The organism is Alteromonas marina (genome assembly GCF_000808575.1).
Taxonomy (GTDB): Bacteria; Pseudomonadota; Gammaproteobacteria; order Enterobacterales; family Alteromonadaceae; genus Alteromonas; species Alteromonas marina_A.
Window position 1 is genome coordinate 1 of the sequence record NZ_JWLW01000056.1, and the last position, 57671, is coordinate 57671.

Below are 57671 nucleotides of genomic sequence, written 5' to 3' on the forward strand. Positions count from 1 at the left end.
GGATTCACCGAAATACGCAATTATCGAATAACAGCCGAGAACAAAAACATCTTAGCTACTTTTTAAATGCAGATATATGCCAATAATTAAGGTGGTAGTTAATGGGATAGACTGTCTATTTTTCTTCAGCTTTTCCTCTGATCTCATCATCTAGTTCATGAGCTTTTCGAAACTCTCTGTAATATTTGGCGACGGTATTTGCACTTTTAACTCCATATTGTTTAGCAATAACTGTATATGCCCCATTTTCAGACTTGTGCAATCCGTGCCGGTAGCGAAGTTCATGCACTACTCTAGCGATTTCTTCTCGCGTTTCTTTATTTTTTTGTGGTTTTCGCCCTTTCTTAACCTGCTTCAAACGTTCAGCTAATTGATGCGGCTTTTCTTTCAACAACTCTTCCAAGACTGAACAAAACCAAATATTCAATTGCTCAGGAAGCGACTCACCGGCCTTTAAACAGTTTTGCACTTCGGCTAGGAGCATCTTTATACTTATCGCATCACGATCTTTAGCACCGCTTAAATTTACAGAAAGCTTTCGTTTTTTAGCGTTACGCTTAAACAATTTAACTTGTTCATTTTTCATACACACCTCTATTGTTTTGGCAGTTGATCAATTACTACATGTAAGGTCGGTGCCGTTTTACAGCTCAAGAAACATACTCAAATGAAGCCCCAAAAATTAACGACTTTTCCCTCTTAGTGTTATTGCAGAAGCCAAGCCTTTACGGCAGCAAAAGGCCTCAAGCGTATTCTTTCCTTATTTTTTGAGATAGTAATAGATTTTTTGCCTAACGCCTTTGGCTAGGCACGAAGAAATAATTGAAATGCTCGGGCACGCTGCAAAATCATTCGACCTACAGATTCCAAAGCATTGGTATTAATTAACAAAAACAACGGTATCTGCAAATTGGTGATGAGGTTCTAAACGAGAGTTTGAGCTCAAATCACTTTCTTCAAAGTAAATATCAAATGGGAACCATACGGGTTCGTCATTGATTGCATTCAGGCTTCTACTGGTAACTGTTTCAGAGTAAATACTTGCTTCAACTAACCATGCTTTTATTTCTGGTTTGGTCACTAAAATTGGCTTTCTTAGCTGATAAAGACCTTGTTTAGGGTTTGCCAGAAATTCCAGGTTCATTAAAGTTCTAACCACAAACTGCATACTTCGTTTTATAGTAGATGTATCACCATATATTTCAGTAATACGCTGCTCTAGTTGTGAATAGATGAATGAGTCGTTTAACTTAGTTAGTTTACCAATTTGTTCAACAACAGTTCTAAAAAACGGGTATTTTGCAAGCATCATACCCCAGTGAAATACGAGGTTTAGTTCACTGTGTTCCATAAGCAGCTCGGCTGCGTCTTTTTGGAAGCTGTTTGGAATGTGTTTGGGTAACTTGCACCAAATGCCAAAAAGTAAGTTTCTTGTCTTATCCTTTGCAACTTGGCTCGAAAAAGCAGGTGTAAGCAGCTCATCTATCTTCTGTTTTAGTTCTTTACCAGCTATGTCGTTCGCGACCCAGGAAGCCGTTTGTGCCAACCAGTCGGGCTCTAGGTGCCTGTTAAATCCTATCGAAACTTTCATTTATCCTTAATTACCTTATTATTTTAAAAATAACATCTCATCATTTCCCTGATGATGGATTTCAAATAGATTTTTATCAATCTCTGATGGTGCAACATGGTAGTTTAATGGGAACCAAACAGCATCATCTAACATATCGTTAAGTGTTCTGCTTGTAGCTTTCTCACTGTATAGCACTGCGGTGAGTAACCAGTTCTTTAATTCATTCGGAACCATGTGCTTATGCTTGTTAACAACATAACTTCTATTACTGCTTCTTTGAATTAAGTCTAACTCAACCATCGTTTTCAAAGCTGAACGAAGACTTCTCTTTACGGTTTCGGTATCGCCATATAATTCTACTGTTTTCTTTTGTGCTTGTGCGTAGGTGAATGAATCATTAAGCTTAGAATGACGACCAATAAAACGCAGTATATCTGCGAAAAACTTCTTTTTTGCGATCAAAAGCCCAAGATGCAATGCGAGAGGCAATTCTTCATATTTGCTTACTAAATTAATCGCAGTGTTAGTAAACTCCTGGTCAACAGAATCTCCAGAGTCTAACCATATAGATGTTAGTTGATTTCGGGTTTTACCCAAGTTCACTTTACAGTTGATTTGTGAACTGAGCATCTGGTTAATTTTTCTATTTATTTCGGGTTTTGTTAGTCCTTCAGCTGCCCAAAGGGCTGTTTGATTCAGCCACAAAACTTCCATGTGACGGCTAAAGTTAACCTTTTTTACCATTTAATTTTAGTACTCTTCACAACAGCTAGTGGGACAACAACTTCATGCAAGCTTATTCCACCGTGGCCGACAATTTTTTTTCCTTCCTTTACGAAAGCATGTCTTCCTTTACTTACTATTGGGTACTTACCTTTTGGTAACCCGTATTTTTGACCGGGCCATATTAGCACACTATTACCGAACTTCTCAGCGCTAGAGCCAGCAGTTACTTCTGACTCGTAAATTCGAACACGCTCCCCTTTTGTTTCAGCTTGTACACCTTGATTAAGTGCGCCGTAGCCAACGGCTTCTTGATTTCCATGATCAGCTGTAATGATGACTTCGTAACCAGCGTCGACTAACCCCTTAATTTTGTTTTTAAAGTCCCATGTCTTACACCAGGTCTCTACAACGGAATTTAAGCCAACCATACCAGCCCTCATACCATGCATTTGCTCATCAACGAAATTAACCACTAAACCTGCGATTCTCAAAGAAGGTTTAGCAACGAGATCACAGAATTCATTGTTATCTTCAATATTTTCTACTTTTTTACGGTATGTTACTTCCTGAGCTTTAAGACCCTTATCTTCCCAAAAAGATTGCCAAAGTTTTGCTTCTTTTACAGTAGTGAGTAAGGAATCTGCATAATAGAAAGGTAGTTTGCCTGAAAACAAAGCTTGTCGTGAGATTGAGGTGATCGTGGGCACTAAGGCAAAAGAAAAATATTCTTCCGTAGATATTGAGTCCAAAGAGTTCAATTCTTCTCTAAATATCGACCACTGCTGAAAGCCCATTCCGTCCATTACTACCAGACATACCTTCTGCTTTTCCTCAACACGCTTATGTAGCCAATCTGGAATTTTGTGAAGCATCGCAGGATGTTTGCTAGATGGAATATTAATTAAACTTGAATACTTAACTTCTAACCAATCTTCAAAATAACTATCAGCTTTCTCATTCAATGCGTTTAACTGTGTTTTCTGCTGATCAGACAATAACTCTCTTATGTTGGGCTTATATGAAAGCGCATTGAGCATTCCTAACTCGAAAGCTTTATCCCCCCAAAAATCAAAACTTACTTCTTTGATACTATCACCCAAAAACTGGTGGCTGAGAATACTTAGGAGATGCTCGAATCTTGTTATCTCTGAAGCTTCGTTATCAGTCACCACACCAATTTTTGCCCAGTGGTCATCAACAATACTATTTGTCTCTATTGGTCTAAGTAAACCATCGGCAAAAAGGTTATCTACATATACTTGGATATCTTGATCATCAAACGGAACGATAAGCTTTTCAGTAGGCCAATGCTCATATATTTCTTTGCCTTGTTCAAAGGTCTGAATGTACAGCGTCCATTGCTGTTGCAAGAAGTCAAAGAAAGCTGTTCTGCTCGGTATTAGTATATTGAAATCCCAAGCGTCAAACAGTTTATTAAGCTGAAGTTGTTCGATTAAGTGCTTCTCTACCGCATTGGCCATATTATTGCCAAGATAGTGCTTTCTAATTAGCAAACGCACCAAATCTGCGTCAGTTTGTATTATTTCTGGCGCAATTTTATAGAGATGCCGCAGTACAAAGCTTAGCGTGGCAGTTTTTCCCAATTTGCCTGGTCGATATTGATGTACTGCATTTATTAAAGGCGTAATGCTTTCGGGAGGCAGGTGAGAGACTACCGATGCATCTAGATCGGGTAAACTATCGCTAATTGAAAAGTCTACTGAAATAGCGGCGTTATGAATATCAAAGGGCAAATTCGCTTCGCTTGGCTCTGAAACTCGTATTAAAAAGGCTTTTTGTTCATTAATTTCTAACCAGTTTTCGTATTGCAATCGCAGTGCTAACAAGTCGTCTGTTTCAACAATCACAATCTCATGTGCGTCGAATGCTTTTGTTATAGCGGGAGTAAAGCATAGCTGTTCTGGGTCATTAACCAGATATACTTGGTTTGCTAAAAGGTCTAGCTTGCTTAGATACTTACAATGCCAGCTCATAGCTTACCTTTTATCTCAAAAACTAGGTGAAGCGAGAGTTCAGGAAATACAGTTTCTTTTTCCGTCATTTCGTCTTTCCAAATTAGCTGCTCAGATGCTAACTGCCTTAGTCGATAGTTTTTTACTTCGGGCAAACCAATTCGCTCTATTGCTCTTTTTCGACTAGCAAAAGAGTACTCTCCTTTTTCTTTTTGCTGATGAAGGTTTTCATTGTATTTATCAAGCATCACATCAAATATTCGTCTACCTTCATTTTCAGCACAAACGGTAAGTTGCTCGTAGACCGTTTGTTTATCCCCAATTGCATTTGAATCACTATCATTAATAACGGTTAAGTCACAATTGCTAATGGCTTCCCAAACTCGATTTGAAGCTGTCGCATAAAATTGGCCATTAGGTTTTATATAAATAGGGAAATACTGCATTTGCCGCTCATCATTACCAGCAAATCTAACACTCCATAAAGACCAATAACCATCAGCACCAGAAGGGAGTGACGAAACCCTTACTTGAGGAATATCTTGAACTTCATTCCAAATAGGCAGGTTAGTACATAAACCTCTAATTTTAGGGTTTTCTAGCGTGATATGTTTAAGTGATTGTTGTTCTTGTGCTTGTTTACCAATAAAAGTGATGTTTTGCCAAGAAGCACCATCTGGCCATGTTATATCAACGCTGTCGTTGTCGTTGGTTTTAAAGTGAGCGTTTTTTCCAGTTATGTTTTGCCAACAAAGATATTGCTCAACCATTGTATTTAGCCAATATGGTAAAGGATGATTGGCGGATTCTTTGTATCGTTCAGCTGATAATGCCTCATCATCTGAAAATAGACTATCTTGTGACTTTTTATCTTTGCCTGCGTCTTGAATCGTTTTTAACGCTTTAGCTAATTCCTGATCCATCATGTCAGGGTTAGTAAGCGACTCAATAAAAAGCTCATCGAACAAGTGGTTGGCTTCTGCTGAGTCCAATACATCACTGGTTTTGTCGACACCAAACTCTTCTAAGATAACCTGTAACTTAGTTTCTAATACATCCCTAACTCTATGCTCAACTGTGCCTTCTAAAACGAAGTTCAATGCTCGCACTGTATGTTGTTGCCCGATACGGTCAACACGCCCAATGCGTTGTTCCATCCGCATCGGGTTCCACGGCATATCGTAATTCACAATAACGTGGCAAAACTGTAAGTTTAGACCTTCACCACCGGCATCCGTTGATATTAAAATTCGAGTGTCGTCAGCAAATGCGGCTTGTACTTTTTTACGCTCACTGAGGTCCATAGAGCCATTTAAGCACACTACGCTTATGCCTCTATCACTAAAGAACTTTGCTAACATTTGTTGTGTTGGAACGAACTCGGTAAACACCAGCATTTTTAACTGGGGTGACTGTTCTTCCTGCTGGAGTTCGTATAACCAATCTAGAAGTGCTTCTGCTTTTGCGTCATTTTCATTGGCTGTGCAATCTTCAGCAAGTTTGAGCAAATAAGAGACTTGTGCTTTTTCATCATCAAGCGCTTGCTGGCTTTTAACAACTAAATCATCAAGTTGAGATTGCGCATCTAGTTCGGCCCAATCTTCAGCTAACGCTAGTGGCAATTCATCCTCGACTACCATATTTTCAAGTGCTATTAGGCGTCTCGATAATGTTTTTGCAATTGCTGCACTGCTAGAGCTAACCAAGCGCTGCATTAAGATCATTAAGAAGCCAACGGCATTTTGCTTTTTCGCTTTAGCTTGGTTGTATCCTTCTTTGATATATTCGGTTACTTCTTCGTATAAGTGCTGTTGTTTGGCATGTTTCGCTTGCCAAGAGACAGGAACAAGTTCAGTTTTTCTTGGTTTGAATAAAGGCTTTCCTTCACCATCAATAGAAATTCGCTTTTCTGTTCTAACAACAAAAGGCTGTACACGTTCTTTAGTTACACTGCCAACATCAGGGAATACTTCAGGGTCAAGCAGTGCCATTAATCGATGGAAAGCATCACTTTTACCTTGGTGTGGTGTTGCTGATAACAGCAATAAATACGGAGCAGCTTCCGCTAAGCCTTGACCTAGCTTATAACGAGCCACTAACTCAGTGCTACCTCCAAGCCTGTGCGCTTCATCAATAACAATTAAGTCCCAACCTGCTGCTAGCAGATCATCAAACCTATGTTTGTTATATTCATGAACTTGCTTAAGTGACCAACCTTTGCGGCTTTCAATAGGTTTTATGCTATCAACAGGGCAAACAACTTGGTCATATCGTTTCCAAACGTTATCGTTTTCATCAACTGGTTTTTGCTCACCCGGTAATAAAAGGTGAAAGTTTTCGTTAAAGTGAGTTTTCATCTCGCTAACCCACTGACTAACGAGCCCTTTGGGTGCACACACTAATATTCGTTTAGCCATACCACGGAGTTTTAACTCTCGCATAACTAAACCAGCTTCAATCGTTTTACCCAATCCAACTTCATCTGCAAATAAATACCTGACTTGCTTCCGAGCCATCGCTTTATTTAACGCCTTTAGCTGATGAGGCAATGGTATAACGTTAGATTCTATCGGTGCTAATAATATATCTTCATGCTGAGCATTTGATATTTTTGCCGCTACAGAAATATAAGATAAAAAGTGTTGAGAAATTGGGTGTTCTTTTGTCGGCTGAGTCAAGTCACCAGCCCTAACTTTTACAACACTGTCCTGCTGCTGTAACCAAACACGATAGAAACTCTGGCCCCAAAGGCCAGAGGATTCGATAACTTTCACATGTTGTTGATGGGCTTGACTCCAAGCCCATTCTCCGACTTCAAACATCCCTGATAACTCCATTTACTTTTTTATAAGTCCCAATCATCATCCGTGTTTGAGGTTAGCGTTACTGCATTGTCATAGAACATGAGTAACTTCTCATCTTCTTGGAGTACAGCAGGTGGAATTTTCGCTGAAATGTCTAAAATGGTTTGTAAGTCTTGGTTTTCCCAACAATGATTAAAACCAGCTCGCAAAGCCTCCGCTCTTGGCTGTTTGATTTTTTTCTTTTCAGCTTTGTATACTTCAAACTCACGTAACAAAGCACGTAAACGAACTTTTTCTAAATCTCCCGCTTTGTTCGGATCGGGCACATACCAACGGTCTTTCGCTTTGGCGACCAGTGCTGGGTCATTTTTAGCTAGTCCACGCATATCTTTAAAGTTAGTGGATAGGTAGGTGTGGATCTGATTTGGCACATCCTCTTTACCATCGTACTTAATAAAGTTTTGTTCAAGCAAAGTAGAAAGCTCTAATTGAAGTTCATTTTTTTTCCAACCTGATAACTCATTAATAAACGATGGGTGGATATCTGCATATGTTTTTGGCTTGCTCTTTAGTTCTTGTCTGATCCAATCAATTGCTGAAGCTTCATCATCAACAAAAATTGTTAATTGCTCTATTCTATTGTTTGTAGCTCTTCTTTTGTCATACTCTGCTGCTTGCGATGGAAGAAAAAACATGCCATCTCTCTCAACAAATTTAGCTCTTAAACCTGTTTGGAATTCCTTAGAATTGATAGGGACATCTTTACCATTGCTTAAATAGTACCCAATTAAGCGATCGTAGAGTATTCTCGGATCTCTTTCTTGAATATGTCCCAAGTCATTATTAATGAATTTTACGACCTGTAAATTTTCTAAGTGATTCCTAACAAAACACCAAACAGACTCTTCTCCTTTTTTGCTTAAAATATCATGCTTAACTTCAACTAGAGGCTTATACAGCGAAATTGCTAAATCTTGTTTTACAGCGGTAGGTCCAACAATAGAATTTAATCCACCTCTTTTTTTATCTAAGGCAGCAACACTAGCAACAATAAAGCCGGAGGCTTGAAGTGCTACTTGAATAACGTTCCACACTGCTGCACTTGTGTTGGAGAACTCAACGGTTAACCATCTCCCTGGTTTTAGAACTCTGTACGCATTATCAAAAGAGCTTTGTATCAGATGTTTGTATTCAGTTAGCGACTTCTTTTGTGCTTTATCTTCGATTGTTTCTAACTTCTGATTTGTAACGACTCCGAGCCATGATTCTTGAATAAAATTTAACTCCGAGTATGCGATGTTCGCTCCAAAAGGAGGATCAAAAAATAAATAATCAACAGAATTGTCAGGAATTCCAGATAAACTACTTGTAGAGCCAGTCCCTATTGCCGTATGAACAGGCTTTTTAATACTCACAGCTTTACTAATAGCGTTTACTCTGTCTGAAAGTAAATTAAGCGCATTCATCTCAATTTGATTGGAAGGTACATATAAAGTACCTCGTCTGTGGCCCGCAGTTGCACCACCTTCACCGGCTTTAGGGCCACCTATTCTGGTGATTGCGACTTGATGCTGTTTAGAACCTCTTTGCAACGAACCAGTGAGAACCCAATATAAATCTCTTTCAGATTGGCTTAAAAAATTAGAAAACACTTGTAAGGTTCTTTCTGTATAGAAATGATGAACGTGTGTCATTCCAATTTTATCATTTCGCCTAGTTTCTTGACCAAATATCAGACGGTCAGTGGGAACTTTGCCTGTGATTGGAAGTTTACGAACTTTTTCAATAGTTTCTATATCGTTTTTATCGGGGCGCTTTTCAAAATTTTGTTTGCCGTATTTATAGTTGATTTGAACAGGTTTTAATTTTTGTACTTTAATATTTTCGTTGAGTAACGAGTCAAACTCTGTAATCAAACACTTGTTTAGCTTTCTTTTGGTCAAACTAGAGTTACAAGATGGACAATTAAACTCGTTTAAAACTTTCCCTTCTGATTTGTTAACTGCAACATCCCAAAAAACCATTTCACCAGTACATTCTGGGCAGAGTAAGACTTCTGACCAAATGACGTAGTTAATTAAACCGACATCACCGTTTGTGTGACTGGTTTCGTACATCCAATTAAACTGTTTTTTAAGCTTTTTTACTACAGAACTGGCTTTTTGAAAAAAGTCATGTTGAGAGTTGGTTGAATGGTTATAATTTTTACTAATAAACGTAGCGATTGGAGAGAGGTCATTTAAAATCGTTTTTCTTTCTCCTAACTTAGAAAAATGGACCCACTCATTATCAGAGTTTTCTTTTAGTGTAAGAATGTCACCGGTAGGTAAGACTTTATAACCTAAACTTTCTACTTCAGATTTATCCCCACACATTTTCGCTGCTACGCCGGTCATACCTGTGCCACAAAAACCGTCAAATACGATATCACCTGGGTCGGTATAATGAAGTATGTAACGCATCACAGCTTTATGAGGTACTTTCGTATGATATGAATGTGCGTTATAGATTCGATCATTTTTGCCTTCAGTTACATCAGCTGCAAATGGCTCTCGATGATAATCTTCATCTGTTTTTTCATTTTGGCTTTCCCATAATGAAATGAATTCTTTTAACCAAGGGTTTGGACAAGCCGTATAATAAGGCGGATCGGAAAGTTCCAAAATTGCTTCGTCTGTTCCGATAGGAAAACCTTCAATTTTTCTAAATTCAGGATCTTTTAGTTTTTCGGCTAATAGCTTTGTGAAATGTGCTCTTCGGGCTTCATCATTTTCAAACGTTAACCCTAAGCACTCAACAGCTTCATCATTGATATTAGAAGCGTCTTCCATAATTAGACTTTCTTGCTGCATATCTTAATCCCAATCATCATCAGTGTTTGAGGTTAGCGTTACTGCATTGTCATAGAACATGAGCAGTTTCTCGTCTTCTTGAAGTACAGCAGCTGGAATTTTCGCTGAAATGTCTAAAATGGTTTGCAAGTCTTGGTTTTCCCAACAGTGGTTAAAGCCAGCTCGCAACGCCTCCGCTCTTGGCTGTTTAATTTTTTTCTTTTCTGCTTTGTATACTTCGAACTCACGCAACAAGGCACGCAAACGAACTTTCTCTAAGTCTCCAGCTTTATTAGGGTCAGGCACATACCAGCGGTCTTTAGCTTTAGCGACTAGTGCAGGGTCATCTTTAGCTAGTCCACGCATATCTTTGAAGTTAGTAGAAAGATAGGTGTGGATTTGGTTAGGAACTTCCTCTTTTCCATCGTACTTAATGAAGTTCTGCTCAAGTAAAGTTGATAGCTCTAGCTGAAGCTCATTTTTTTTCCACCCCGAAAGCTCATTAATGAAAAGAGGATGAATATCAGAGTATGTTTTTGGTTTATTGCTTAATTCAAACCTCAACCACTCAATAGCCGAAGCCTCGTCATCAACAAAAATTGAAAGCTGTTTTATGCTTGATGAGCGTGCTCTAGCTTTATCATACTCACTGACTTGATGTTGGAGAAAGAACATTCCATCACGTTCTGCAAATTTGTTTTTTAATCCAATTTGGAACTGAGCTGATGAAATTGGCACTGGGTGGTTATGCCTTACAAAATAAGAAACAACTTGATCATATAATATTCTAGGGTCTCTTTCTGGTATTGGTATAATTTCATTGTCGCTCATTTTAACAACGGATAAAAATTCCAAATGTGCACTAATGAAATCCCATACTCCTTCCACATTTACGGAATTAGAGTTTACGTTACTTTCTAATGATTTAATTGGCTTATAAGCAGATATAACTAAGTCTTGTTTAACCGCTGTTGAAGTCGTTACAGCTTTAAAACTACCTTGCCTTTTGTCCAGAGCTGAAATATTCGCAACGATGAAGCCTGCTTCAGTAATTGCAGATTGAATACTATTCCAAACGGTAGCTTTTGTATTTGAAAATTCTACTGTCAGCCATTTTCCTGGTTTCAATACCCTAAATAGCTCACAAAAAGAAGCTTTCATAAGAAGCCGATAGTCATCAATGGATTTCTTTTGATGTTTATTTTCAATAGCTTCTTGTTTATTGTTTGTTTCAACTTTTAGCCAACCTTCCCAAATGCAATTCAATTCAGAGTAGTTAATATTTGCTCCGAATGGCGGGTCAATGAAAGCATAGTCTATAGATGAATCTGCAATACTTGATAGGCAGGTTGCAGAGCTAACTCCTTGAAGTCGAGAATAGCCTTTTAAATCGATATCATGTACGGACCTTTTAACGTGTTCAGATAAAACTTTTAAAACAGGTATTTCTTTTATAAGACTAGGTATATATAAAGTTCCATTCATCGGCCCTCCACCAGCACCTAGTTTTCCTCCTTGAGATCTGAATCGATATAACTTACTCAAAACCATTGACGATGACGATAGAAATCGTAGCAAAGCCCTGTTTTTAGTCATTTGTTTAAACTGAGCCAAGAAGAAGAGCGCTCTTTTAAAATAGAATTCATCTACCCTTTCAATACCATGAGATGTTTTAGGTTGTTGAGTATTTATTCCTTCAGGTATTAGGACTTTAGGAAAATCTAAACCGATAAGTAAGTCGTCAGCTTTCCTGATATTTTCAATATCAATTCTATCCGGAGCTTTTGTATACGCTTTACCTTTGTATTTGTAATGAATTAACGATGGGCATAATTCAGTTCTCTCAACGACTTCCCCTACAACATGATCAAAATATGAAGTTTTCTTCCTTTTTAAATTGGACTTTTTTAAGTCAGCTCCACAAGAACTGCATTGAAATTTGTCGCGCACACCATAGGTGTCTTTACAAACAGCGCTATCCCAAAAATTAACGTCTTTATGACAATGTTCGCATTCAAAAACGTCACTCCATACTGTGTAATTAATCTCCGCAGAATCCCCGTTAACATGTCTAGTAGTATATAAAAAGCCATACTTTTTTTTAAGGAACGTTATTATTTGATTTGCTTCAATTTTATCCTTTAACGAGATTGAAGAATTATAGCTATTGGATATGTGAGCTGCTGCTGGCGATATGTCAGATAACACTGAATATCTTAATCCCGCTTTAGAGACAATATTTCCATTCTCATAAATGTCGTCATTTATAACGGTGTAGCCCATATCTTTTATTATGCTTTTACTATTACACTTTTGGGCTGCAACACCAGTCATCCCTGACCCACAAAAACAATCTAAAACGACATCACCCGGGTTTGTGTAATGAAGTATATATCGCATGATCGCTTTATAAGGTACTTTGGTGTGATAAGAGTGAGCGTTGTATATAGGGTCGTTTTTTCCTTCACTAACGTCAGCAGCAAATGGTTCGCGATGATAATCTTCATCTGATATTTCCTTTTGGCTTTCCCACAACGAAATAAATTCATTTAACCAAGGGTTTGGGCAAGCCGTATAAAAAGGTGGATCAGATAGTTCCAAAATTGCTTCGTCTGTTCCGATAGGAAAACCTTCAATTTTCCTAAATTCAGGATCTTTTAGTTTTTCGGCTAATAGCTTTGTGAAGTGTACTCTTCGAGCTTCATCATTTTCAAACGTTAACCCTAGGCATTCAACGGGGCCAGAATTTGTCTCAGTGCTCTCATTTTCTAAGAGTGAATTTTGTTCCATTACTTTTACCTTAATGGCGAGTTATATACTCGCCATTCTCAAATTTCTATTGAATTACGATGCGTACTTTATCGCTGTTTTGGCCTTTTGTTCTTTCTGCAACTAAACGCTCAAAACGTACTTTGATTTCTTCAATACTTTGCGGAGTGCCTTTGCCTAAGCTGCTGACAAGATCATCAGAGCTAATGGTTACTTTCACTAAGCCTTCTAAAACTTTGTTTACTTCAGTAACAAAATCGTTTGATACAGGGTCAGGTAACACTCCACTTGCAATAAAGGCTTCAATTTCAGCTTTTTGCTCTATGTGGACCAGGCTAAGGTCGATGAATGGGTCATCAAGATTTGATTTTAAGTTTGACGTCCACTCGGTAAGCATTGCATCCAATTGGTCATCCAACCTAGTTAAACGACTTGAAGCAGGCGCTAATGTGCCTTCTGTTCTCGGTGAAAATGCTACTGGCGAAGGGTTAATTGCCAGCTGTTTGCTATCAATATTTGCAGCCGGTTGTAATTTTGCCCATTCTCCACGCCATTCTTTAATTTGAGCGCCAGGTAATAAGCTAATCCCGCATAACAAATCGAGTGTTTTTAGGCGCTCATCATTAATTAAGTCGCCTTTTATTTTGTCTTCAGCCAGTGTTAGGTGAGAGCGTTGATAAAGTTCTATAAAGCGTGAAATGTAGGTTTTTTTAACTTGTTCGAGTTGGTGCATCATCGTATGTTTAAATTCACTCGACAAACGCTGTTCTTTATCTGCAATACCAGTTCGTAACTCTTGTTTGCAGTTTGCAACTGACTCTTGCCAGTCATCATTTTCGCTAAGCACCAACTGTGCTTGATTAAGGTAGTTGGCTATGTCAGTAAACTCGTTAACGATCGACTCTAATTGTTTAAAGTTGTGCCATTCTTGCAAGTTCTCATGTTGCGCATTAATGGTTTCACTTGATGCTTTTAAGTTTTTAAGTTTACCTGGCGTGTTGAATCGCTGCATTTCTTCTAAGAAAACTTTTGCCGAAGAGAGCTTCTCAACCAATATGGTTGCTTCAGCATCTTCTAGCACATGTTGGCCCCAAAGCTGCAATCGGCCTTTAACAGTTTGGATATCTAGAACAAGATCTTTTACTTTGTCCTCTATTTTATCAACCATCTCCCTGACAATACTGTCATCGCCTTGTTGAATTGATATTGCCAATCCTTCGTTCATCCCCAACAAGTTAAGTAATGATTTTATTGCGCTCGTATTGAAGTCTTTAGGTGCTTGGATATGCTTAAAGTTAATTAAATCATCAAAATCTGTTGACTTAAACGACTCAGCATTACTTGCTGAGATAGTATTTCCAACAACTGCTAACTCCAACTCACCTGAATAGACGAGTGCAGCTAGAACAACTAGTAGCCACTCTTGCTCTAAGCGGTATGTTTTAGGTTTGAAGTAAAGATTAGCGTTTACTTGTTCAAGTAATTCCGAACTATTAACTACTTGTCCGTGTCCTTTAGCTTTTAAAATTTCAAGTACGGTGCTTGAAAAGCGAGACTTAGTGGCTGACAATTTATCGCCATCTAAAAGTTCTAGTGCATCTAAGACAGCGGTTGCACGTTTGGTTGCCGAACCACCTGCTAGATGATTTAGCACATCTTTTGCTGCACTTTGCATGGTATCGCCGGTGATCCACTGGCTAAACTTAGGATACTCTGGCGCTAACGATTCGAAGTAGCCACCAAGCACGTAGCTTGCTACAGCTTCAAAAATATCTTTAACATTGCCATGTTCACTGGCTGAAATACCCGTTATATCGCGTACTGATGTACCTTTTAGCCAATCCATGATGGGCTTTGATTGGCCGTTGTACCTTACCTCGTAAGCATCAGCAATATGGTTTCGGATCCACTTTTGCATTTCTCTGAGGTATTCATCCGCTTTAAGCTTGTAGGTTTGCTTTTCATTACCAGTAGCATGACCTCTAAGCTCAACTGATGCAGCATAGTACTTTAGGTATCGATTGAATTCTTCATTTCTGTTTTTCAGCACAAATAGAACTTCATCATCTCTGATGTGCTCTTTTTTCAGCTTCGGCGCATCTTCGGGCTGAATGAAGTACATGTAGTAATCACGTTGTGGCTTAGCCGTTTCACGCTCATTTGGTGAGCCTAAAAATAACCAGCCTTGTCTATTCACATTGCGATCAATCCATTTAAGCTCATGTTGCCACATTTTATGTAATTGCTGAGTATCTGACTGCTCAAGGATTTCAAGCATAGCTGCACGATAAGCATCATTAACGTTGTCGCTTGCTAATGTTGCTGCCTTGTTTTCAATTTTGGCATCGAAATCAACAGTACGCTTTAAGTCGATGTAAAATTGGTCATTAGCCCTATTTCGAGCGAAAAACTGTCCATTCACCGTTTTTCTGACTTTGCCGAGTACAGTGACAATGTGCGTTTCTAAGTTTTTATGTTTGTCACCGGGTAGTGCGTCGATGTTTTTTATAAATAAACATAATGAATCACGTAATTCAGCCGCGGTGGCGCCCATTTCATTGTAAATGTCCCCCACAGCCATTCTATGAATGGCTAAAGCTGCCACCAAACGTTTGGCAAAATCTTTTTCACCCGCTGTAGGATATGCTTGTTCAATTCGCTCAACGAGTGTTTCACCTGTTTCGATAACTTGGCCTACTTCTGGATTGGTTTTCATACTTGGCTCTGAACTAAGTTCATTCCAATAAGTGTCATATGAAAAAATGCCTGGCTGTTCTTCTGGCACTTCCGTTGGCATCAACTTTTCCATGTAGTTTGAGAGGCTTCGCAGGACTTGACGCTGTTCAAGGCCTGCAATACGAACTCGTTCAAATGTGTTGATATAGTCAGGGTGTACAGGGAACATGTGAACAAACTCATCTAATCGTTCGTTCATTTTTTCGTAGTATGGTGTGAATTTTTGTAAGTAGTTTCTGATCCACTCTTGCTGTTGTGCTGATTTCTTTAACAAACGCTCAGCTACAACAAACTTAATATCTTCACGTGCAATTACAACTTCAACCGCTCGGTCAGTGATGCGCTTTATTTCTTTAGATATAAAGCTAAGCCTTGGATCTGCAAATATAGCTTCCTGCACACCAGCGATAAACCGGAAGCGTGTTCCTTCAATAACTTCACCAAGTACTCGCAACATCGCCATATCAAGCGGGAGTTGTTGGTTGTTTCTAGAGCGGAAATAATCAAGGATTTCGTCGCAAATTAATAATAAACCATGATCTGGATACTTATTATTAAACTCAGCCATCATTTCTTCGATGTACTGTTTGTGGTTTGATGTTATCTGCTCCATCGGCGGAAATTCGTAATCAATACCAATTTCCTTTAAACCTTGGGTCAATTGGGAAGTAATGATGTCAGTAAGATCCATTTTACTTGAACCAATCTCGAAACGGATAACTTTGAACTTGCCAGCAATTTGCTCAGCACAGCGCTTAACGTCTTCGTTTGTTATCTTTTCAACAAGGTCTGGAAACTCGGCGAGTGCGGCAATAACAGACATTAAGTGCGATTTACCTGAACCGTAGTTGCCTACTATCCATAAAGCTTTGTTATCAGCAAAATCGTTGTATTGAAGATGTTTGATAATGATGTCATTAAGCTTTGTCTTCATCTTTTCTGAAATTACGTAAGACGAAATGAGACTCTCTGCTTTCTTGTGATCGGCCGAGTCCTCTAGTTCGATAGTTGTTTTAACCGGCTCAAATTGGATTAATTCATTGTACTTCTTCATTTTGTTACTCCATGTTCACAAGTGCTGATTACTTGAACGTCTTGAAATTCTGATAATTGGTAGCTGACATACTCAGGGTGCCCAGGTTTGGCATAGTACAAATTGCTGCAGTCCAATCCGCCAGGCCAAACTGCTACTACTGGCTTTTTTCTGCTTAATTGTTGAAGCAGCTTTACTGGGTTGATATTTAGCTCTCTAGCGAACAACAACTGAATTCTTTGTAGGTAACACATGTTGTCGCCAGCTAATACTATGGACTTAAGCGCACTTGCAACATTAGCCTCTCGCTCTCTTCTTGACATCGTTATAAGCCGTTCAGCAAGCAATTTTGAAGTGTTTAGAAAGAGGGCATCTGAAAAGAGAGTTGATAGTTGCTTCAGTTCACTGTCTTCTAAAATAAGAAAAATGAGACAGCTCGATTGCATTTCGCCAGAAGAAAGCGATTGTTGCAATACTGTAAAAATATCATCCATTTTTGTTTTTATAATTTTCATGAATTCCTTGTCATGTTTTAGGAAAATAAGGTGCTATAACCAAATAAGTACCCACTTTTCAGTAAGACCTGCTCAACTTTACAGCTATGATAGCACAACCTTTTTCGGCTATATCAGCATGCCCCAAACTATACTTTAGTCTAACTCTTGCATTGTAAATTAGATATGAGATAAAGAGCAATCATGCGAGTGGAATATGATACTGGTTTAATTAACTTTAGCTAGAATAGTGAATTGCTCCAATCAAAGTTATTCTGCGCAGATTTATTACTTACAGATAGGGATATTTAGAAGAATGGCTGACATCGATTTTTTACCACTTGCTGAAGACACACTTTCTACGTTCTCAGAAATCACCGAAACCGCAACGAACAAATTAAAGAATGAAAACAATCAAGGAACCGATAGCTTTGCCAGTGGCAATACGCTTACCGGAAACGAAGCTTTTCTAAAACTAGCCAATATTCAAAAAAACAATCATGAACAGCTAGTCAAACTTAGTGATGAACCAGCAATAGCTCGTCTTGTTGTTGAAGACGACAATAACAGTCAGCAAGTTATTTACATTGCCCGAAGCAGCAACTTAACACTTCCATCAGGTAAAAATTTTGCTAGTTATCGGTCTCCTATTGGACGCTTAGCCGAAGTCGCATTAGGCGACGAAGCTATTGTCAATCTAGATGGAAGAAGTCGAATATTTTATGTAATAGAGAAAACCAGTTTACGTCCTAAAAAGGAATCAGTCGGTTGGGATTCAAGTCAAACTCAGTATCGCCATCATGACAAAGGCTCGTATTCCATAGAGTCATTGCGGGCTCTTATACGAGCAGATCGATCCGAGATTGCCGATGAACTGGATAAACTATTAGAGCAGGCAGAAATTCAAAGTGGTGTTTCTGCCGGCATTAGCCATCAAGTTCGAACGGCTATGGGATTGAGAGATCAGCCTATATTGGATCAATTTCAAGGGGAGATATTTCGACTCCCATTGAATAGCCAACTTATCATCCTTGGTCCTCCTGGTACCGGAAAAACAACCACTCTTATTAAACGTCTAGGACAGAAGCTCGATATAGAGTCTCTAGATGCTGAGGAAAAGCGGCTTACTGAAACAACCAAAAATCAAGCCCCACACCAAACTAGCTGGATAATGTTTACGCCTTCAGAGTTACTTAAACATTACTTGAAAGAGGCTTTCAGCCGTGAGCAGGTTCCAGCCTCAGACTCACATATTAGGACATGGACCAGCTTTCGAAATGATATTGCTCGAAATACTCTAGGAATCTTGCGAACAGCGAATGGTGGCAAATTTACTTTAAAAAACGAGTTATCCAACCTTTCTCCTGCTGTGGTTGAAGATGCTAGCAGTTGGTATGAATCTTTTGAGAGCTTCCATGAACAACGATTAAAAAGCCAATTGAGAGACGGAGCGGCCATCGCCATTAGTGCTGCCCCCGAAAACGCGGTCACAGTGTTAGAAAACCTGAAACAACTCGGCAACCAAATTGAATCACGACAATTATTAGATGTGTACCGTGACCTAGAAAACTTTGAAGGTGCTTTTAGATCAGCGTTGAGTGACTCTAAGATTGTTGCCGAAGATTTGTTAAAGAGGGAACGCAATCGACTATATAATAACGATAAAGATGTATTTAAGAGATTAGCTAAACATCTAGAAGCTATTCAGCAAGAAAATGAACCAGATGAAGAAGAGTTTTTCGATGATGATGAGCAAGATGAGACATCTAATTTGAACAGCAATTCGATACAAGTTGCAGTGAATGCTTATCTATCAGCTCTACGAGCATTAGCAAGAACTAAATACCTTAAACGTAGTATGCCCAAAAAATCGCGTTCTTCATCAGTAATTCAGTTTCTTGATGCAAGCGTTCCTAGTAACGATATTTTGTTTGAGATAGGCAGACATATTAGCTTTCAAAATGGGTTGCGCCGATTCATCAACAGTCACAAGCGCTACGTGACGGATATTACTACGAGCTATCGAGCTTTCAGAAAGGGTAGAGACATACTAAACGATTTTTATGTTTCCGAGTTAGTGAATACAACTCAATTATCTGGTCTTGAGCTGGATGGCATAATTCTCTTAATGCTCAGAAAATCAAGACAATTGATTGCGCAGAATTATGTGAGTAAATCGCTCGATGAACCTAAGTATTCTTATCTTGCGATTATTTCGAGTCTATTTAAAAATCAAATCATGGTAGACGAAGCAACTGACTTTTCGATGTTACAGCTTGCTTGTATGGAAAGTTTAACCTCTCTAAAGAGTAAATCATTTTTCGCATGTGGGGATTTCAATCAACGAATCACATCTTCCGGCATTCGCAATCAACAGCAACTTAGCTGGATTGCGTCTCACATTTCAGTAGAAACAATCCAGCTCGTTTATCGACAGAGCAAGACATTAAATACTTTTGCACACGAGCTTCTAAAAATACAAGGTGGCGATTTAAATGCACTAGGTATAGTTCCAGAGGAGAGTAACCATATTGGTGTTAAACCAGTGCTATACGAAAATGCGCGAAATGGCGGGCCAGTAACATGGATCGCGGAGCGAATAATTGAAGTAGAACGAGCAGTGCAGCAATTGCCGACCATTGCTGTACTAGTTAACTCTGAAAAAGAAGTGAGGCCAATGGCCGAAAAATTAGCTAAATGTCTAGAAGAAATAAATCTTAGCGTAGTAGCTTGTGAAGAAGGAAAAGCACTTGGAGAAGGAACTGACATTCGAGTGTTTGATATTCAACACATTAAAGGCCTTGAGTTTGAGGCCGTATTTTTCGCTGGTATCGATAAATTAGCTCAAGACAAGCCCGATCTTTTTGACCGCTACCTTTACGTTGGAGCCACACGTGCAGCAACCTATTTAGGTCTTGTCTGCGATGGACATTTACCAGCTTCTTTAGAGCCTCTTAGAGAGCGTTTCGATGCATATTGGAGAGTGTAGCTCAATTAATAACTTCCGTGGATTGTCAATTTAAATTGCGAATGCCAAAGTTAGGGAAACCTACAGTGCCCTACCGAATAAGCATCGATTATTTGGTATTCACAACGCAATTTACCGCCGATTGGTCACAATCTGGTCACAGAAGGCTTTTTGAATGTCAGTGACTTAAAAAAGCAAAAGACAAGAAAGTTGGGAATGGTCCACCCGAGAGGATTCGAACCTATGACTTTTACCTCCGGAGTGCAAAAGCCAGCACTCCTTTAAAGCAACCAAATTCTTCATCGAACACCTCGCGCTGTTGTTTTGCCACCCGCTTTTTTTAATACGGTAATCATTGGCGCTAATTCAGTTTATAATAGCGGTTAAACCGTTTTTGAATTACATCGACCAACGTGAGTAAAACATGGCCCATAAAGTACGTTATAAGTTTAAAGGTGTGGCAAAAGAGATAAATTTTTCTTACAGCCGCCATCAAAATATGCATGAAGCCGTGGCCGATGCTGAGGGAATAGACCTTTCCCAGTTCCTTCAAACTGAACAACAACTTGCCGCTATCAGCAAAGACAAAAAACCGTAAGAAACTTCAGAGATACCGAATTTGCAAAGATGGGGTTTTCTGATTTGTACTTCTTAAAGAACGGTCAAGAATAATGGTGGCCTCGATAGGGTTCGAACCTCGGACACCGGATCGCAAAGCCAACAATTAAATTATCAGGGTCTACCCTCAACCAACTCATGAAAAGCCTCAATCGCACTATCAAAGCTTTCGTCGTTGTCGAAATAAAGCTGGCTTAGCCGGCTTTTCTTGATTTTGTAGGTGGCGCTGGCAAAGGCTAGCGCTTCTCTAAAGCTGCTAAATTCTTCATCGAATACCTTAAACACCTCGCGCTGTGGTTTTGCCACCCGCGTTATGCTGCCGTTTATTTCAAAATCGAACCCAGCAAATTGAAGGCGTGACAGGGTTTCTTTACCCAGTCGCATGCCGCCTTTTAGGCTTATTTGAAATGCGGCGTCCATCTCTTCAATTTCTTCCATGCTCCAGTGGTTATATACCCTAATGGCCTTCTTATACTTTGCTGCCAAACGCTTTTTTAAGGTGTTTATTCTGGGTTCTAGGGTGCCGTTGTTTTCATCTTTTAGCAGGTCGAAGCATTCGTTACATGAAGGTACGGAAATAAAGTCCGCCTGCAGGTGCCCGCTTTGCCAGTCGTGAATGAATTTTATGGGCGGGATAAAGTCTTGGCGTGCAGTTTCGCAGCCGCAATAAAAGCAGCGGCCAAAGTCAGCCGATTTTACAGCTCTTAGTGGCTGGTAGAATTTTTGGTAATTCTTTACTGACATGCTGCTATTTGCTTGGAAGTTGTTGCTAAAAAATAGGCCTATTTGTGGTGGCTACGTTAACACAGCAGGGCTTTTGTAAAAGTTAATTGTGCCGCTAGTTACTTTTACTCGCATGCATTTTAGGCGCGCTTAATCGCTGCAACATAATAAGCAGGCCGCACTAGCGGCGTATCTCTTTTATAACATATAGCGGCTTACAGCGTGCTTTGTACTATGTGGCCCTCATCAAATACTGGCGTAATGGCATAGCGTATGGCGTTTCGGCCATTAAGTGCCTTTAGCGCTTGCAACATCGCTTGCGCGTATTCACTGTTATGGATTACCTCCACTTTCAGCATGTGCCGCCCCCCGGCAACTTGCTCGGCCTTGTTCAGGTGGGCGCTCTCGCGGCTAAAGCCAAAACACGTAGATACAGTAAAACCGCTCACACCATCTAACTGAATAAGGCAATCTACCACATCAGCCTCCATTTCTTTGTCGATAAACAACGTTAGTAGCTGGGACTTATCCATTTTGACGGCGCTCCAAGTAGTGATAGCCAATAGGTAAAAGATATAGTGTGATAAGCGTGGATGAAATTAACCCGCCAATTACGACTATCGCCAGCGGCTTTTGAATTTCAGCGCCAGGCCCTGATGCAAACGCCAAAGGTAATAAGCCAAACATTGCCGTGGTTGCGGTCATTAAAATAGGGCGTAAACGCGATACCGCCCCACTTGCTACGCGCTCAGATAGCGATAACGACTGCCTTTTCAATGATTCGTAATGCGACACCATTACCACACCGTTTAGCACTGCCACACCGAGTAGCGCTATAAAGCCCACTGAAGCCGGAACCGAAATGTATTCGCCGGTAATAAACAGTGCGTAAACGCCGCCCATTACTGCAAAAGGCACGTTAGCCATAATCAGTGCAGCAAGTTTCAGCGAACCAAAAATAGTAAACAATATCAGTACAATAACAGCGATTACCAAAGGTATTACCGTAAGCAGGTTATTCGTAGCGCGTATTTGGTTTTCAAATTCGCCGCCGTACTCTATGGCATAGCCCGAAGGTAAAGACACGCTAGAACGAACAGCCTTTTGCGTTGCCTCAACAAACCCCACTAAATCTCGGTCTTCAACATTTGTGGTTACAACAGCAAAGCGCATAGCCTTTTCTCGTTCAATAACTGCTGGGCCCTGTGTGCGGGTAATGTTTGCAATATCAGAGAGCATTAGCTCTTGGCCCGAGGGCATAAGTACCATCATGCTGTTAAGTACATCTGGTGATAGAATAGCGGCCTGCCCCTGCTCTAACTCGCCAAAGTAGATTGGTGTGCGCACTCTGCCTTTTATTACTTCTCCCACCTGAATGCCGGTAACCTGCATTTTTAGATAGCGTGAAAGTGCCGCGTTAGTCATTCCAAACGCCATGGCCACACCTGGTTTGGGAATAATGCTAAGAAAGTCACCGCCTTCAATGAGCGTGGCATTCGTGTCTACTGCGCCCTCTTGCTTTCGTACAACGTTAGCCACGTTATTTGCAATATCCGACAGTGTTTGCATGTCAGCGCCAAAAATTTTGATGGCCACCATACCCGTTGTGCCGGTAAGCATTTCAGACACGCGCATTTGTATAGGCTGCGTAAAGCCAACGTTTATACCCGGGTATGCCTGAAGCGATTCTCGTATGGCCGCTTCCAGCGCTTGCTTATTGCTAAAGCGCCAGGTATCTGAGGGTGCAAGCTGCATAAAAACGTCGGTTTCATTTAAGCTCATGGGATCGAGCCCCAATTCGTCTGATCCAGTTCGCGCAACAACTTGCTCTATCTCTGGAAACGACGCTAACAGCATGCGCTCTATTTGTTTGTCTATTTCAAGTGACGATGACAGTGATATGGTTGGCGACTTTTCAAATTGCACAATAATATCGCCTTCATCCATGACCGGCATGAAGGTTTTGCCCGCTATCGAGAACAAAAGACCGCTTAAAACCAGTAAACTAAGTGCCACTACGCCTGTTAATTTAGCGTGATTGAGGACGAACGTTAAAGAGCGTCGATAGGCTAACTGAAGAGATTGCAAATACCCCGGCACCCCCCCGTCTTTGGACGAAAGTAAAAACGAAGCAACCACGGGAATAAGGGTAAATGCAGTGACCAGTGAGGCGATCATGGCGTAAACAATGGTGGTAGCTACCGGTGAAAACAATTTACCTTCTAGCCCGGTTAACGTTAGAAGGGGCATGAATACCACAATAACAATAACGGTGCCTGCAATTACTGGTACCGCCACCTCGCGGGTGGCTCGGTACACCAAATGGAGGCGAGGTAACGGTTTATTCGCGCCAAGCTGCGATAGGGTATTTTCAACCACAACCACCGACGCATCTACCAGCATACCAATTGCAATGACCAACCCGCCTAGGCTCATCAAGTTCGCTGTGATGCCCGTCATACTCATAGCAAGAAACGTAAGCAGCACAACAATAGGAATAACCAGCGCAACCACGAAAGACGCGCGCACATTGCCAAGAAACACAGCCAATACAACAATAACGATAAGTACAGCTTGTGTTAGCGCATTGGTTAGGGTGCCAACAGCGGTGTCGATTAACGTTTTACGGTTGTAAAAAACGTTAAGCTCGGTCCCCTCTGGCAGCGTAGCTTTGAGCGCATTTAGCTTTTCCATCACCCCTTCAACAACGCTAGCTGTATTACTGTCTTTTAGCGCTACGATTAACGCTTGAGTAGTCTCTTCTCCGTTTCGGGTTACCCCGCCATAGCGCGTAAGGCTGCCAAGGGAGAGCGTACCGAGATCAGACAGTCTTACCGGCTGCCCGCCTACATTGCCCACTACTAACTCCGCGAGCTCTTCAAGGCTGGTGGCGCGGCTTTGCGTTCTGATCACAAGTGAGTCGGCGCCTGCTCGCACTCGCCCAACGCTTCCATTCATATTGGCTTCGGCCAGTGCTGCTTCGAGTTGATTTAAACTAAACCCATAGGCAACTAAGCGCGATAAATCGGGCGCAAACTGAAATGTTCGAGTAAATCCGCCTAATACGTTCACATCGGCAACGCCGGCTACGGTACGAAGCACAGGGCGTATTTGCCAATCGAGAATATGCTTGCGCTCTTGCAGTGAAAGGCTTGGGTTTTCAATGGTGAACATAAACATTTCAGACAAAGGGGTACTCATAGGCGCAAGCCCGCCTTCGGCAATGGCTGGCAGTAAATTGGCCACACTTGCTAAGCGTGCGCTTACTTGCTGCCTGGCCCAATATATGTCTGTACCTTGTTCGAAATCTAGCGTTATGGATGTAATGGCGTATTTGGTGGTTGAACGCAAAATGGTTTGATGTGGAATTCCTAGCAGTTCAGTTTCTATGGGCTGGGTTATTTGCGCTTCTACTTCTTCTGCGGTCATGCCATTTGCTTTCATGATGACCTTAACTTGTGTTGGCGATATATCAGGAAATGCATCGACAGGCAGGTTCAACCACGCGTTAATTCCAAAAACAGTCAGCCCAATGAAAGCACTAAGTACAAACAACCTCTGTACAAGTGAAAATTGTATAATACGGGCTATCACTCCATCTCTCCTAGTCCAATAAGCACACCTTGCACTGCGCTTACCGATGAGGAAAGCACCGGCTGGTTATTAAGCTGTGGCGTTGCTTTGATTAAGAGCGCGTCTGCACCACTTTGCCCAACTACCTCTACGGAGACAACGTTAAGCACGTTACCAGAGCGCACGAATACCGACGATTGGCCGTTCAGGTAAAACACGCTTTGTGCAGGAATTTTCAAAGCTTTAAGCTGAAAGTGACCGCTGACTTGCGCGCGCTGGCCTAATTTAAGGTTGCAGCTTTTAGGCAGTGGCTCAGACCACACTGAAGCTAGATACTCGTTAACTATTGCGTCTGTACGCGCAACTTGAACCTGGCAGTTCGCGGTTTCTATTGATGATATTAGGCTTGCTTCATCGGCGCTTACCATGGTCTTAATTCTGAGTGAATTATTGCTAATTATGCTGCCTAGCCGCGTTGCCTCTGCGTCTTTCTCGCCATTTGCGTATAAAAATAACCCCGCCTCTGGGGCTAACAAATATCCAATATCATCATCTTCGTCTGACTCAAACATTTCAGCAAAATGGTCTAAGTGCCCCCAGGCAAGTTTTGCGTCGTAATAAGCTTGTGTGATAGAAAACCAGCTAGACTGTGATATGGCGTTCGCTTCAAATAAGGGCTTGTTCGCATTAAACCTTTTTTGGCTGATTTTAAGCAAAGCAGTTTTTGCTTTTAAATTTTCAGTAAAATGATGTACTTCACTGCCTTTTAGCATAGCTAACCTCTGCCCTTTGCTTACGGCTGTGCCATCGGCTACAAGGTACTGCACCTGTTGCGGCGTCATAGGCGCCATAAGATGCAGTTGCGATCCAGGAAAAGGCGCTACAATGCCCGTCGATACCGCCTTTTGCACGCTTTGTGACGGCGCTGCGTTGACGTAGGTTAAATTCAACTTTCCAAGGCTATCGATTGGGACTTCGGTCTGCGCAATAGCTGGCAGCAGAAACAAACTTGTGAAAACAAAGGTGAATAATTTCAAAGCGTAACTCCTGCGATTTGATTAACTTTTGATATCGCTTCAGCGCGACGTAGACGATTAAGTGACAGCGTTAGCTTAAGCTCCTGCTGGGCGATAAGTTGCTCTAGCCAAAATGTTTTGGGCAACACGCTACCCTGCTGTTGGTACAGCTCGGTGATCTCTGTACCCAATTCAACCTGCTCCTCTAAATTGTTAGTAGCTTCAGTAAGGTAGTTAACCTGTTGCAAGGCGTCATTGAGCTGGGTTTGTAGGCGTGTGTACGTTTCTGCCAATGCTTCGGTAAGTTCGTCCCGTGTTGCTTTCCATGACGCATAATTGTTTGCAGAGTTGCCTTCGCCCATTGGCAGCGGAATATTGATACTGACACCAAGCAGATTCTCATTGCCCGCTGGCCCCCTAAGTTGCCTTGCTATAACGCCTAGCACCCAAGGAGAAAGTGATTGGTCAGACTGCGCCAGGTTCATATCAATCTGAGATTGACTCAGGCTAAGTAGCCTTAATTCAGGGTGTGTTTGCAGCTTGTTTTCGAGATCACCGGCTAAAACTTCGGTAACGTGCTCTGGTAATACATCAGTACCCGTGACTTGTTTGTATTGTTTCTGCGCCTTCTCTAACGCCATTTGCGCTTTTTTCAACGCCAATTGGTGTGAAAGTTTTTCCTGCTGCCACCTTAATGAGGCGATGCGGTCGAGCTCGCCAGTTTTTGCTAAGCCTGCTATTACACCGTCTAACGACGCAATCCACTCTTGCTTTTTTAACAGCCCATCTACTTCAGCTTTTGCAAAGAGACGCTGCCACAGTGCCTCTCTTATTAAACCGCTTGTCATGAGTCTGAACCGCGTTTCCTGAAGATTATCCAGGGCTTTGGTTATAGACAACTGCTGAGCGTCTAGCTCTCTGCCTGCAGGTGACCGAAAGGGAAAAAATACCCCTACCTCATACTCATCTGTACCACCTTGTGTATCGCTTGGCAGTGCAATAAGCTGCAAAGAGGCTGGCCCCTGTAACCAACGATTGATGCTTTGTACGTTATGCTGCAGTTTTTCAGGGTTAACGTTATAGATTTGCTTTAAGCGCTGTGTAGTATTATTGGTGATAGCACTTAACGTTTCAGCCGCCACGCTGCTGATTGTAAATAAGCTCGATACGAGAAAACTTAAAAGGATGAACAGATAACGGGTATTCATACGCAAACGCCAGAGAAACTAATATCTATAGTATTCTCCTTTATGTGTCTTATCGTCATTAGACATATGTCCCATGAAGCCTTAACTAGCTGTTTTTAAAGAAAATGAAAGATAAAGTAATTACTAGCCTTTTACTGCTCATCATGTTTTTAAACTTCAGAGATGTCATGGTCGATTTGTCATTGAATGTGCCTACTTCACACATTATTGAGGAATCTATGATTGTGTTACTTGCGGGTTTGATGGCTGTTTATCTCATCTTTGATATGCGTAGACGTACCCGAAAAACGAAACTGTTACTCGCTGAGCTTAATACCGCCAATGCACGATTGAGCTCTATGAATAACAAGCTGCGAAATGTGAAAGCGCAATACTTGCACGAGGTCGAAAATCAGTTCAATGATTGGAGCTTAACCCCGAGCGAAAAAGAGGTAGCCTTATTCATGTTAAAAGGCTTAAGCACCCAAGAAATTGCAGCGGCAAGAAATACAAAAGAGAAAACCGTTAGGCAACAAGCATCGGCAGTTTACGCAAAGTCTCAACTTGACGGTCGCTACGCGCTAGCCGCTTGGTTTTTTGAAGATATTCTTCAACAAGAAGATAAAGCGGCATAGCTCTTCGAATAAAGTAGTTACAGCGCTTCCCACCGTCACCGAACAAATAACAAGTTTTTCTCTGCTGCCTTTCTTTGCTATCGATTGATTCGTAAAGAGTAACTTACGTTGCACCGACTGGCTAGACCAAGCCATTGATATTTCAAGGTAAATCGCTCGCCGAATAAGAAAAAGCTTTAACCCGCTTTAAAGGGCTAAAGCTTTTGGTCGAATTTAATGACGAGTTACCACCTATTAATATGCTGAGTTTCTGGTTTAGCCAGCCATTCTCTGCCTTTTAGCATGCCTTCCCAATAAATGGGTGGAAGCAACTTTTCTTTTAAATACCATGCTAGGCGCGACGGTTTGGTACCGTCAAGTACCCACGTTGGCATGCTGTTTAGGATTTTCCCGCCGTAGCCAAATTCGGCCAATATCACTTTACCTCGCTCTACAGTAAGCGGGCAGCTGCCATAACCGTTGTATATGGCTTTATCTATTTGCACACCGCGCTCGTAAAGTAAGTTATTGGCAACCACCGGGGCCTGCATTCGCGCCCGCCCCTACAATCACTACCGCATGAGAGTGTTCGGCATGGTCGTTAGGTGTCTCACCGCCGTTTTTTAGGCGACGGACTACCCCGCTCAAGTCATAGCCTGCTTTCTGTGATAAGCCGAGTACCTCTTCATAAGAAAGAGTTTTGGTTGCGGTCATGGCCCATAGCGTAATGGAGCGAGTGCCGGTTCGGCAGTAAGCAAATACGGGGCCTTCTAATTTTTGTAGGTTCGCTTCAAACGTTATTGCGTCTTGCTGAGTTACTTTACCGCTCACTACAGGCTGATATACGCAAGGTAAACCCAGTGAAGATGCTTTTGCTTCTATTTCAGCAAAAGTGGGCTGGTCTGCGCCTTCACCGTCAGGGCGGTTACAAATAATAGATTTGAACCCTGCTGCTTTTATTGCTTCTATATCGTCTACTGATATTTGAGGGCAGACAGATAGCTGTTGTGTTACATTGGCATATTGCATAATTTCACCCTCAAATAGCATTCACAGGAATTTTTATGAACTGCTTGCCGCCTTCAGATGTTGCGCCAAACTGGCCGTTTCGAAGGTTTGCTTGTATAGCAGGCAAAAGTAACTTGGGTACCGCAAGGGTTGCATCTCTTGCCTCGCGCTTTTCAACATATTCCTGAAGGGTTACTTCTGGGCGAATTTGCTTATTTGTTTCTTTCGCTTCTTTGATCGATACCGTTGATAGCGGAGCTGCACCTTCTTTAGGATAGTCGTGACCAAGATAAACGGTGGTGTCGTCAGGCAGAGTGAAGAAGCGCTGAATGGTATTGTAAAGTTGCTCGGCACTGCCACCCGGGAAGTCGCAGCGCGCCGTTCCTAAGTTAGGGGCGAACATGGTGTCGCCTACAAATATTTTGCCGTCTACCAAGAAGCTTGCGCAGGCTGGCGTATGCCCCGGCGTATGCCATACTTTTACTTCATATTCACCGATATTGAAGGTGTCACCTTCTTCGAACAGCACATCGAACTGACTGCCATCCCTTGGTGTGTCGTTCGCCGTTTCAAATACGTCTAGCCAGGTATCTAGCACCGTTTTAATACCTGAGCCAATACCAATTTTGCCGCCAATCTTAGACTTTAAATAGTGCGCTGCGGTAATATGGTCGGCGTGCACATGGGTTTCTAAAATCCACTTGTTCTTAAGCTGGTTTTGATTGACGAAGTCGATAACTTTGTCGGCGCTTTCCATTGACGCCCGTCCCGAAAAGATATCGTAATCGGCAACCGAATCTATCACGCCACACTCTTTGGAAGCAGGGTCGAATAGCACATAAGTAAACGTGGCCGTTTTGTTATCGTAAAATGTTTCAACGTTCATAGATGTTCTCCTAGAGAAGTTCTTTGGTCATGATGAAAACGGCAATAACTAGAGTGAAAAATGCAAAGAACTTCTGCAAAGCTGCACCGTCTAGTTTTCCCGCCACCTTCGTGGAGACAGCCATCCCAATAAACGTGGCTACCAGCATAAGCGGCAGCAAAGGCATCTCCAATTGAATTCCGGTTTGTAGGTCACCAATAAAGCCAAGCAACGACTTTAAGGCGATAATGAATAGCGACGCGCCCACCGCGTTTTTCATGGGCATGCCTAAAATAAGTACTAAGGCAGGTATAATAAGAAAGCCCCCGCCCGCGCCGAGTATGCCGGTAACAACACCAACTACGGCGCCTTCAATGACTATCAGCCCTACGTTGGGTTGTTTGTTCTCAATTACCTGTGCTGCTGGTGCTGATTTGCTGTAAGCCTTTTTTAACATCATGGCAGCCGAGGCCAGCATCAGCATGGCGAACAGAACCATGATGCCTAGATTCTTATCTATAGTGAGCGATTGAAAGGAAATGGTTTCGGGAATGGCAGGCATTAAAAATGCCCGTGTCAGATAAACGGCAATGATAGAAGGCACTGCAAATAAAATAGACGCTTTAATGTCAACTAAACCTTCCTTGAAATACCTTACTGCACCGAATGCGGCCGTGGCACCCACAATAAGCAATGAATAGCCGGTGGCGACATCTGGCGTAACACCCATTAAGTAAACGAGGATAGGTACAGTAAGGATTGAGCCCCCTCCGCCTATTACGCCTAAAACCATCCCCATAAGAGCAGCAGCGATGTAGCCAAGAATAATCATATCGACACCTTATTTCATTTTGTTATATCATAGAACAAAATATATATTAATGTACATCTCAAGTATATATTTAATTTTCGTGCTGCTGTAACATCAGGAAAGTTGAACTTAGCGTTTATGATAAATTCCATGAAAATCAATACTTTTACCAATTTGGCTTTTCGCGTTTTGATATATCTCGCGCTACGAAAAAACCACCTTGTGAAGACAAGCGATATTGCAGATGCGTACTTCGTGTCTTTCAACCACTTAAAGAAAGTCATTACGCTGCTTATTGAGCAGGGGTATGTCACTGGCACAAAAGGTCGCGGTGGTGGTATTACGCTGGCCAAAGAAGCAGAAGAAATTAATTTAGGCGATGTTTTTCGCCTTACCGTAGAAGACGTGGCATTGGCTGAATGCTTTGCATCACCAACGAATAAGTGCGTGATCTCGCCAGCGTGTCGCTTGAAGTCAATTCTTCAAAACGCGGCTGATAAATTCATCAGCGAGCTTGACCAATTTACACTGTACGATTTAGTGAAAGACAGAGAGGGCGCACTAGCCATGCACCTTGCCATCGATTTTATAGAAGTTGAATAGCAGGCCTTATTTAGGCTGCTGTTTATAATATGTTTTATAAGAAAATGCTTTTTAAGTAAGGCATTACACGAGTAGATTTAGGAGAGAAAATTGGAAAACTGGACATCAACTCCCTTTGAACCGCTTACCGGCTTGGCAGGTGGGCTGCTTATTGGTTTATCAGTGGTTTTATTACTGCTTACCCTTGGCCGTATTGCCGGTATTTCGGGTATTGCCGCAGGCGCAATGACACAGCGTGGCATTGAACGTTACTGGCGCTTAGCCTTTATAGCAGGCATTGTTTTATCTGCCGTGCTTTATATGGTGTTTGTTGGCGATTTACAGGTTCAAACTCAAATGAGCTCGGCATGGTTAGTAATTGCGGGCTTATTAGTCGGCTTTGGCACACGCCTTGGTTCTGGATGTACGTCGGGCCATGGGGTAGCAGGCTTATCTCGATTATCCCCCCGCTCTATTGTGGCAACGCTTACTTTTATGGCGGCTGCAATCGTGACCACGAATATTATCAGACACCTATAAGTTACCGAGGAGCATGTACTTATGAGAGCAATTATCGCCTCGCTTATTTGTGGGCTTTTATTTGGTTTAGGCCTTATTATATCGGGTATGAGCAACCCTGCCCGCGTGCTGAACTTTTTAGATTTCAGTGCCAACTGGGATGCCACGCTAGCATTTGTGATGGGTGGTGCTATTTTGGTGGCTGCACCGGGAATGTATTGGGTGCGCAAGCGCAGCAAACCCTTGTTTGCGAATAAGTTTGATATTCCTACCAGCAAAACCATTGATGCAAAGCTAATTCTTGGCTCTGCGGCGTTTGGCATTGGCTGGGGTATTAGCGGCTTTTGCCCAGGGCCTGCAGTAGTGGCGATTGCGTCGCTTCAAACTGATGTGCTGTTGTTTGTAGGTGCCATGATTGTCGGCATGTTGGCGCAGCATTGGTTGAAGCCAAAAGCGGCTTAAATCATAACTACCCTTGCGGCTTTATCCCCTAGTGGGGATAAAGTCGTAATTATCCCTTTAAGGGGGTAAACGCGGCAGCCACTTCCAAAATTCAAAATAGCTGACTTATCGTTTTGCGGTTTTCCCTTTCAATAAACCTATCCCCAATGCGGCCATGATCACTGCAACAACGCCGTTTAGATAGTTGAAAAAGGCATAAGGCGCGTAATCGAGCACGTCAACGCCTAGGGTAGCAGAGTAGAACGCGCCGGCGGTTGTCCATGGTATAAGCCCTGTGGTCATGGTTGCCCCCTCTTCTACCGACCTTGATAGCACGGCAGGGTCAAGATTTTGCTGTTCATATTTTGGTTTAAACAATTGGCAGTTTAAAATAATAGATATATAAGCCTCGCCCATAGCTAGGTTACCTAAAAAACCCGATGCTATGGTAACTGCAATTAAGGTTGCCGTGCGTTTTACCCGTTCAACAATGCCCGCCAACAGCGCCGCTAAAAAACCTGCGCCGTGTAATATGCCGCCTAGTGCGATTGCCATTAGGGCAAGGAGTAGCGTCCAACTCATGCTGCTGATGCCGCCCCTACCTAAAAGCGCATCTAAGTTTTCGATACCCGTGTTTTGTGGGATGTTTTCCCACAGTGCATTGAGAACGCTAATGGTGTTGGTATCTTGGTAAAAAATAGCGATGATTACGGCAAGCAAAATGCTGCACGACATAGTCACTTCAGCCGTAACTTTTTTGATGCTTAGCACTGTAAGCGATACCAAGGGTAACAGTGTTATGTAGGGTGCAAGGTTATAGTGGCTGGCAAGCGCGGCTTTGATTTCAACTACATCTTCAACATTTAAATTCTGGTTTGCATAACTGAACCCTAATGCCAAGAAAATAACGAAGGTGAGAAGAAAGCTGGGCAGTGTAGTCAACAACATGGCGTACATATGCCGATAAAGATTGGTGCCCGCACTCATGGCCGCGAGATTGGTGGTATCAGAAACTGGCGACATTTTATCGCCAAAGGTGGCACCGCATACCACCATGGCCGCCACAATGGGCAGTGGTATGTTCATGGCTGCGCCAATACCCATTAGCACTACGCCCATAGTACCCACGGTTCCCCACGATGTTCCCGTAGCTACCGACATGACCGCACACAAAATTAATCCCACCGCTAGGAATATACTGGGGTTTAACCAGCCTAAACCGTAATAAATTAACGTTGAGATAGTGCCGCTTTGCATAAAGCTTGCGATAACCATACCTAAAAGGATAAAGATATAAATTGCCGGCATGGCCCGGGTTAGTGCGCTGGTCATTAATTCGCGGATTTGCAGGTACGAGTGCCCCAAACTAAACGCATTAACACCAGCCCAAAGTAAACATAAAAAAATGAGCGCATGCAGGCTAATACCTAGGCCAAACAACCCACCCGCTATTAGCGCGACAATAACGCTAAAACAAACCAGTGACTGAGCAAAACTAGGGTTACGCAAAGACTTAGGCGACATGAGGGCTCGTTGATACGTTTGAAAAAATGGAAGTAGTGAAAAACAGTATAGCGACTTTGCTATGCGTTGGAATGACTTTAACGCTGCATAGGCTTGGGATGCGCACAGTGCTTCAGAAAGAAATGGCCCGCCCTAGAGGATTCGAACCTCTGACCTCGGCCTCCGGAGGGCCGCGCTCTATCCAGCTGAGCTAAGGGCGGTTTGTAGAACCAGTGAGATAATCACTGAGCATTTACAACAAGGAATACGCGACTACACGCATGCTGCAAACGGGGCGTAATAATACTGACGCCACGGGCTGGCTTCAACTCATTTATTAAAATCTCTTTAGATGGCTTGGCATAAGCGTTAAAAATCCTTACTTTTTATAGGTAATTGGCTTCAAATAGTTGTTCAACCCCAATTAACCGTTATAATCTGGCCAGTTATATTTTAAACAAATTCATCATTGCCTGGAGACAGATGTGAAATTAAAAACTTGGTTAACTGTTGCTGCTACTGCGCTAACTGTATTTGCAGCACAAGCACAAGAAATGAGTAACGATGAAATTGCCGATCGCATTAAGCCGGTAGGTCAGGTACACGTTGCAGGTGCAGCCGCCGAAGGTAGCGGTGGTGCAGCTGGCGGCGCAAAGTCTGGCGAAGACGTTTACAACTCTGCATGTGTAGCTTGCCACTCTGCAGGTGTTCTGGGCGCTCCTAAAGTTCACGTTGCCGCCGATTGGCAACCTCGCCTAGACGAGCGCGGTCTTGACGGCGTATGGCAGAATGCTTTGAACGGTATTAATGCTATGCCTCCTCGTGGTACCTGTGGCAACTGTTCTGACGACGAAATTAAAGCCGCTATTGAGTACATGATTGAAGGTATCTAATACCTGATATATAGCAACAACTTGATGGAAAAAGTAGCGTTTTACCCGCTGATCGGGTAGTTTAAACCGTTGGGGAAACGTTACTTTTTTACTGGCGAGCGGAATGTCAAAAGATTCGACGCAACACGAATTGACGGAAGATGAACTGCGCGAACTTATACCGCAGCTTCAACAACTTACCGACAAATACAAACGCGCTGAACGTGTTCAGAAGGCGCTTTTTGATATTTCTGAACTTGCCAGCTCTGTAAGCCACCTAAATCGCCTTTACTCCGCTATTCATGAAATCATTGCCGACTTCATGAACGCAGACAACTTCTTTGTTGCCTTTTACGAACCAGAGACCCACATTGTCGACTTTGCCTATTTTGTTGATGAATTCGACGAAAAAACTGTCAGGCAATTACCCGCTGCACAGCTTATGGATGGCATGACCGGTTATATTCTAAAAACCGGCCACCACTTGTTCTACAAACGCGATGACGAAGAACGCTTAGCTTCAGAATACGGTATTAAACTTGTGGGCTCGCCACCCGTTGAATGGTTGGGGGTACCGCTAAAACGCGGTAGTCAAGTTATTGGAGCAATGGTAGTGCAAACTTACGATGAAGGCGTGCACTACAGTCAGGAAGATTTAGAAGTTCTACTTTTTGTTTCTCAGCATATTGTGACAACCGTAGATAGGGTAAAAAATAGAGAGCTTACCGAGCGCACTATCCGTGAAAGAACCCGTCAGCTGCGAAAAATTAACGATGACCTACAGGAAGAAATTCTTGAGCGCCAAAAAGTAGAGTCGCTGCAACAAGCACTTTTCGAGATTTCTGAGCTTGCCGCTAATCTTGAAGGAGATATGGATGCGTTTTATTCCAGTTTGCATGAGATTTTGGCGAGGCTAATTAGTGCGCCAAACTGCTACATAGCCATTCATAATAAAGAAGAGGGCTTGTTAGAGTTCCCTTATTTTAGCGATACCAAACAAAGTGAAATTGATGCCAGGCCGCTTGGATTGGGGCTGACTGAGTTCGTATTGCGCACTGGGCAAGCTGAGCTTATCAACCCGCCAAGAGTACTGGAACTTGCAGAGTCAGGGGAAATTGACGTTTCGTTAGCGCAAACGATGTTGAACAGCGCTAACTCGTGGCTTGGATCGCCACTTGTCGTTGAAGGCGAAATTGCCGGGGTTATTGCGGTTCAAACCTACGGTAAACTGGCAAAATACAATGCCCGCGACCAAGAGCTTCTGCGTTTTGTTTCGCATCATATTGCAGTAGCCATTGAGCGAAAACGCAACACCGAGTCTATGCAGCGATATAACGTGCAGCTTGAAGAGCGTGTAAAAGAGCGTACCGCAGAGCTTAACCGCACGAATAAGTTTCTCAAGCAGCAAATTGAAGAGCGTAAAGAGATTGAGCTTAAGCTAATTCACGACGCTCACCACGACTCATTAACCGACTTACCTAACCGCGCTATGTTCACCAGCAGATTAGAACTAGCCATTGCCAGTAAGCAACGTTACAGCGATAACTTATTCGCGGTTTTATTTATCGACTTAGACCGCTTTAAAGTTATTAACGACACGCTAGGTCACCACGCGGGCGACGAGTTTTTAATTGAGGTCGCCAAACGCATTGCGCTGTGTATTCGCGGTCACGACTTATTAGCCCGCTTAGGGGGAGATGAGTTTGTTGTACTATTGGATAACTTTGAAGATGAGGCGGATGTTGAAGAAGTAGCCTGCCGCATTATTGCATCTATTTCAGAGCCATTTTTACTGGATGGCCGCGAAATGTATTCTGGCGCCAGTGTGGGTATCGCACACTTAGAAACCTATTATCGCAGCGCCGACGAGGTACTACGCGATGCTGACGCTGCTATGTACCAAGCGAAAACCCTCGGGCGTGGCCGCTATGTCATGTTTGATAAGAGCATGCGCGATAGGCTGATAGAAGAGCTTGAGCTTGAAAATGAGTTTAGGCGCGCCCTGCGTGAAGAAGAGTTCGATTACTTTTTGCAGCCAGTGATTAACCTAAATGACAGCAGCACGCTGTACAAAGAAATGTATATTCGCTGGTCTCATCCGGCCTACGGCAAAATAGCCCGAGAGCAGTTTAGACAAGTGGCTGAGCACAGCGGCCTAACGCTAGACCTTGATTTGTTCCAGCTAAGCAAAGCCTGCGATTTGCTGAAGCACTATGAAAATACCGATGAGCCCATAAATAAGATAGCGGTTAACGTTTCGATTAATCATTTACTACAGGCTTCTATGGTTAATCAAATGATTGATGTAATTGCATCTTCTAACGTAGCACCTAGCCAGCTAGTATTTGAGTTCGATGAGAATGACTTGAACCGACGCTCGCAGTTCATCTTACCGGCAATTAAAAAGCTTAAACGCGCTGGCGTAACGCTAGTTCTTGATAACTTTGGTAGCGGTTTGGCTTCACTTAGCTACTTGTTTGCTTACCCGTTCGATTTCATAAAAATTGATCATCGATTTGTGAAGTCACTTCCGCGTTCCCAACGCAATTTAAAGCTTATTCAATCAGTCATGCTTATTTCTGAACACCTGAAGTTTCAGGTTATCGCAGAGGGTGTGGACTCTGAGGCGCAGCTGGAAGCCCTTAGTGAAATTGAATGTTCATACGGTCAGGGCAAAATTTTAAAGCACGCAAAAGTGCTAGATATGGCATCAGTAGCAAGCTAAAAGTAAGTACTAACTTGCACTTTCAACATTACTACTTCTTCCCTAAGATGCCTCTTAAATTAGCAATGCCTACCTGTGCTTTTTGCTGGCGCTCTTCTTTGGTAACTTTTGGCTTTTGGTTTTCCCACTGTACGTCATCGGGTGGCAGTTCAAATAAAAAGCGGCTGGGCTCTGGATTAATTATTTCACCAAACTGACGGCGCTCCTTGGCAAGACTAAATACTAACTCACGTTGAGCTCGGGTAATACCTACATAGGCTAGTCGGCGCTCTTCTTCTACGTTGTCTTCATCAATGCTGCTTTGGTGGGGTAGTAAACCCTCTTCCATGCCCACTAAGAACACAATGGGAAACTCCAAACCTTTTGAAGCATGCAGAGTCATTAGCTGGACCTGGTCCCCTTCCCCATCATCCTCGCCGCGCTCCATCATGTCGCGCAATATCAAGCGATTCACCACTTCAGTTAAGGTCATGGGTTGGTCTAGGTCGTTGCCTTCCAGCATATCGTTAACCCAGCCAAATAAGGTACTTACGTTGGCCATAGCCATTTCAGCGGCTTTGGGGCTAGCGCTGGTTTCATATAGCCATTCTTCATAACCCATGGTGCGGATCATGGTGCGTACTGCATCAGCGGTGTTGCCACGCTCGGCATTGTCCGATAACTCCACTACCCAGCGGGCAAAAGTCGATACCGAATGAAAGGCTTTGTCGGGCAGCACACTATTTAAATTTGGGTGGGTCGCCGCTTCGAACATAGACACGCCTAAACTATTGGCAAAGTTACCCAACTTTTCTAGCGTAGCGCGGCCTATACCGCGCCCTGGCGTGTTAATGATGCGAAGCAAAGCGTTATCGTCGTCCTGATTCACCAATAGCCGTAAATAGGCCATGATGTCTTTCACTTCGGCACGACCAAAAAACGACATGCCACCGCTTATTTTGTAAGGAATGCGGTTACTCATTAACAGCTTTTCAAAGATACGGCTTTGGTGATTTCCGCGATACAAAATGGCGTAGTCTTTAAACTGAGTGCGGTTCATAAACTTGTGCGCCAGCAGCTCTGCCACCACTCGCTCACCTTCATGTTCTTCGTTCTTTGCCTCTATCACTTTAAGCGGCTCGCCGTACTGCAGTTCAGAGAACAGGGTTTTATCGAACAAGTGAGGGTTGTTCTGAATTAGAATATTCGCGCAATGCAGAATACGCCCTGACGAGCGGTAGTTCTGCTGCAGCTTAATCACGTTCAGTCGCGGGAAATCTTCTTGTAGCAAATGTAGATTTTGCGGCTTTGCACCACGCCATGAGTAGATAGACTGGTCGTCGTCGCCAACTACAGTAAAACGTGCGCGCTCGCCAACCAATAGCTTTACCAACTCGTACTGGCTGGTATTGGTATCTTGGTATTCATCCACCAACAGGTAGCGAATTTTGCTCTGCCATTTGGCTCTTATTGTTTCGCTACTTTTTAAAAGCAGTGTAGGCAGCAGAATAAGGTCGTCAAAATCTAGTGCGTTATAGGCTTTTAGGTTGTCTTGATAGCGCTTGTAGGCTTCTGCAAACTCTCGCTCGCCCGTGCTGGTAGCTGATTTTAATAAAGCATCAGGCAAGATCAGGTCGTTTTTCCAATTCGATATGCAGCTTTGTAAAAGCTGAAGCTGGTCTTTATCTCCATCGAGAGTGTCGGATGTTAGGTCGTTTAGCAGGGCAAACGAGTCTTTATCGTCGAATAACGAGAAGCCCGGCTTTAAACCAAGATCTTTCACATGGGCTTTGATAATGGTTAAACCCATGGTGTGGAAGGTCGATACTTTTAGCCCACGCGCTTCTGGTTTACCCAAGGTTTGTGCTACACGCTCTTTCATTTCACGTGCTGCTTTGTTGGTAAAGGTTACCGCTGCAATATAGCGTGCTGGCATATCGCAGTTTCTAACTAAATGAGCAATTTTGTTGGTAATTACGCGCGTTTTACCACTACCCGCCCCCGCCAGCACCAAACATGGGCCAGACACATAGGTTACTGCAGATTCTTGAGCTTCATTTAGTTTCATTTAATTCCTAAAACAACGTACATTTGGGCGTAACACGGTTTTCATTGCATGTCGCGACGATACCGATAGAATAGCTTTCATATTTTGAGCTGCGCATTATAAGGGAATTCCATGTTGGATCCGAAGAAACTCGAAGATTTAGCGAAACAAATTGCTGATGCCGTACCACCAGGCGTTAAAAATATGGCTGAAGAAGCAGAAGGCCGAGTGAAAACAGTATTGCAGTCGCAGCTGTCGAAACTTGACTTAGTGACTCGCGAAGAGTTCGATATTCAAAGCCAGGTGCTTATTCGCACTCGCGAAAAGCTAGACGCTATGGAAAGTCGCATTGCCGAGCTAGAAGCGAAACTAGCAGAAAAGTAATTATTAACAGCTTGTAGAAAACTTAAAGGCGCCTTCATGGCGCTTTTTTTGTGGCCGAATACCATTCACAATGGTTTGTATTGGGCTAGTTACTTTTACTGTTACTCCAAACAAAATTGCAGTGCCGTACCAAGCGTAATGGCTAAACCAATGTAATGGTTTTCAATAAACGCGGTGAAGCAGCCTTCACGCTGGCGGCGTTTAATAATCTGATATTGGCGCACGCATAGCAAAGCAGAAAAAAGCACGGCTATGTAGTAAGGCCACGTCGCGTTGATTGTTAAGCCTATGCACCACAAAATGGTTAGCGCCAAGGCCTGCAACAACATCACAATTAATACGTCGTTTTTACCGAACAATATAGCAGTAGACTTAACGCCTATTTGCAAATCGTCGTCGCGGTCTACCATGGCGTACATGGTGTCGTACGCTACTGTCCATAGTAAGTTAGCAATAAATAACCACCAAGCGTACGTTGGTACAGTTTCTAGTACGGCCATAAAAGCCATGGGAATGGCCCACCCAAACGCAGCACCTAATACCACCTGCGGCAAGTGGGTATAACGCTTCATGAAGGGGTAACTTGCAGCAAGCAAAAGCGCCACAACAGATAATGCGACAGTTTGCCAGTTAAGAAACAGCACTAATATAAACGCAATGGCGATAAGTGCACCAAATAGCTGCAGCGCTTGTTTAGGTTTCACTTCGCCCGTTGCAAGCGGACGCTGTGTTGTGCGCTTTACGCGTCCGTCCACTTTTCTGTCAGCATAGTCGTTGATAACGCAGCCCGCGGAACGCATTACGACTACGCCAGCCACAAAGATAAGTGTAATACCTAAAGGCGGTAAACCTTTAGCCGCCATTAGCAGGGCCCACAATGTAGGCCATAGCAGTAAATAAATACCGACAGGTTTATCTAGGCGCATAAGTCGCGCGTATGCATTCCAATTGTGTTTCATAATTGCTGTTCGCTTTCCTTTTCGCTTGTCGCTGACTGACCGTAAGCCGGAGAATGAGGAAGAAAAACTTCTGCCACTATCATGCTGTAATTGTCTAACGTAAACAACGAACGTCTTCCCCACAAGACTTGGTTACTGTTAATACCAAAATGGGAAGCCGCGGCAGTGCACAATTGGAATTCTGAACGGATGAACCGCGTGTCGTTAAATAAGCGCTTTCCAAGTGGCTCACGACCTAAGTCAGAAAGTTCACTGTCTACAAATGCTTGGGGAATAATAGAGCGTGCAAACACCCAAGGTTGGTGGTCGCCACATAATAGAATTTCACGAGCTTGATAGCTAGTGTTGCCGTTATTGTGTAATAGCGATAACTCATTGTCGTGAGGTATTTGCGTGCGCTGCCCAATAAGCTCAAGCGAAAAATGGTTACTTAAGGATTGCACCCGCTCGGTTAATGACCCTGTGTCTAACAGCCAGTTTTTTAGCTGCGCATTAGGAATTGTGATGCCAGAAGGTGCTTGCCAGTCAACCGCCAAACCCACTGGAAAAGTGGCATTAAAACTCACACGAAAAGCCCGAATAATGAATCTGTTAGTATGATAACACGTCATGTAAGAATATTTTCACTTGGTTAAACTTTTGCAGTAGTGTGTTTGATCAGAGATTTGCTACACTACCAAGTGAATTTATTACTTTGGTGTTTCAGGCTTCACTATGTTTAAGTCACTAGTTTTACGTGTATTTGCGGTTAGTTTGTTTGTTTTTGGTTGCAGCTCAGCATTGGCACAAGATAAAGCCAACTACGCTTATTTGGGCCTAGAGCCAGAGATTGTTACCAACTATATTAGCGATAGCGCACAGAAGCTGGGTTATGTTCGTGTATCGCTTGAATTAATGATTCACGATGTGAACCAGCTGGAAATTGCAGAGCACCATATGCCGCTGCTACGCTCTACCGCCATTGAAATTTTCGGGCAGCAGCCTGCAGAGAAAGTAAAGTCGCTCACCGGCCGTGAAGATATTCGTCGCGCTATTTTAAAAGCGCTTCAAGAGCACATGCAGCAAGAAACCGGTGGTGAAGTGATTAAGAACGTTATCTTTACTAAGTACTTATATCAGGGCGCTTAAGCAGAAAAAACGCTGCCCAGGCCAATGAACAAGCGAGCTTTTAATCAGCTCGCTTTTTGTTTCTATAGCAGTTTTACCATTTACGTCTTAGCGTGTAATACGCCAATTCTCTAGGTTAGGGCAGCTTGCAGCCCCATATTTATACGCTTTAATTCATGAACGCTTTAGCACCTTTGCAATCAAAGCCCTGCACTTATTAATTGCTAACGCTTACCAGAACCTAAGCTTAGCGTGGCAGCGAGTAGGCAGCCAGAGATAAGGCCGGCCGTATGCGCTGCATTTGCCATACTCACCCACAGAATGTCGGCATAGCCAAGTACAAGCCATACCAGCATGAAGCCAACGATAGAGTTTGGCAGCGATAAGCCCCAGCTTGGCCGCAGCCAGCCAAGCCACCAAACAAAGCCCATCACGGCATACACCACACCAGATAGACCGCCAAACAAGAGTAAATTACCTTGTACTGGGTCGCTAAATAGCGCTTGTGCAGCATTTGAAACCGTAGCTGATATGACAAAAACAATCAGCAGCATGCTTATGCCCAACGTACGCTCAATCTTGGCTCCCAACATGGCCCACCAGAGTAAGTTAAATACGATGTGAAGTACTGAAAAATGAATAAACGCAGGGCCAAGTAGCCGCCACCACTCGTGATTTTGTAACAAAACAGAAAACGGCTGCATAAGTAAGTGCTGTGCTATGGGGGCAAATAACCCAAATAAAGATAATAGGTACACCGCCACGCACAGCATAAACACCACAGAGGTAAACGGCGCTTTAACGGCATCGGACATTATTTTACTTGGCGAAAAGCCATTGCCTGATGGGGCCAGCTGTACGTTTTTACCACTCTCCCAAGCCGCTTGCTGATATTTAGGGTTTGTTGGATTTGCTAAAAAATCTTCTGCGATAACCTTTGCGCGATCGATATGCTCACTGTTATCCAGTACAACCACGAATTCTTTGTCGTGCTGTACGACCTTAGCGTTGATATCCTGACTGGTTAAATAGTTGGCGAGAAGGTGCGCTGGACTTTGCTGGTTAAACGCAATTAAAGGATGACCCATAAGCTAGTTATTACCCCGAAAGCAGTAGAGTGTGAATGCATGATACGCGTACAAGGGCATGATACCGTAGCGCGTTATATTCACTCTTTATACTGAATTAGTTAAGAGCCTGCAAAACATAAAACAAAGGTGCACATTGTGCACCTTTGTTAAATCGCTATTCGGTTACTACCGGGTTCGCCTGTCGCCACGCTTCAAAGCCCCCGTCCATACTATAAACGGTTTCAAAGCCTTGCTGAGCAATCACTTGGGCAGCCTGCTGGCTGCTCACGCCGTGATAACACACCACAACCACTGGGATATCTTTGGGTGTTTGGTCAATAAACGTACCAAAGTTGTCGTTGTTTAGCGGTGCCGCATTGGGCATATGGCCATTAGCAAACGATTGAGGATCGCGAATATCCACAATGGTGACGTTGCCTTCAAAGTTAGCCACGTCGTTTACGCTAATGTGTGAGAATGTTGTCATTACTGCCAATCCAAAATAACTTTACCTGAATGTCCTGACCCCATGGTATCAAACCCTTTCTGAAAGTCATCAACGGAAAAGGTATGGGTGATGATAGGTGAAAGGTCAAGGCCGCTTTGTAGTAAGCTTGCCATTTTGTACCAGGTCTCGAACATTTCTCGCCCATAGATACCTTTTATCACCAAACCCTTGAAGATAACCTGGTTCCAGTCGATAGCCACGTCTTGCGGAGGAATACCCAGCATGGCAATTTTGCCGCCGTGATTCATTTTGTTCAGCATGTCCCTAAAGGCTACGGGCACACCAGACATTTCAAGGCCCACATCGAAGCCCTCTGTCATACCTAACTCGTTCATGACATCTTTCAAATCTTCTTTGCTTACGTCAACAGCGCGGGTAGCACCCATTTTTTTAGCCAGTTCAAGACGATAGGGGTTGATGTCGGTAACAACAACATGTCGCGCACCTACGTGCTTAGCAACTGCTGCAGCCATAATCCCGATAGGTCCAGCACCTGTAATAAGCACATCTTCACCGACTAGGTCAAAACTTAGCGCTGTGTGAACGGCATTACCAAACGGGTCGAAGATAGACGCGAGGTCGTCGCTGATATTGTCCGGAATTTTAAATGCGTTGAATGCGGGAATTACCAAATACTCTGCGAAAGCACCAGGACGGTTTACGCCCACACCCTCTGTGTTACGGCATAAATGAACACGCCCAGCACGACAGTTACGGCAGTGACCACAGGTAATGTGGCCTTCTCCAGATACGCGATCGCCAACGTTGAAGCCTTTCACTTCTTGGCCCATACCCACTACTTCGCCCACGTATTCGTGACCGACTACCATAGGCACTGGGATCGTGTTTTGCGACCACTCGTCCCAGTTGTATATGTGCATGTCTGTACCGCAAATAGCGGTTTTGCGAATTTTAATCAGTAGGTCGTTATGCCCTACTTCAGGCTTTGGCGTGTCTTGAAGCCAAATACCTTTTTCCGCTTTTGCTTTTACAAGCGACTTCATGAGATCACTCCCATTTCACGGCCCACTTCAATGAAAGCATCGATGGCTTTATCAACGTGTTCAAGGCTATGACCTGCCGACATTTGCGTACGAATTCGGGCTTGCCCTTTTGGTACTACAGGGTAAGAGAAGCCGATAACATATATGCCTTTTTCTAGCAGCTTGTCGGCCATTTCGCTGGCTAGGCGGGCATCGCCAAGCATTACAGGGATAATAGCGTGATCTTTTCCGGCAAGGGTAAAGCCAGCGTCTTCCATGCGCTTGCGGAAGTGATTGGCATTTCGCCACAAGTTAGCGCGTAACTCATCGCCTTCTTTCATCATTTCAAACACTTTAAGTGACGCTGAAACAATAGTTGGCGCAACAGAGTTAGAGAATAAGTAAGGTCGTGAGCGCTGACGTAGCCATTCTACAACCTCTTTTTTGCCCGATGTGTAGCCGCCTGAGGCGCCGCCAAGGGCTTTCCCTAGGGTGCCAGTGATAATATCGACACGGCCCATCACACCACAGTATTCGTGGCTGCCTTTACCGTTTTCACCCAAGAAGCCTGTTGCATGGCAGTCGTCAACCATAACCATGGCATCGTATTGGTCGGCAAGGTCACATATTGAGGCGAGGTCGGCAATGACACCGTCCATTGAGAATACACCGTCAGTAGCGATAATTTTAAAGCGCGCACCGTCGGCATCGGCTTGCTTTAGCTGCTCTTCTAGCGCGGCCATGTCGTTATTGGCGTAACGATAGCGCTTAGCTTTACAAAGGCGAACGCCGTCAATGATACTGGCGTGGTTTAGCGCGTCAGAGATAATGGCATCTTCTGGTCCGAGCAGCGTTTCAAATAAACCGCCATTAGCGTCGAAGCAAGACGGATAAAGAATGGTATCTTCTGTACCTAAGAAGTCGCTGATAGAAGCTTCTAGCTGCTTGTGAATGTCTTGTGTACCGCAAATGAATCGCACAGATGCTACACCAAAACCATGACTGTCCAAGCCTTCTTTCGCTGCTTCAATTAAGCTTTCGTTGTTTGCAAGACCAAGGTAGTTGTTGGCACAAAAGTTTATGACATGCTCACCACCAGCAACACCAATATCTGCTTGTTGTTGCGACGTGATAACACGCTCTTTTTTGTACAAACCATCTTCTTTTGTGGCTTCAATTTGCGATTGCAAATGAGAAATAAATGCCGCAGACATGCCATTCTCCGAGTGTAGGTGTATAAAAACCGCTAGTGTAATGAAAGCGCGTGAAAGGGTACACACCCTTGCGCTGTATTTAATGGGTTTGTCGACTAAGTTTGTAAATTATTCAACACACTCACTGGAAAAACCTTCCAAATGACGCGCAATATCTTTATGCGCTACGCAAAGTCTTTCCAGAAGCCGTTTTCAACTTTGTCTCTTAATGTGTCCCAGAGGTTTACCTCAGGTATAGGTCGGCTAATAAGATAGCCCTGGCCCTGATGGCAGTCGAAATGACAAAGCAATTCATACTGCTCATTGGTTTCAATGCCTTCAGCTACCACCTGCATACCCATATTACGCACCATAGATATGGTGGAATGCACAATATTTCTGTCGTCTGCGCTGCTGGCAATATTGGCAACAAAAGAACGATCGACCTTTATGTAATCGGCTGGCAAAGATTTTAAATAGCTCAATGATGAATAGCCGGTTCCAAAGTCATCAATGGCTAACATACAACCCATATCACGTATGGTTTGCATTATTTCCGTTGCCCGTTTGATGTCTGAGACCAAAACGGTTTCCGTTAGCTCTAGGCAAACTTGGTCAGGCGCAATATCATTTTTGATGATTTGGTGTTGTAAAAACTCAGGTAAGCTGGGGTCGAGGAACTGTCCCGCCGATAAGTTAATTGCCACTTTAATATCTGGATAGCCACTATTTTTAAGCTCACGTACCAAATGGGTGGAGCGCGTGATAACCCAGTAATCTAGCTCGAGCATAAACGACGTATTTTCAAGCAGTGGAATAAAATCACCTGGTGAAATATGCCCTTTTTTAGGGTGATACCAGCGCAATAGTGCTTCAAAGCCCATAAGCTTGCCGCTGTGCATGTCAATTTGCGGTTGCAAGGCGAGGCTGAACTGGTTACCTCTAAGGGCTTCACGAGCTTCAGATTCTAACTCAACCTTTTGCATTACCTTGAGGTTCATGGTGGCATCATACACCCTGAACGCAGCGCCTTTCTTTGCCTTAGCTTCGTACATTGCAATATCGGCGTGACGTAACAGTTCCACCGGCGTGGCACGAGAATGATTGGTTATGGCAATACCAATACTGATTGAGACATAAAAGGTAACGCCATCAACAATGATAGGCTCTTGGAATTCGCCTATAATTTTTTGCGCAACAGTATCAACATGCTTTTTGCTTTCTATGTTAGACAGCAAAACAACAAATTCATCGCCACCAAAACGAGACGCAATATCAGATTCCCGAATAGGTTTTGAAATTCGCATCGCTGCGGCTTTGAGGAGCTTGTCGCCCACGTCGTGACCATGACTATCGTTAACCTTCTTAAAGTCATCTAAGTCCATGAACATCAGGGCAACCAGTCTTTCGTCTCGCAGAGAATTGGCCAATTGTTTCTCTATTTGAAACGTCAGCATATTGCGATTAGGGAGTCCAGTGAGCACGTCGAACATTGCCATTTTTTCAAGCTTAGCGGTATTGATTGCCATTTGACCATCAAAGCTTTCTAGCTGGCGCGCTAAATCGTTCGCCGCTTCCTCAACCACATCCAGTTCGTCAGTTAGCTTAAACACAGGCAGTTTTCGGCGCTTGGCCGCAACGGTATAAAACTCACTGAACTTATGCTCCGCCAGCATAGGCAGGCGCTCGCTTATGTCTAAAAGCCTTGTGCGGTATTGATTTAAGAAAAGATAAAGTAGCGCTGAGAAAAGCAAAAACAAACCTATGGCGCTGGAGATAACAACGTATCGGTATTGCTCGTTTTGTCGCATCATAGCCGACACGTCCTGCACTATGAGCAAATAGGGATGGTCGCCAGCAGCATGATCAAAAGGCAGTAGACTTACTAAAAGCTGTTGGCTGTCTAACCTTACATTCACTCCTTTAATAACCAAGTCATCAACGCGCCAGTTAGCCGGCAAGGCATCAATAAGTGAATTTAAGTACTGGCGATTGGCTGCGGTTACTTGGCTCGCCACCTTTAATGTAAACTTACCTGCTGAAGACTCAACCAACCGAACAATCGCCACCTTATGCATATCGGTTGCCCGACTGAACAAGTACAATAGCTCCCGCATAGAAGTAGAGACAATAATAACCGGCACTTTATCACTCGGGGCCATTATGGGTATTGAGATATAGTGAGTGCATACACTTTCGCACACCAGTAATGAGCGACTTTCAAATGTTGCACGGGTAGTATCTACAAGCCGATCAATAGTGCTGTTAACAGGATACGTTGGCTGCCCAACAACGCCTTTATGATCGAATAAATAGAGTGTTTCCACTTGAAAATTTAGCGTTAGATACTCACTTAGCTCATCTAAAGTGCTGTGGAGTTCTTCGAGGTTGTTCGAGTACGCGCCATTCCTTCGGCTTATGATATCAATAAGGGTGATCATGCGGCTATGGAGAATATCTTCAAACAACTGCACGCGATGTTGATTGCTGATTTGGCTTTCACGCTGCTGCAGCACAACCTGCGCCTCAGACTCTTGAATTAGCACGGTAGAGATTACAATGGTCACGGTTAAAACCATTGCCAGTAATATAGCGATGGTTTTAGTGGTAAAAGATACCTGAACCTTCATTTATTACCCTTAAAACCAATACATGAACTGTATTGACCACATTTTCCAATGTTTATCAGCGTGAGATGCCACATCACGGTTCAATAAACTCACCACGCGAGTCGCCCCCTCAACCCAGTGATACTCTCCCTGGATTCTCCATTTTGGTGCAATGTCCCAACGTAAACCCAACGTGTACGTATCTTGATACCCAAAATAAGCTGGGATAAGGCCTCCTGTCCTTGCCTCTAGGTCCTTGCCATCACTGTCGGAGGTATCATTAATGTACGTATCGTAGCCCAACAGGCCGCTAACGTGGTTGTTAAAAAGGTACCTAAATTGAACAAAGCCGCCTTCTCCAGTGCGCTTCTCAGCGAAATCTGGCGCAAACAGTCCTTGGCTATCTTGCTTTTCACGAAGCAGTTCAGCAGATACTTCCCAATTCTCAGAAAAATACTGCGCTGAAAGCATAAATCGTTCTACATTAGCCCGGCCTGACAATCGATTATCATCTTGCGATGGCATATATCTGAAATCAGAATTAAGCCAACTCGCTCCTATTTTCCACGTCATGGATGAGGGCTGTAAAAACACGCTTGCTTGGTGCACAAAGTCTTGTTTTATTTTCCCTTTAGCTTCATTGCCTAAAAGAAAGTCGCGCTGAGAGTCATTGATATTTGAGCGTCCGTAACTCCAGTTCAGCTCCCACGTATATTCTTTACCGTAGTGAGAAAAGCTGGTCAAAATGCCGTTACTGCCCAGTGCAACATCTCGAAAGCCGTCAAAATAGACCGATTGAGGCAACACTGAGGTATATCGCGTTTGAGGGACGTCTCTGGTAGAGGAATATAGCCAATGGGTATTTTTAAAACGCCCCGCGTGAATTTTTCCACGCCACCCGCCAGGTAAGTTGGGCAGTTTCCAATCAACAAATAAATAATCGAGTCGAGCACCCTGCTCGAAACGGTTACCACCGTCTAGGTAGTTAATTTGCCCAGCGATAGAAATGTTTTCTGAAAGTTGATAATAACCATTTAAGCCAATCTCGGTGAGTTCACCGGTGACGTTATTGTCGTCGGTGATAAAACTACTGTCTTTCGACTGGGTAATGCCTTGTGAGACATAGCCATGCCATGTGAAGTCTGTTTGCGCATCAACAGCAAATGAACTAACTATAGCGAGCGCAAAAGCAATGTGATTTTTCATTTTAGTTCTACCTCAACGCGTCTTAGCTTAACGATATCAGTTCGCTCAACGTAACCAATAGCACCTTCTGTATTTTCCAGTGCATCTACTAAGGCTTGATAAGAGGTCACTCTGATAGGTGTAATACCTTGGCCGGAATAGGTAATTTGATCCCAAAGCCGAGATAACTGATAGGGAAACATTTGAAGAATATCGCGACAAAACTGACGATGTAATTCGTCGGTGTCTTGCAGTACAAAAACCGTTATTTTAGTGCCGTTGTCCCAGTACTGACGCTGTCCTGTAAAGATTTGACGAAGCTCAGAGCGATTAAGCTCAGCAACCATTACGCTTTCATTCACCATGACGTTAAGTTCCGACGCATTTACTTTAGACACGCACATCACCAGCACTGCTAACGCTAGCAGCACTATTTTCGATGTGGTAAAAGCGTAAATGTCGGACAGCCATCGCAAAGCGGGCTTTTTCATTAAGTAACGACTCCCTGTTTCACAGAAGTACACTTCACAACACTAAGTGTAGATAATAGTTGGTTGTTTTACCTTACGATAAAAAAATTAAGCAAGAAACGGCGCAACTTTTTGCTTTACCATGTCTACGGTAATTTTTTCCATTAATTGGCTTCCTTTTGCTCGCGCACCCCATGGCAACGCGTCCCAAGGTTTCCCCTTTTGCTTCTCTACACATTCATCATACACAGAGACTACCCTATCAAGGTCGTTATAAGGCCCGGTTCTGCGTGGATTAGAATGTGCGTATAGCCCAACAACTGGTGTGCCCACGGTGGTTGCCATGTGGGCAGGCCCGGTATCTGGTGCAATAACTAAATGGGCATGCTTTAGCAACATGAGCAGCTGATGCAATGTTGTTTGCCCAGTAAAATCTTGAAGCGGTTGTTTTACGCTCGCTTTAATTGCATCAGCGGTTTTGCGGTCTAAATCTCCTGGACCTCCACATAGTATCACGGCGACACCGGCCTCTTGGATATAGTCAGCAATACTCGCGTATCGCTGTGGCAACCAATTCCTTTCAGCTTTACTTGCTGCAGGTGAAATAACCACATATTTTCCCAATGCTTTTGCTTGTTCTTCTCCCCACTGCGCATCTTCGGGCGCAACGGGAATATTCCACGATACTGGCTTAGTCTCTGGTACGCCCAATGCGTCGGCAAAATCCATGAAACCTTTAAGTACGTGGGCGTGTTTTGTGGCAGCCACGCGCTTATTAGCAAATAGCCAATGCAACTCTTTACTGCGTGACCAGTCAAAGCCTATGCGCTGTTTGGCTTTAATCACTCGTGAAGCTAAATTAGCCCGTAACGCCACCTGCATCATCAATAGAGCATCAAAAGTTTCACCTGCGACTTCTGCTTTCAAGGATTCAACGGCAGCTTTCCCTTTTGATTTATCGAAAATAATGAAGCGTACATTTGGCATTAGCTTCACCAGCTGATACTCAACTTTCCCTATTACCCACGTAATTTCAGCATCGCGCCACTGCGATTGAATTCGGGTAACCATAGCGACGGCATGACACACGTCTCCAATAGCTGATAAGCGCATTAAACAAATCTTTTTTGCCACAGAAGCTCTCTCGTTGCTGAAAAACCAAAATAAATCATTAGAATGTGAAATTTACCATAAGTTGTGGGCAACATGGCGACAATGCGACGAGACATAGGTGCGGGGCACCACTTTATTTTCGACAATACCTTGGTCAGTCAGCCCAACACTGAAATGTTCAGCCCTGAGTTTTGGCAACTACAAAACAAAATAACTGGCCAAGCTAAAGGACGCGGCACAACCATCTTTATAGAGCATGAAGGTCAACACTGGGTTTTACGTCACTTCAAGCGTGGCGGGTTGGTGGGGAAAATACTGAGCGACCAGTACTTTTTCAATGGCGTAGAGCGCTCTAGACCTTTCGAAGAATTTAGTTTGCTGGAATACATGCGAGGTGAAGGCCTTCTGGTGCCAGTACCTGTTGCAGCTCGTATTCATCGCAGAGGCTTAATCTACCGCGGTGATCTGATTACACTTAGCATCCCTAACAGCCGCGACCTTCATCATGTTTTGTGCCAGCAGCCATTATCACAAAGGGAATGGCATGAAGTGGGAAGAGCGCTAGCGCGTATGCACAATTGTCAGGTTTATCATCACGACGCTAATATTCGCAATATCATGATAGATAGCGATAAACAGATTTGGCTTATTGATTTTGATCGCTGTTCAAAACGTCAGGGCGATAGCTGGAAGCAGGGTAATCTTGATCGCCTGTTGCGCTCTTTGCATAAAGAGCAAGCCAAGAACCCAATATTTCACTGGAAAGAAGACGATTGGACCGCATGCCTAAATGGCTATAACGAATTGGTGAAGCGCTAGGACTGTGCTTAATAAACGCATTGGTTACATCACTTAGCATCGCAAATTAATGTGGTACAGTAGCCCCATAGAACTATAAACCCTTTACAACGATAAGATTCAATTTTATGCATACTAGAGCACTCTATCCAGGTACTTTCGACCCAATTACGAACGGTCATGCAGACCTTATTGAACGCGCATCTCAGCTTTTCTCTCATGTTATTGTGGCTATCGCTTCTAACCCAAGTAAAAAGCCGCTCTTTACATTAGAGGAACGGGTAGAAATGATAAAGAAAGTTACTGCCGATCTGCCTAATGTTGAAGTAGTAGGATTTACTGGTTTACTAGCGGACTTTGCGGATGAACAAAACGCGACTATTTTGATCCGTGGCTTGCGTGCTGTATCTGATTTCGAATACGAATTCCAGCTGGCCAATATGAATCGACGCCTTAACCCAAAGCTTGAAAGTGTATTTCTAACTCCAGCAGAAGAAAACTCGTTTATTTCTTCTACTCTAGTGAAAGAAGTAGCCTTGCATCGCGGGGCCGTTGGTGGTTTTTGCCACCCCGTGGTAGAGCAAGCGTTAAGAGACAGGCTAGGTAAAAAGAGCTAAGTAAACCGGCGTTGTCCAGTAAAGCCGGTTTACAGTGTTATGTTGCTTTAAGCTATCTTTCTAACTGTATACCTTGCTAGCTATGTCTCTTTTTTCGCTATGACTCTTTTTTAGCTACTAGCGTTGGCAGCGAGTACAAAAAAACGTATTGCGCTGCCCTATCACCTTGCTTTCAATGGCCTTACCGCACACTTCACAAGGCTCACCTTTTCTTCCGTACACGTTTAAATGCTGCGCAAAATAACCGGGCTTACCATCGGTTTGTGCAAAGTCTTTAAGCGTTGTACCGCCCTGCTCAATGGCTTTAGCGAGCACTTGCTTTATTGTTGCAGTAAGTGACTTATAGCGATCTGCACTGATTTTCCCTGCCGCTCTTCGCGGATCGATACCGGCAAGAAACAAGGCTTCGTTCGCATAGATGTTGCCTACGCCAACCACAATTGCGTTATCCATGATGAAGTTTTTCACCGGCCCTTTGCGATTACGCGATAAACTGAACAAGCGCTTATCGTCAAAGTCGTCTGTAAGTGGCTCTGGGCCCAAGTTGTCGAACATTGCCTGTTGCGTATTGGGCGCTTGGAATAACACTGCACCAAAGCGTCTAGGGTCGTTTAAGCGCAAACACTTACCGGTATTTAAAACAATGTCCACGTGGTCGTGTTTCACAACGGGTATAGTTGCTTCGATGACACGCAGCTTGCCTGACATACCTAAGTGTAAAATCAGCGTGCCTGTTGCTGTTTCAATCAGCAGATATTTCGCTCGGCGTTTTACCGCAATTACCTTCTGACCCTCAACACTTGAGACCTCCTCAGGTATGGGCCAGCGCATTCTTCGTTCCCGTACCACTACATTAGTAATGGTATTGCCGATTAAATGCGGTGATATGCCTAGCCGGCTTACTTCAACTTCTGGTAATTCAGGCATTTACAATGTCCAAGGTAATAATTTATCTAGATCGGTATTAGTTAACGTGTACCAGTTATTTTCAAATTTGATCACTACGGGTGATGTATTGGGATAAATAGCATAAACGTTGCCGTTATTCTTGCCCGCAAGCCAAACTACAACAATATAAGGTTGGGTATTCATGACCGACTCAGGTACTTCCGCTGCCGGATACAACATGGCCCGTTGCCAATGAGAAAACTGTTCATCTGGTGTAACTGTTAAACCTGTATAAGGACCTTTCTGACGCCACTGTTGACCAATACGCTCTAAGCTATTGTTATCATGCTCTATCTTCAGCACGTAAGCCTCTTCAGGTAACAGGCTGCGCGTCTGTATTGTATTTTTCTTCGGTAGCAAACTGTCTAAATTAAACAATGCAATCATAATAAGCATTGCAATGATAACCACGTTGTTCATTGCTCGCTGAGAAATTCTTGCCACGCGTTATTCCCGTCAACTGGTAGGCTGTCTGTAGCACATTATAGTAATACCTCATTCTCTTATAAGCTAATTCAATGTTTTCGGTTTATGAGAGATGTTCTCCTTAACGCTTAGCGTTGTTGGGGCTTTATTTTATGTAGTTTCAGCTTGTTAAAACCTAGGATCGCACAGACTTCGGAGTTAGATCTGAAATAGGTACAGCATAGATTAGTATATTGAGTCAGCGGGATCCTGTTATGCCCGCCGCGATCTGTAGGGAGAATGACTAGAAGTTTTCACAGTTCCAAAAGCAAAAAACCCAGCAAAGGCTGGGTTTTCGTGGAGACAAAAGCAAGCTAATTACTTGATTTTGGCCTCTTTAAACATAACGTGCTTACGCACAACGGGATCATACTTTTTGATCTCCATTTTGCCAGGCATGTTACGCTTGTTTTTATCAGTAGTGTAGAAGAAACCTGTACCTGCTGAAGAAACTAGTTTAATTTTATCACGCATTGTCGGCTTCCTTAGATTTTCTCACCACGGGCACGGATGTCAGTTAGTACTGAATCAATACCTTTCTTATCGATGATACGCATGCCTTTAGCAGACAAACGTAGTTTTACAAAACGGCTTTCGCTCTCAACCCAAAAACGGTGTGTTTGAAGGTTTGGTAAAAAGCGACGACGAGTCGCATTTCGTGCGTGTGAACGGTTATTACCAACCGTTGGACGCTTACCTGTTACTTGGCATACTCTTGACATTGTATTTGTCTCCAGAACAACGATAACTGTCGCGTCAGTTAATCCCAAGCGCTCAAACAGTGGTTGGGTCAAATGACGTATTACTATAAATTAGAGGGCGCATTTTATACAGCAAAGGCAGGATCATTTCAATAAGAAAGTACAAAAAGGTTACTTTTACGTACGATTTTTGTGCAAAATACCACCAACACTCTTTTTTGTGGCTCGTATTGTACTTTTCTCTTCGCTGATTAGCTACGAATAAATAGGGTGTTCCCACTTAAATTTTAACCTGATCCTATCTGTTCAAATGCTAAAAAAACGCCACAATAACGTGGCGCTTTTCTTATTTAGTCATAAAAAGGAGACCTAACTTCCGTTAAATCGATTAACCGTGAAGGCCGGCGTAGTAGTTGACCACCATCACGCGAAATTGGCACCCAAGGGAAGAGTCCGCGTCCTTTCGACGGTTCTAGCAAGAACAAATCGGTAGGAATGGAAATATAGAAACCTTTGGTAAAACTTCCTTCTCCGTATTCTTCCGATGAAACATCGGTAAAGGCTGCATATGCTCCTACTATAATGCCGCTATCAAAGCGCTTGGCGTAATCAATATTAACACCTTTGTCTTTTGCCAAGAATTGACCTGCACTAACCGTGATTTGGGTATCATCAAGGAATTCAGGCTGCCAATAAACACTCGCATGACCGGTGATCGCATCGTAATCCTCTAAGCCGGTTTGACTGTAAGGGTCACGCTGCTTAACGTAGTTGATATCGATGCCATAGGCGACATTACTATCGACAGGACGATACAGAATTTCTCCGCCTACACCTGCGAACATAGTTTCAAGGTAACCTGCGTATGCTTGGGCATAAAGGTCTTCGGCAATATTGTCTTTGTAATGTAAAAACGCAGTATCTAACCATACATCATTTTCAGACACATATTCACGGACCCGAGTACGTACACGAGGTAGTGACACATCTTCACCGTCAACGAGAAAGTTAAACTTATCGAAGTTATCAAGCAGTGTTACCCGTGCGCTGCTCATAACCGAGAAGTTTTCGTTTAACGCATAGCCGCCATTTAGCATTAACCCTGTTTGATAAAGAAAGAAATCTTCTGGGTTACCAAACGACTGGGTGAAAAAGAAGTCAGCACTGTAGAAGAAACCCGAGGTATTTTCGGGGTCGTATGCTTCTTTTATCTCTTCAGAAGGCGATGTTCTCACGTACGTTTCCGTTATATCGGCATCGACCGATTCGTATCGCGCGGCTGAAATAAAGGCTTCAGCGTCTATTTGAGTATCGACCAGTGGTAGGCCGCCGCGATTATCTACCATATGATAGGTTTTAACGCTATCTGGAAGCTCAGAAGCAGCAACACGACCTACTCGCTCGATAGCTTCATCTTGGTCGCGGTATTTGACCTGCGTCCCGTAAAAGGTAGCGCTATCTTCTTTAATTTCAGCATCGGATAATAGGAATCCACCTGAGTTATAAAGGTCGTTATAAAGACGTGATTTGTTCACATCTTTAATGTTGGATGGCGCATTTCTTCCCATTAAATTTCGCGGCGCATCGTCGAATTTGATTTGAGACGCAGTATTCATATTGAAGCGATACGTCACACCAAAGCCTATGGTGTTTCCACGTTGGTAGTTTAATGAAAAATCAAAGTCTTTATAGCGATATACCGCTCCCACATTCCAGCGAGAATCTTGCTCAAGCTGGCCTGCTCTGTCTCGGGAGTAATCGTTGCCTTCAAACTCAAGTTTTAGCGTTAACGGCTCCCATGGTGTTTGATACTCTACGCCACCAAAGAACGCGGTAGTACCTTTGAAAAACTGATCGTAATCGACCTTGCCACCGCGGCCTGAGAATCCGCCAGGGCGTTCACAGAAGCTATCTTTAACCTCACAAAATGGATTAGTAATATCATCTGCAGTCCCCAAATATCCCCAACCTAAGCCTAAATGGAAATCAAACGGTCCTACCGATTTACTGGCGTTTACGTACTCACTTTCAAAAAAGCCTGTCCCCCCGAAATCTCTGAAACCAACGCTGATATCAGGTAGGTAGTAACTTTCTTTCCAAAGCCTGAATTTAACGTCTAACCCTTTATCTTTTAAGGTTTGATCACCGCTGAAGGAGTCAACTTGGCTATATAAACGCGTACGCACATCGGTATAGCGGGCAGTTGCTTCCATCCAATCATAAAGTTGGATATTAACTGACCAGAAACGGTATTCACCATTGTCGGTATAATTGATGGCCATACCGCCTTCGTCGCGCATACGCGCGGTTGGTGTTTGAATAAGCCCGTTACCGCCTTGCACCATTTGTGAGGGCGTAACACGAAGCTGGGTATCAGCAAGGGTGCTAGAAGATAGTGCACTGCCAATTACCAGTGCGAGTGTTTTTTTCTTAGATATTTTTTTCGTAGATATTCTTTTCTTAGATAATATTGGCACACTCATTGAGGTAAAACCCTATGTACTGCTAACGCGGCAACGCGCTTATTTAATTGCTTAAGTTTATTGCTGAAAAGCTCTGAAGAAATAGGTACATAAACCTGACTACCCGGCATAAGCTGAGCAAAATCTAAATTCCAGTAAGCAATCCCTTTTTCTTCTATGTTGCCCATTGGGTCAATGACATAAACGACGCTTCTGTCTGCGTCTACCGCTTTTTTAACCGAATGAGCAGCCGTATAAATCGAGGTGTCGCTTTGATGCTGATAGGCACCTGGCTTTACTACAGCGCCTGAGAAATGCACCACATTAGGACGTCCATTCAATCGGATCCAATATTTTCCTGGCTGGAACATAGGGTTGTCTTCGAAAAACAACCGAGCCCGATTATAAGAAATAGGCATATCTATGCGCGTAGACACCGTCCACGAAGCTACTTGATCTAAGAGATTTTGAAGTGCTTTGTGGGTGTCCGAATTTTTATCAAAGCTAACCAAAAGCTCTCTTATCTGCGACAACGCTATCTCTTTTTCGCGTTCAGCTGTTGGATTGGTTAAATCAAATGCAGAAGCTGCTGGCCAATACCAGTCGCCACTGTCTGCAACAATAGACAATACACTCGACAATCTAATTGGCCGGTCAAATTGATAGGTCTGCTTGTTCACCGTCACACTTACAATACTGTCATTGGCGTACAAACTTGTGGATGTAATAAGACCCAAGGCAATAAAAAGCGTAGAAATAAACTTCATTATTGCGTTACTCCTTGTTTTTTCATCTGACGCACGACGCGGCTTAAATAAACCATGTCGTATACGTCTCCCTCTGGGCTGAACTTTTGCTTAGAGGCCAGCAACTCTTTCGTGTGTTTATGCAAGAAGTAGGTATTTTCCCATGACAGTCCCACATCAATAAAGGGGGTATATTCTGAAAAATCTACGGTTTCAATTACTTTAATAAGGGGTACAGAAAAGCCAAGGTAGTTGTGGGTTTCTTCCCCCACTATACGCCATGAAGAGTCCACTGGAACCCCGTAGCCTATTGAAGCAACATCGACTTTACGCTTCCAGCTAAAAGGCAAAACATCATTGGTG

Annotated in this window: 48 protein-coding genes, 1 tRNA gene and 1 pseudogene (1 of these 50 running past the window's edge); 12 read left to right on the top strand and 38 right to left on the bottom strand. The window is 43.2% G+C overall.

All coding sequences use genetic code 11. From position 1 onward, the window contains the following. Positions 1–115: 115 nt before the first annotated feature. From RJ41_RS14725 to brxF, 9 genes are all read right to left on the bottom strand, one after another. Entirely contained in the window at positions 116–586 is a 471-nt protein-coding gene (locus RJ41_RS14725) for a hypothetical protein (RefSeq protein ID WP_039222408.1), read from the bottom strand. Between the two features lie 294 nt (positions 587–880). Continuing rightward, positions 881–1591 carry a hypothetical protein gene (locus RJ41_RS14730; protein WP_039222411.1) on the bottom strand — a complete coding sequence of 237 codons (711 nt, stop codon included), beginning with the start codon at positions 1589–1591 and terminating at the stop codon, positions 881–883. An 18-nt stretch (positions 1592–1609) separates the two neighbouring features. Beyond that, entirely contained in the window at positions 1610–2317 is a 708-nt protein-coding gene (locus RJ41_RS14735; RefSeq protein ID WP_039222414.1) for a hypothetical protein, read from the bottom strand. After that, positions 2311–4293, bottom strand: coding sequence for a BREX-3 system phosphatase PglZ (gene pglZ / locus RJ41_RS14740; protein ID WP_039222416.1), 1983 nt, complete (start codon positions 4291–4293; stop codon positions 2311–2313). Before pglZ ends, RJ41_RS14735 begins: the two co-directional genes overlap by 7 nt. After that, on the bottom strand, positions 4290–7094 hold the full coding sequence (locus RJ41_RS14745; protein WP_052235485.1) for a DEAD/DEAH box helicase: 2805 nt from the start codon (positions 7092–7094) through the stop codon (positions 4290–4292). The genes pglZ and RJ41_RS14745 overlap by 4 nt, the downstream gene beginning before the upstream one ends. A gap of 23 nt (positions 7095–7117) precedes the next feature. Continuing rightward, on the bottom strand, positions 7118–9928 hold the full coding sequence (locus RJ41_RS14750; protein WP_039222420.1) for a DNA methyltransferase: 2811 nt from the start codon (positions 9926–9928) through the stop codon (positions 7118–7120). A 3-nt stretch (positions 9929–9931) separates the two neighbouring features. After that, positions 9932–12697: a DNA methyltransferase gene (locus RJ41_RS14755; RefSeq protein ID WP_039222423.1), complete on the bottom strand. Its 2766-nt coding sequence runs from the start codon at positions 12695–12697 to the stop codon at positions 9932–9934. Between the two features lie 46 nt (positions 12698–12743). Continuing rightward, positions 12744–16466 (bottom strand): DUF6079 family protein, encoded by a 3723-nt coding sequence (locus RJ41_RS14760; RefSeq protein ID WP_039222424.1) that lies wholly within the window; start codon positions 16464–16466, stop codon positions 12744–12746. Beyond that, positions 16463–16960, bottom strand: coding sequence for a BREX-3 system P-loop-containing protein BrxF (gene brxF, locus RJ41_RS18755; RefSeq protein ID WP_052235486.1), 498 nt, complete (start codon positions 16958–16960; stop codon positions 16463–16465). The genes RJ41_RS14760 and brxF overlap by 4 nt, the downstream gene beginning before the upstream one ends. Before the next feature lie 295 nt (positions 16961–17255). On the opposite strand from brxF, the gene RJ41_RS14770 reads away from it, so the two are divergent. Both RJ41_RS14770 and RJ41_RS14775 read left to right on the top strand, forming a co-directional pair. Beyond that, positions 17256–19928, top strand: a complete 2673-nt coding sequence (locus tag RJ41_RS14770) for an ATP-binding domain-containing protein (RefSeq protein WP_039222428.1) — start codon at positions 17256–17258, stop codon at positions 19926–19928. A 403-nt stretch (positions 19929–20331) separates the two neighbouring features. Then, a pseudogene (locus RJ41_RS14775) lies at positions 20332–20579 on the top strand (DUF2960 family protein). 60 nt (positions 20580–20639) lie between these two features. Here RJ41_RS14775 and RJ41_RS14780 read toward each other — a convergent pair. The 5 genes from RJ41_RS14780 to RJ41_RS14800 all read right to left on the bottom strand — a co-directional run bounded on the left by RJ41_RS14780 (position 20640) and on the right by RJ41_RS14800 (position 27045). Next, a complete protein-coding gene (locus tag RJ41_RS14780) occupies positions 20640–21269 on the bottom strand; it encodes a hypothetical protein (protein ID WP_039222431.1) in 630 nt (209 codons plus the stop codon). A 194-nt stretch (positions 21270–21463) separates the two neighbouring features. Next, entirely contained in the window at positions 21464–21781 is a 318-nt protein-coding gene (locus RJ41_RS14785; protein ID WP_039222434.1) for a DUF3240 family protein, read from the bottom strand. Beyond that, the gene (locus tag RJ41_RS14790) at positions 21774–24842 is read right to left on the bottom strand and encodes an efflux RND transporter permease subunit (protein ID WP_039222436.1); all 3069 of its coding nucleotides are present in this window, start codon (positions 24840–24842) and stop codon (positions 21774–21776) included. Before RJ41_RS14790 ends, RJ41_RS14785 begins: the two co-directional genes overlap by 8 nt. After that, positions 24839–25858 carry an efflux RND transporter periplasmic adaptor subunit gene (locus RJ41_RS14795; RefSeq protein WP_039222440.1) on the bottom strand — a complete coding sequence of 340 codons (1020 nt, stop codon included), beginning with the start codon at positions 25856–25858 and terminating at the stop codon, positions 24839–24841. The genes RJ41_RS14790 and RJ41_RS14795 overlap by 4 nt, the downstream gene beginning before the upstream one ends. Further along, positions 25855–27045 (bottom strand): TolC family protein, encoded by a 1191-nt coding sequence (locus RJ41_RS14800; protein WP_039222443.1) that lies wholly within the window; start codon positions 27043–27045, stop codon positions 25855–25857. The genes RJ41_RS14795 and RJ41_RS14800 overlap by 4 nt, the downstream gene beginning before the upstream one ends. 104 nt (positions 27046–27149) lie before the next feature. Between RJ41_RS14800 and RJ41_RS14805 the strand changes: the two genes are divergently transcribed. Further along, positions 27150–27659 (top strand): helix-turn-helix transcriptional regulator, encoded by a 510-nt coding sequence (locus tag RJ41_RS14805; RefSeq protein WP_039222446.1) that lies wholly within the window; start codon positions 27150–27152, stop codon positions 27657–27659. A 224-nt stretch (positions 27660–27883) separates the two neighbouring features. On the opposite strand, the gene RJ41_RS19415 is transcribed toward RJ41_RS14805, so the two are convergent. From RJ41_RS19415 to RJ41_RS14820, 4 genes are read right to left on the bottom strand one after another with little or no spacing between them, the layout of a single operon-like run. After that, positions 27884–28189: a hypothetical protein gene (locus tag RJ41_RS19415; RefSeq protein ID WP_052235487.1), complete on the bottom strand. Its 306-nt coding sequence runs from the start codon at positions 28187–28189 to the stop codon at positions 27884–27886. Next, complete coding sequence (locus RJ41_RS19420) at positions 28164–28667, bottom strand: protein tyrosine phosphatase family protein (RefSeq protein ID WP_240485803.1); 504 nt, start codon at positions 28665–28667, stop codon at positions 28164–28166. Before RJ41_RS19420 ends, RJ41_RS19415 begins: the two co-directional genes overlap by 26 nt. Positions 28668–28677: 10 nt before the next feature. Next, entirely contained in the window at positions 28678–29532 is an 855-nt protein-coding gene (locus RJ41_RS14815) for an MBL fold metallo-hydrolase (protein WP_039222450.1), read from the bottom strand. A 10-nt stretch (positions 29533–29542) separates the two neighbouring features. After that, a complete protein-coding gene (locus RJ41_RS14820; RefSeq protein WP_039222451.1) occupies positions 29543–30343 on the bottom strand; it encodes a sulfite exporter TauE/SafE family protein in 801 nt (266 codons plus the stop codon). A gap of 129 nt (positions 30344–30472) precedes the next feature. On the opposite strand from RJ41_RS14820, the gene RJ41_RS14825 reads away from it, so the two are divergent. The 3 genes from RJ41_RS14825 to RJ41_RS14835 all read left to right on the top strand — a co-directional run bounded on the left by RJ41_RS14825 (position 30473) and on the right by RJ41_RS14835 (position 31885). Then, positions 30473–30925: an RrF2 family transcriptional regulator gene (locus RJ41_RS14825; RefSeq protein ID WP_039222452.1), complete on the top strand. Its 453-nt coding sequence runs from the start codon at positions 30473–30475 to the stop codon at positions 30923–30925. 90 nt (positions 30926–31015) lie between these two features. After that, the gene (locus RJ41_RS14830) at positions 31016–31444 is read left to right on the top strand and encodes a YeeE/YedE family protein (protein WP_039222454.1); all 429 of its coding nucleotides are present in this window, start codon (positions 31016–31018) and stop codon (positions 31442–31444) included. A gap of 21 nt (positions 31445–31465) precedes the next feature. Further along, entirely contained in the window at positions 31466–31885 is a 420-nt protein-coding gene (locus tag RJ41_RS14835) for a YeeE/YedE family protein (protein ID WP_039222456.1), read from the top strand. A 105-nt stretch (positions 31886–31990) separates the two neighbouring features. On the opposite strand, the gene nhaC is transcribed toward RJ41_RS14835, so the two are convergent. Continuing rightward, positions 31991–33388 (bottom strand): Na+/H+ antiporter NhaC, encoded by a 1398-nt coding sequence (nhaC, locus tag RJ41_RS14840; RefSeq protein ID WP_039222545.1) that lies wholly within the window; start codon positions 33386–33388, stop codon positions 31991–31993. A 123-nt stretch (positions 33389–33511) separates the two neighbouring features. Further along, positions 33512–33588 (bottom strand) — tRNA-Arg (locus tag RJ41_RS14845). A gap of 264 nt (positions 33589–33852) precedes the next feature. Here RJ41_RS14845 and RJ41_RS14850 point away from each other — a divergent pair. Then, positions 33853–34260, top strand: a complete 408-nt coding sequence (locus tag RJ41_RS14850; RefSeq protein ID WP_039222459.1) for a c-type cytochrome — start codon at positions 33853–33855, stop codon at positions 34258–34260. Positions 34261–34363: 103 nt separating this feature from the next. Then, positions 34364–36964 carry a sensor domain-containing phosphodiesterase gene (locus RJ41_RS14855; protein WP_039222462.1) on the top strand — a complete coding sequence of 867 codons (2601 nt, stop codon included), beginning with the start codon at positions 34364–34366 and terminating at the stop codon, positions 36962–36964. Positions 36965–36995: 31 nt separating this feature from the next. Here the strand turns inward: RJ41_RS14855 and rep are convergent, their stop codons facing one another. Next, a complete protein-coding gene (gene rep, locus RJ41_RS14860; protein WP_039222465.1) occupies positions 36996–39011 on the bottom strand; it encodes a DNA helicase Rep in 2016 nt (671 codons plus the stop codon). 111 nt (positions 39012–39122) lie between these two features. Between rep and ubiK the strand changes: the two genes are divergently transcribed. Beyond that, a complete protein-coding gene (gene ubiK / locus RJ41_RS14865) occupies positions 39123–39374 on the top strand; it encodes a ubiquinone biosynthesis accessory factor UbiK (RefSeq protein ID WP_012516595.1) in 252 nt (83 codons plus the stop codon). 101 nt (positions 39375–39475) lie between these two features. On the opposite strand, the gene ubiA is transcribed toward ubiK, so the two are convergent. After that, positions 39476–40333, bottom strand: coding sequence for a 4-hydroxybenzoate octaprenyltransferase (ubiA, locus tag RJ41_RS14870; RefSeq protein ID WP_039222470.1), 858 nt, complete (start codon positions 40331–40333; stop codon positions 39476–39478). After that, positions 40330–40899, bottom strand: coding sequence for a chorismate--pyruvate lyase family protein (locus tag RJ41_RS14875; RefSeq protein ID WP_039222473.1), 570 nt, complete (start codon positions 40897–40899; stop codon positions 40330–40332). Before RJ41_RS14875 ends, ubiA begins: the two co-directional genes overlap by 4 nt. Positions 40900–41047: 148 nt before the next feature. Here RJ41_RS14875 and RJ41_RS14880 point away from each other — a divergent pair, with 148 nt between their 5' ends. Further along, positions 41048–41461 carry a flagellar basal body-associated protein FliL gene (locus tag RJ41_RS14880; RefSeq protein ID WP_039222476.1) on the top strand — a complete coding sequence of 138 codons (414 nt, stop codon included), beginning with the start codon at positions 41048–41050 and terminating at the stop codon, positions 41459–41461. A 203-nt stretch (positions 41462–41664) separates the two neighbouring features. Here the strand turns inward: RJ41_RS14880 and glpG are convergent, their stop codons facing one another. The 8 genes from glpG to RJ41_RS14920 form a co-directional block, all read right to left on the bottom strand. Continuing rightward, on the bottom strand, positions 41665–42528 hold the full coding sequence (gene glpG / locus RJ41_RS14885) for a rhomboid family intramembrane serine protease GlpG (RefSeq protein ID WP_039222478.1): 864 nt from the start codon (positions 42526–42528) through the stop codon (positions 41665–41667). 157 nt (positions 42529–42685) lie between these two features. After that, positions 42686–42997 (bottom strand): thiosulfate sulfurtransferase GlpE, encoded by a 312-nt coding sequence (gene glpE / locus RJ41_RS14890; protein ID WP_039222481.1) that lies wholly within the window; start codon positions 42995–42997, stop codon positions 42686–42688. Next, positions 42997–44022: an L-threonine 3-dehydrogenase gene (gene tdh, locus RJ41_RS14895; protein WP_039222484.1), complete on the bottom strand. Its 1026-nt coding sequence runs from the start codon at positions 44020–44022 to the stop codon at positions 42997–42999. The genes glpE and tdh overlap by 1 nt, the downstream gene beginning before the upstream one ends. Next, the gene (locus tag RJ41_RS14900; protein ID WP_039222486.1) at positions 44019–45215 is read right to left on the bottom strand and encodes a glycine C-acetyltransferase; all 1197 of its coding nucleotides are present in this window, start codon (positions 45213–45215) and stop codon (positions 44019–44021) included. Before RJ41_RS14900 ends, tdh begins: the two co-directional genes overlap by 4 nt. Before the next feature lie 164 nt (positions 45216–45379). Continuing rightward, on the bottom strand, positions 45380–47824 hold the full coding sequence (locus RJ41_RS14905) for a putative bifunctional diguanylate cyclase/phosphodiesterase (RefSeq protein ID WP_039222488.1): 2445 nt from the start codon (positions 47822–47824) through the stop codon (positions 45380–45382). Between the two features lie 9 nt (positions 47825–47833). Next, positions 47834–49009 carry a hypothetical protein gene (locus tag RJ41_RS14910; RefSeq protein WP_039222490.1) on the bottom strand — a complete coding sequence of 392 codons (1176 nt, stop codon included), beginning with the start codon at positions 49007–49009 and terminating at the stop codon, positions 47834–47836. Beyond that, the gene (locus tag RJ41_RS14915; RefSeq protein ID WP_039222493.1) at positions 49006–49479 is read right to left on the bottom strand and encodes a hypothetical protein; all 474 of its coding nucleotides are present in this window, start codon (positions 49477–49479) and stop codon (positions 49006–49008) included. Before RJ41_RS14915 ends, RJ41_RS14910 begins: the two co-directional genes overlap by 4 nt. A gap of 87 nt (positions 49480–49566) precedes the next feature. Then, positions 49567–50592, bottom strand: coding sequence for a glycosyltransferase family 9 protein (locus tag RJ41_RS14920; protein ID WP_338024999.1), 1026 nt, complete (start codon positions 50590–50592; stop codon positions 49567–49569). A gap of 72 nt (positions 50593–50664) precedes the next feature. Between RJ41_RS14920 and RJ41_RS14925 the strand changes: the two genes are divergently transcribed. Then, positions 50665–51390 carry a 3-deoxy-D-manno-octulosonic acid kinase gene (locus RJ41_RS14925; RefSeq protein ID WP_039222497.1) on the top strand — a complete coding sequence of 242 codons (726 nt, stop codon included), beginning with the start codon at positions 50665–50667 and terminating at the stop codon, positions 51388–51390. A gap of 107 nt (positions 51391–51497) precedes the next feature. Then, a complete protein-coding gene (gene coaD / locus RJ41_RS14930) occupies positions 51498–51986 on the top strand; it encodes a pantetheine-phosphate adenylyltransferase (protein ID WP_039222500.1) in 489 nt (162 codons plus the stop codon). Between the two features lie 117 nt (positions 51987–52103). Here coaD and mutM read toward each other — a convergent pair whose 3' ends face one another. The 7 genes from mutM to RJ41_RS14965 all read right to left on the bottom strand — a co-directional run. After that, positions 52104–52913 carry a bifunctional DNA-formamidopyrimidine glycosylase/DNA-(apurinic or apyrimidinic site) lyase gene (mutM, locus tag RJ41_RS14935; protein WP_039222502.1) on the bottom strand — a complete coding sequence of 270 codons (810 nt, stop codon included), beginning with the start codon at positions 52911–52913 and terminating at the stop codon, positions 52104–52106. Continuing rightward, on the bottom strand, positions 52914–53378 hold the full coding sequence (locus RJ41_RS14940) for a hypothetical protein (RefSeq protein WP_039222503.1): 465 nt from the start codon (positions 53376–53378) through the stop codon (positions 52914–52916). A 339-nt stretch (positions 53379–53717) separates the two neighbouring features. After that, positions 53718–53873: a 50S ribosomal protein L33 gene (gene rpmG / locus RJ41_RS14945; protein WP_012516577.1), complete on the bottom strand. Its 156-nt coding sequence runs from the start codon at positions 53871–53873 to the stop codon at positions 53718–53720. Positions 53874–53884: 11 nt separating this feature from the next. Continuing rightward, entirely contained in the window at positions 53885–54121 is a 237-nt protein-coding gene (gene rpmB, locus RJ41_RS14950) for a 50S ribosomal protein L28 (RefSeq protein WP_012516576.1), read from the bottom strand. 329 nt (positions 54122–54450) lie between these two features. Further along, positions 54451–56583 (bottom strand): YjbH domain-containing protein, encoded by a 2133-nt coding sequence (locus RJ41_RS14955; protein WP_420805512.1) that lies wholly within the window; start codon positions 56581–56583, stop codon positions 54451–54453. Continuing rightward, a complete protein-coding gene (locus RJ41_RS14960) occupies positions 56580–57329 on the bottom strand; it encodes a capsule biosynthesis GfcC family protein (protein WP_039222509.1) in 750 nt (249 codons plus the stop codon). The genes RJ41_RS14955 and RJ41_RS14960 overlap by 4 nt, the downstream gene beginning before the upstream one ends. Next, positions 57329–57671, bottom strand: partial view of a YjbF family lipoprotein gene (locus tag RJ41_RS14965; protein ID WP_039222510.1) — the end only. Its footprint extends 347 nt past the window's final position; only the last 343 of its 690 coding nucleotides appear in the window; its start codon lies off the right edge, out of view — the gene reads right to left on this strand; the stop codon is at positions 57329–57331. The genes RJ41_RS14960 and RJ41_RS14965 overlap by 1 nt, the downstream gene beginning before the upstream one ends.

Coding starts and splice junctions, on each gene's coding strand:
- RJ41_RS14725 (WP_039222408.1), bottom strand. CDS start 586: ATGAAAAATGAACAAGTTAAATTGTTTAAGCGTAACGCTAAAAAACGA.
- RJ41_RS14730 (WP_039222411.1), bottom strand. CDS start 1,591: ATGAAAGTTTCGATAGGATTTAACAGGCACCTAGAGCCCGACTGGTTG.
- RJ41_RS14735 (WP_039222414.1), bottom strand. CDS start 2,317: ATGGTAAAAAAGGTTAACTTTAGCCGTCACATGGAAGTTTTGTGGCTG.
- pglZ (WP_039222416.1), bottom strand. CDS start 4,293: ATGAGCTGGCATTGTAAGTATCTAAGCAAGCTAGACCTTTTAGCAAAC.
- RJ41_RS14745 (WP_052235485.1), bottom strand. CDS start 7,094: ATGTTTGAAGTCGGAGAATGGGCTTGGAGTCAAGCCCATCAACAACAT.
- RJ41_RS14750 (WP_039222420.1), bottom strand. CDS start 9,928: ATGCAGCAAGAAAGTCTAATTATGGAAGACGCTTCTAATATCAATGAT.
- RJ41_RS14755 (WP_039222423.1), bottom strand. CDS start 12,697: ATGGAACAAAATTCACTCTTAGAAAATGAGAGCACTGAGACAAATTCT.
- RJ41_RS14760 (WP_039222424.1), bottom strand. CDS start 16,466: ATGAAGAAGTACAATGAATTAATCCAATTTGAGCCGGTTAAAACAACT.
- brxF (WP_052235486.1), bottom strand. CDS start 16,960: ATGAAAATTATAAAAACAAAAATGGATGATATTTTTACAGTATTGCAA.
- RJ41_RS14770 (WP_039222428.1), top strand. CDS start 17,256: ATGGCTGACATCGATTTTTTACCACTTGCTGAAGACACACTTTCTACG.
- RJ41_RS14780 (WP_039222431.1), bottom strand. CDS start 21,269: ATGTCAGTAAAGAATTACCAAAAATTCTACCAGCCACTAAGAGCTGTA.
- RJ41_RS14785 (WP_039222434.1), bottom strand. CDS start 21,781: ATGGATAAGTCCCAGCTACTAACGTTGTTTATCGACAAAGAAATGGAG.
- RJ41_RS14800 (WP_039222443.1), bottom strand. CDS start 27,045: ATGAATACCCGTTATCTGTTCATCCTTTTAAGTTTTCTCGTATCGAGC.
- RJ41_RS14805 (WP_039222446.1), top strand. CDS start 27,150: ATGAAAGATAAAGTAATTACTAGCCTTTTACTGCTCATCATGTTTTTA.
- RJ41_RS19415 (WP_052235487.1), bottom strand. CDS start 28,189: ATGCAGGCCCCGGTGGTTGCCAATAACTTACTTTACGAGCGCGGTGTG.
- RJ41_RS19420 (WP_240485803.1), bottom strand. CDS start 28,667: ATGCAATATGCCAATGTAACACAACAGCTATCTGTCTGCCCTCAAATA.
- RJ41_RS14815 (WP_039222450.1), bottom strand. CDS start 29,532: ATGAACGTTGAAACATTTTACGATAACAAAACGGCCACGTTTACTTAT.
- RJ41_RS14820 (WP_039222451.1), bottom strand. CDS start 30,343: ATGATTATTCTTGGCTACATCGCTGCTGCTCTTATGGGGATGGTTTTA.
- RJ41_RS14825 (WP_039222452.1), top strand. CDS start 30,473: ATGAAAATCAATACTTTTACCAATTTGGCTTTTCGCGTTTTGATATAT.
- RJ41_RS14835 (WP_039222456.1), top strand. CDS start 31,466: ATGAGAGCAATTATCGCCTCGCTTATTTGTGGGCTTTTATTTGGTTTA.
- nhaC (WP_039222545.1), bottom strand. CDS start 33,388: ATGTCGCCTAAGTCTTTGCGTAACCCTAGTTTTGCTCAGTCACTGGTT.
- RJ41_RS14855 (WP_039222462.1), top strand. CDS start 34,364: ATGTCAAAAGATTCGACGCAACACGAATTGACGGAAGATGAACTGCGC.
- rep (WP_039222465.1), bottom strand. CDS start 39,011: ATGAAACTAAATGAAGCTCAAGAATCTGCAGTAACCTATGTGTCTGGC.
- ubiK (WP_012516595.1), top strand. CDS start 39,123: ATGTTGGATCCGAAGAAACTCGAAGATTTAGCGAAACAAATTGCTGAT.
- ubiA (WP_039222470.1), bottom strand. CDS start 40,333: ATGAAACACAATTGGAATGCATACGCGCGACTTATGCGCCTAGATAAA.
- RJ41_RS14880 (WP_039222476.1), top strand. CDS start 41,048: ATGTTTAAGTCACTAGTTTTACGTGTATTTGCGGTTAGTTTGTTTGTT.
- glpG (WP_039222478.1), bottom strand. CDS start 42,528: ATGGGTCATCCTTTAATTGCGTTTAACCAGCAAAGTCCAGCGCACCTT.
- glpE (WP_039222481.1), bottom strand. CDS start 42,997: ATGACAACATTCTCACACATTAGCGTAAACGACGTGGCTAACTTTGAA.
- tdh (WP_039222484.1), bottom strand. CDS start 44,022: ATGAAGTCGCTTGTAAAAGCAAAAGCGGAAAAAGGTATTTGGCTTCAA.
- RJ41_RS14900 (WP_039222486.1), bottom strand. CDS start 45,215: ATGTCTGCGGCATTTATTTCTCATTTGCAATCGCAAATTGAAGCCACA.
- RJ41_RS14905 (WP_039222488.1), bottom strand. CDS start 47,824: ATGAAGGTTCAGGTATCTTTTACCACTAAAACCATCGCTATATTACTG.
- RJ41_RS14910 (WP_039222490.1), bottom strand. CDS start 49,009: ATGAAAAATCACATTGCTTTTGCGCTCGCTATAGTTAGTTCATTTGCT.
- RJ41_RS14915 (WP_039222493.1), bottom strand. CDS start 49,479: ATGAAAAAGCCCGCTTTGCGATGGCTGTCCGACATTTACGCTTTTACC.
- RJ41_RS14925 (WP_039222497.1), top strand. CDS start 50,665: ATGGCGACAATGCGACGAGACATAGGTGCGGGGCACCACTTTATTTTC.
- coaD (WP_039222500.1), top strand. CDS start 51,498: ATGCATACTAGAGCACTCTATCCAGGTACTTTCGACCCAATTACGAAC.
- mutM (WP_039222502.1), bottom strand. CDS start 52,913: ATGCCTGAATTACCAGAAGTTGAAGTAAGCCGGCTAGGCATATCACCG.
- rpmG (WP_012516577.1), bottom strand. CDS start 53,873: ATGCGTGATAAAATTAAACTAGTTTCTTCAGCAGGTACAGGTTTCTTC.
- rpmB (WP_012516576.1), bottom strand. CDS start 54,121: ATGTCAAGAGTATGCCAAGTAACAGGTAAGCGTCCAACGGTTGGTAAT.
- RJ41_RS14955 (WP_420805512.1), bottom strand. CDS start 56,583: ATGAGTGTGCCAATATTATCTAAGAAAAGAATATCTACGAAAAAAATA.
- RJ41_RS14960 (WP_039222509.1), bottom strand. CDS start 57,329: ATGAAGTTTATTTCTACGCTTTTTATTGCCTTGGGTCTTATTACATCC.